The organism is Rhizobium sp. AQ_MP, from assembly GCF_014237835.1.
GTDB lineage: Bacteria > Pseudomonadota > Alphaproteobacteria > Rhizobiales > Rhizobiaceae > Allorhizobium.
Genome location: NZ_JACJVI010000022.1, coordinates 1 through 57,671, shown reverse-complemented (window position 1 = coordinate 57,671; position 57,671 = coordinate 1). Strand labels below are relative to the sequence as shown.

Genomic DNA, 57,671 nt, shown 5'->3' with positions numbered 1-57,671 from the left:
CATGCGCGAGTTGATAGGCGGCGGCGTGATCGGGCTGGGGCAGATAGATCGTCCCATCTTTGCCGACGGCGGCAGACGCCTGTCTTGCGTCGGGATAAAGACCCGCAGCCGTTGCGGCGAGAAGGGCTGCCCCGCGTGCTCCAAACTGGGTTCCGTCCGGAACGAGGATCGGCCGCTGCAAGCAGTCTGAAATCATCTGTGACCAGAAGCTGCTGCGTCCGCCTCCGCCGGTAAGCACAAGTGGACCCATCGGTATATCAAGGGCATCGGTCAGATCTTTTAGAGCAAAGGCGACGCCTTCGAAGACCGCCCTAAACAGATGCGCACGAGCATGACGCGAAGTCAGTCCGCAAAACTGGGCTCGCGCATCGGGGGCGACCACAGGCGCAATAATCCCGCTTTCGCTGAGATATGGCAAATAGGTAAGTCCCCCCGCGCCAATCGATGTTGACGCGGCAAGTCTCGTCACCAGATCGTAACGATCCTCATGCTCGGACAAATCCGGCGCAAGCGTGCTGATCGCCCAGTCAAGGTTCAGTGTCCCGGCGACATTGACCATCGCACGATACCAGAGGTTCGACGGCAATGAAAACAGAAGTCCGATATCGGGCGGATCAAAGACCGGTGCCGAATGGCAAACGCCGACCATCGCCGTCGTGCCGAGGACAGCCACCGCCGCGCCGTCATTCAGGCCGCCGGCTCCAATGACTGTCGCTGCAACATCACCTGCTCCCACAGCAACTGGCAAGCCCGCCGGCAAACCAAGACGTTTTGCGATGCTGGTCTCTAGCCCGCCAACGAATTCTTCCGATTCACGAACCTCTGGAAGGAGGTGGCGGTACGCATCGAGGCCGAAAAGCGCAATCATTGCATCGGAACGATCGCGGCTGCGTGCATCGCCTGGTATGACCGATGCCTCGCTTCTGTCTGTTGCGATTTGTCCCGTCAACTTGAGGCGCAGATAATCCTTATAGCTTAGGACATGGGCAGCGGTTGTGATGAGCTGCGGTTCGTGACGCACAAGCCAGGCAAGCAGAGGTAGCGTGCAGCCCTGCTGCATGACCGAGCCGGAAGACTTGAAGATGCGAGACAAAACCTGCGGTTCGCGTTCAACGAGCTCTTCGATGATCGATTGACTACGGCTGTCCTCCCAAATGATGCCAGGCCGCAATGCGTGTCCGTCCCGGTCGACGATCCAGGCGCCAACCATGGCCGCAGACAGGCCAATCCCGCCAAATTGCTCTGGGTTGAGCCCGCTTTCGGTGACGGCCTGGCTTATGACCTCCACTGCAGCATCCAAGCTGTGATCGGGGTCGAGTTCACTCCAGCCTGGGTGGGGGCGCAAAAGCGGCGTTCGCTTTTGTGCCTCACTAAGCTGCCGCCCACTATGATCAAAAACTGCCGCCTTTATAACCGATGATCCGGCATCAAGGCCAATGAAGTAGGCGGTCGTTGAACAATGCCCCTGGGAGGTAGTCTGTTCCATCGATGTTGCCGAGGACGGGCTCATGCCGGTGCCGGATCCTGGTGCTTGGGGATCGGAATCAGCGCCTCCTCGAGTGACAGTCAAAATGGAGCCCCGTTCTTGAGTTCAGCCACGAAGTCGTAGGCGTCGCCTCGATAGAGTGAATGGGTGTATTCAACGGCTCTGCCGTCGGCCAGCCTTGATGTTCTGATGATTTGCAAGGCGGGAGAGCCAGCTTCGATCTCAAGCCAGACGGCGCTGGCAGCATCCGCAGGCACGGAACTCAATCTTTGAAGGGCATGAACCGGTCGAAAGCCGCGCAGTTCAAGCGAGCGATAAAGGGAATCGTCCACGAGCTGGAACTCGTCAATGTATGTCGCAGGGACTGCAGCGCGCTCTATTGCCAGGGGCTTGCCGTCAGCGGAGCGAAGGCGGTGAAGGCGAAGTATTCGCGTGTCCAATCCAATGCCGAGACCGAAGGCTTCCTCTGGAGATGGGTAGGCCATGACTTTCTGAAGCACTCTGGATCCGGGCACTCTGCCGCGAGACCGCATGTCTTCGGAGAATGAACTTAACCGCCACAAAGGTTGCGTGATCCGGCCTGGACGCTCAGCAACGAAGGTGCCGCTTCCCTGCCGTTGTTCGACAAACCCGCTCGAAATCAACTCTTTGTAGGCATTTCGTACTGTCACCCGACCAACGTTCAAGGCCTCGGCCAGATCGCGCTCGGTCGGAAGCACCTGGTTGACCGGGAGCTCGCTGGCCGTAATCATTTTTGCTATAGATTGGGCAATCCTGCGGTAGATCGGGCCAGTCTGCTCTGGACTGGTCACTGCCGCGCGAATGGAGATGGAAAGAGAGTTCGAATCCGTCATGCAAGATAAATAGAACCAAAATAGATCCAATTCAATGGGTGATAAGCCGGTTAGTGAAACTGACTTCCGTGGTGGGTGCTCTGCAGTTGTGGGGTTTATCTCTGGTGCTCCCCGGCAGACATGTGACGCTATTAGTAAGGTCCTTTAATGGACTCTGGCTGTAAAAGTGACCTGCCCCTCAAGCTTTATCAAATTTTGAGTTAGCTCCTGAGGATGCTGATCACTACCACCTCAACTATGCTCGCGCCCATCTTCTAGATGAAGTGACCAGTTAGCGGACTTGTTACAGTTGTCACTTACGCCCGAGCAGATTGTCGGTGAGATCACCGCGCAGTAACCGCGCCGCAATTCTTCAGGTCGACAGGTGCCGGATACACCGCGCGGCACCTGTCTTGAGTGTACATTGGGAATCTTGTCGTGCTAAGCCGATTTGTGAGCGTATGGCCTTGAAGGCGGCTATCGCGTCTTTATGTGGACCGTTAGCCAGACGTAGATTCCGCGGGCAGTAGGCCCGTGCTTAGACTTACCCACTAAGCCCTAATTTGATTCGTCGCCCATAGCTTTTATGCAAGTCTCCGTGCGATCAGGCCCCCGCAACCAACGAGACTTGAATCTGCTGCCACTCAAGTCGTTTCCTTTAAAGCTCCTCTGCGTAACCGGCGAGGAGTTTCTGTTTTTTGTCCTCTGTGTCGAGTTCACCGGACAGCTGGCGCGCATCAGATCGTTTTGGGCAGTTGAGAGGAGCACTAGCGTCCGACGACCTGTTTTGCTGCTCAGCCAAAACAGGTGCGTTTATGACATTCGAACCGCATTCACGCTGACGTTTCGCCTGATAACTGCAGATTACCCGCTACTGCGGAGCACGACCATTGGAGGAACGAGGACGTGCTGCGCTTCTTCTCGTCCCTCGATCCGGCTAAGCAGCAACTGGCTTGCGTGTAGCCCCTGAGCTTGCGGGTTTTGGTTCAAGCTGGACAGACCGACAAAGGGTAGGTGTCCGGTCTCGCAATCATCATAGCCCATAATGGCAAGTTCGTGTGGAACGTCGACCCCTGCCTGATGGCAAGCCGCCATAAGGGGTAAGGCGTCCAGATCCGACCAAACGAATATCGCGCGCGGTCTATCCTTCCGGGTAGTTAGATCTTGCAGCTCCTGCTCGCGGCTTCCCGGACGATGAGACAGTCTAAAAATGCGGGTCCGGCGCTCAAGGCCCAGACGCTTCATGGCACATTGGTACCCCGCTTCGCGAGCGACTGACACGACGGAGGTGGGGTCTTGGCTCCGATCGTAGCTCAGCATAGCGATATCCTCATGACCGCTGGCTGCCAGCGCCTCAACAGCCATTTCAGCACCACGAAAATCGTCCGAGTTGACGGTATCGTAAAGCCGGGCCAGTGGATCGTGATGCCCAAGAACGACAATCGGGATTTGTTTGGCATAGTCCACAATAACGGCCCCTGAGATCTGCGGTGCGATCAGGACCAGGCCGTCCATCTTGGTGTCGATCATGGACTCGATCATCGACGTTTCAAGCTGGGAGGCTGCGCGGCCGACGCCCACCATCGCCTTGTAGTTCGCCTCAGCGAGGCCCGCGTCGATACCCTCAAGCAGCGCCGGAATAAACGGGTTGGTCAGTTCTCGAACGAGGATGCCAACCGTAAAGGTGCGGCCACGCATGGCACGTGCTGCCGTGGAGGGACGGTACTTCAGCAATTCGATCGAATGCTCGACCTTGGTCCGCAGCGCCTCCGAAACTCCATAGGCGTTGCGCATGACCTTCGACACGGCAGCCACCGAGACGCCCGCATGCTCGGCGACATGGCGGATCGTCACGCGATCCGTCGGCAGGCCAAGCTTCTGTTTTTCCATGGGTAATCCCGTCTGCACATCATCCTCGCGTCTACTATATGCAAAAAGCGCTTGCGCGGCAAACAAAGTTGTAGAATGATATACATAGAACGATACACAAAAACGCCGGCAGCGACGAAATTGGACGTCAGCGGTCGGAGGGAGAGGCGCACCGATGGGTAGATCTTCGCTTTCGCTGGCCAATCGGAGCGTCTCTGGCCGACTGTTCTCTGCGGCAAAGATGATCGCTCCCGCAAAGGATGCCGGGCAGGGCGGCGCAGGGAGTTTCGTGTCGAAGGCCTGGCAGCTTGATCGCGTGCCAGGAGAGGTCATTTTGAGGATTTCGGCGCTCGGTCTCTACCGCGCCTTCATCAATGGCAAGCGCGTCGGTGAGGACCTGCTGACACCCGGCTGGACCTGCTATGACGACCGGATCGCCTATCAGGCCTATGAGGTGTCACAGCTTCTGCAGGTCGGTGAAAACAGAATCGAGATCTGGCTTGGCGATGGCTGGTATCGCAGCCAGTTGCTCTGGGCCTCCAATCCTATCTTCAATTGCTGGGGTGACCGCGTTGCGGCCATCGCCGAAATCGAGGCCGACGGCGCAGCGCTGCTGGTCACCGATGCGAGCTGGAAGAGCGGTCTATCCCCGGTGACGCGCAACGGTATCTATTTCGGCGAAGATTATGATGCTCGCATACAGCCTAGCGCGGAAGCCGGCATTGACCTGCTCGATTTCGACAAGGGCCTGCTTGTGCCACATGAAGCGGATGCGGTGAAGGAACTCGCACCGCTCGCGCCGATCGATCAGTGGCAGGATGCCGAAGGCCGACGGCTCTATGATTTCGGCCAGAATGCCGGCGCGTACATTCGGCTCCGCGTCAGTGGAAAGCCGGGCGCGTCGGTCCGCGTCGAGCACTCCGAGATCCTTGGACCGGACAAGGTCTTCGACAACCGCAACTACCGAAGTGCTCGTGCCGAGCTGCGCTACATCCTGTCCGGCGAGGGCGAGGAAACCTATGCGCCGCTCTTCACCTTCATGGGTTTTCGCTATGCCCGGGTAACGCTTGAGGGAGACGTCAGCCTCCTTTCCATCGAGATGGTACCGATCAGCTCGGTGCCCGTCGCCACTGGTGGCATTACGACGGGTGTTGCCGCAGTCAACCGGCTCGTCGAAAACACCATCTGGTCACAGCGTTCGAACTTCATCGAGATCCCGACGGACTGCCCGCAGCGCGATGAGCGCCTCGGCTGGACGGGCGATGCGCAGGTCTTTGCTGGCACCGCCTGCTGGCTTGCGGACAGCGAACGCTTCCTGATCAAATATCTGCGCGACGTGATGCATGACCAGCGGGACAATGGTGCGGTTCCGCACTTCTCGCCGGATCCGACGCGACTGCATCCGATCGATGCGCGCGGCGACTGGGCCGGCTCGACCGGTTGGGGCGATGCCATCGTCATCATCCCCTGGCAGCTCTACCTGCATTACGGCAATCGGGAGGTGCTGACGGAGTGCTTTCCGGCCATGATCAAATGGCTCGACTATCTCTGGGGTATTTCGGATGGTCCGATCATTCATCCGCCAGCGGTATGGGGAGACCATGGTTTCACCTTTGGCGACTGGTTGCAGCCCGTCGGTGACAACAGGAAGCCAAGGCCGACCGTCGCCGACGATTGTGCGGCCACACTGTACCATTTCATCTCGACGCAGTTGACCGCGCGCATCGCCCGCATTCTCGGCCGCGATCACGAAGCGCGCCGGCTCGATGAGCGTGTCAAGGAAATCCGCGCCGCTTTCCGAACCGAGTTCTTTTCGCCCTCCGGTCGGATCGCGCACAACGACCAGACATCCTGGGCGCTGGCCTTCCTCTATGATCTCGTCCCGGATGACTACAGAGAGGCAGGCAAGGCCTATTTCCGCCGCGTGGTCGAGGAAACCGATGGCGTCATCGGTACGGGCTTTATCGGCACGCCCGCGCTGCTGCCGGCACTCACGCGCCTCGGCATGCTCGATCTTGCCGAAAAGATATTCCTGAACCGAAAGGTGCCGGGCTGGCTGTATCAGGTCGAGCGTGGCGCAACGTCGATCTGGGAGCGTTGGGACGCGATCGCCGAGGATGGCTCGATCTACGATCCGGACATGAACAGCTACAACCACTATGCATATGGCGCCGTCTGCCAGTGGTTGTTCGAGGATGTGGCTGGCCTGAAGCTGACACCTGAGGGGGCCGGCTTCACGCATCTGACGCTTGATCCGGCGATCCTGCCTTCGCTCTCGCCTGTTAAAGCCTGGCACGACCTGAGCCAGGGTCGCCTCGAAGCGGAATGGACATTGGAGGGCGATCTGGTGACTTACAACATCGTTCTGCCAGAGGGAGTTGGAGCATCGATCACCGCAGCGAACGGGCGGATGAATCTCACTGTCAACGGTGCGGCCGTCACGTCTGGCGCGGAGAGCAGGCTGATGCCCGGCAAAAACACCATCACCTTCCGGATCTGATCCGCTGCCCCTGAGGGCCGGACACGGCATGAGTTTAAGTGGTCTATAGAGGAGGAAACGACCATGAGAATGAAAGCAGGAACCATACTTGCAGCGTCATTCGCCAGCCTTCTGGCAAGCGCTGCGCATGCAGACGTAACGCTGACGATCCTCGCTGACACAAACCAGGAAACTGTCACCTTCCTTGATGTGCTGACCAAGGCCTATAGCGAGAAACGTCCGGACGTCAGCTTTGACATCGAAAATCGTGCGGGTGGGGCGGAGGGAGACAACATCGTCAAGACACGTCTTGCGACCGGTGAGATGGCCGACATCTTCCAGTATAACTCCGGCTCGCTGTTCCAGGCGCTGAAGCCGGAGCAGACACTGGCAGATCTCTCCGATATGCCGAATGCCGGCAATATCTCCGACAGCTTCAAACCCGTGGTCAGTGCCGCCGATGGCACCGTGCGTGGTGTGCCTTTCGGTCCGGCCATGGGCGGCGGGATCTTCTACAACAGGAAGATCTACGCTGAACTTGGGTTGCAGGTACCGAAGACCTGGGCAGACTTCATCGCCAACAGCGAAAAGGTCAAGGCGGCCGGCAAGGTCGGTATCGCTCAGACCTATGGCGACACCTGGACATCCCAGCTCTTCGTGCTGGCCGACTACTACAACGTCAACGCGGCAGCCCCGAGTTTTGCCAAGGACTTCACCGAGAACAAGGCAAAATTCGCAACGACACCCGCGGCGGCCAAGGGTTTCGAGCGCCTCGAGCAGACCGGCAAAGCCGGATTGTTCAACGCCGATTTTGGAGCCGCCAAGTTCGATGACGGCATGCGTATGGTGGCGACGGGGGAGGCGGCCCATTATCCGATGCTGACCTTCGGTATCGGCAATGTCGCACAAAACTATCCGGACAATCTGGCTGATCTCGGTTTCTTCGCACAGCCGGGCGATGATGCCGCAAAGAATGGTCTGACGGTCTGGATGCCATCTGCGCTGTACAGCCCGTCCAGCGCCGAGAATGGCGAAGAAGCAAAGAAATTCCTCGATTGGGTTGCCTCCAAGGAAGCCTGCGAACTGATGGCGAAGGCCGTTCCCTCGGGGCCCTATCTGATCAAGGACTGCCAGCTTCCCGCAGATGTTTCGCAGGCGGTGAAGGACATGCTGCCCTACTTCGAAGCTGAGGGCGGCACGGCTCCCGCGCTCGAATTCCTGTCACCGGTCAAGGGCCCGGCTTTGGAACAGATCACCGTGGAAGTCGGATCTGGAATTCGGTCCGCTGCTGAAGCGGCAGCCCTTTATGATCAGGATGTCGAAAAGCAGGCCAAGCAACTCGGCCTGCCGAACTGGTAACCTCCCGCCAGTCGAACCCCGTCCGGTCTCCCAGGTCCGGGCGGGGTCTGCATCGGAGAAGAGACATGGTGACGCAGAAATCCCCCTATCCCTACTGGTTCGTGCTGCCGGCTGCCATCGTGTTTTCGGTGCTGTTCCTGGCGCCGACATTCGCGTCGTTCTGGTTCAGTCTGACGCGGTGGGACCTGTTCTCGGCCGAGTTCATCGGCTTGGAGAACTACCGGCAATTCCTGCGTGAGCCTTTCCTGATTCAGGGCACGGTGAACACGCTCATCTATGCGATCGCGACGTCGGCCACCAAATCCGTCCTTGGTTTGCTGCTCGCCGTGCTTTTGACATCGGGAATATGGGCTCAGGGATTTCTGAGAACCGTCGTCTTCTTTCCCGTCCTCGTGTCGACCATCGGCATCGGGATCACATTTGCGGTTCTGATGCATCCGACGAACGGGATGATTAATGTGGCGCTGAGTGCCGTGGGGCTTCCAGGTCCCGGCTGGTTGACCGATCCTTCGCTGGCGCTCTACTCGGTCATCCTTGTCGATCTCTGGAAAGGGGTCGGTCTTGCGACGCTGATCTATATTGCCGGTCTCGCAACGATCAGCCAGGACTACTACGAGGCGGCCCGGATCGACGGCGCTACCCGCACACAGATGTTCTTTCGGGTTACGGTGCCTCTGGTGCGCCCGGCAACCGTGACCGTGGTGACGCTGTCTCTGATCGGCGGCCTTCGCAGCTTCGATCTGATCTGGGCCATGACCCGGGGCGGCCCGGGCTTCTCGTCGGATGTGCTCGCAAGCGTCATCTACAAGCAGTATCAGGCTGGTTTCTATGGCCTATCCACCGCCGGCAATGTCATCCTCTTCCTGCTGATCGGGCTGATCATCCTGCCGCTGACTGCCTGGTTCAATCGTCGTGAGGTGGACCTGTGACCCGTCGCCAGCTCTATACCGGGATCGTCTCGCTGGCGCTTGCGTCGGTGATCTTCATCCTGCCCTTCATCTTCATTTTCCTGACCGCTGCGAAGACAAGGCAGGACGCCTCGCGGCTGGTCTTCTCCTTGCCCACGGAGTGGCAGCTCTGGGAAAACTTCCTGCAGGTTCTACAGACTCGCAACTACCTCCTGCTGCTCGCCTATTTCAATTCGACCGTCATCACGGTCTTTGCGGTGACACTGCTCGTGCTCTTCGGCGCCATGGTCGGCTATGTCCTGCAGCGCCGCCCTTCACGCTGGAACAAGGTAATCTACGGCTTCGTGCTGGCCGGTCTGATGATCCCGCCGGCAGTGGTGCCGACAATCTGGGTGCTGCAGACCATCGGTCTCTTCAAGACCATCACCGGCATGATCTTTATCCAGGTCGCCTATGGTCTCGCCTTCTCGGTGCTGCTGTTCCGCAGCTTCATCGCGACGATCCCTCGCGATCTCGATGAGGCGGCGCTGATCGACGGCGCAACGCCCTTGCAGATCTTTTTCCGTGTGATCCTGCCGCTCCTGAAGCCGGTGACGGTGACCGTCATCGTCGTGCAGTCGATCACCATCTTCAACGACTTCACAAACCCGCTCTACTATCTGCCGGGCCGCGAGAACGTGACGGTGCAGCTCACGCTCTATAACTTCCAGGGTCAGTTCCAGACGCAGTTCAATCTGCTCTTCATGAACATCCTGCTCGTCACCATACCACCGCTTATCGTCTACATCTTCTTCAACCGACAGATCGTGGCCGGCATGACCGCCGGTGCCGTCAAAGGATAGCCGCATGACCAGTGTCGTTCTCAAGGACATCCGCAAGAGCTTCGGCAGCCTGGAGGTCATCAAGGGCATCGATCTGACCGTCCAGAAGGGCGAGTTCTGCGTCTTCGTCGGTCCCTCCGGCTGCGGCAAGTCCACTCTTCTCCGGATGATTTCAGGGCTTGAAACGTCAAGCTCTGGCCAGATCCTCATCGATGGCGAGGACGTAACCCACGCCGAGCCGTCGAAGCGCGGGATTGCCATGGTCTTCCAGTCCTATGCGCTCTATCCGCACCTGACGGTGCGCGAGAACATCGGCTTCGGCCTGTCGCTCGCTGGCCGTCCGAAGAGCGAGATTGCCGAAAAGGTCGAGAAGACGGCGGAAAGCCTGCAACTCACCCATCTCCTCGATCGCAAGCCGAAGGCTCTGTCCGGCGGGCAGCGCCAGCGCGTCGCGATAGGGCGTGCGATCATCCGTAATCCCCAGGTCTTCCTGTTCGACGAGCCGCTCTCCAACCTCGATGCAGCGCTTCGCTCACAGATGCGCATGGAACTGACCGACCTGCATGCCAATCTCGGTGCCACCATGATCTACGTGACCCACGACCAGGTCGAGGCGATGACCATGGCCGACAAGATCGTCGTTCTGAATGGGGGACGGATCGAGCAGGTTGGCTCCCCGATGGACCTCTACAACAACCCAGTCAGCCCTTTCGTCGCTGGGTTCATCGGGTCACCGAAGATGAACCTCTACGATGGCGAGGTTGCCGCTGCCGAAGGGTGTGCCACCTACGGCATTCGCCCTGAGCACCTCATCCTGTCGAAAAGTGAGGGCAAATGGCAGGGGCGGGTCCGCCACATCGAACGATTGGGCGCGGATACCGTTGTTTACCTCGACCACCCCACGCTCAAGCAGATGGTGGCCCGCGTGCCCGGTGATTTCGAAATTGCATCGGGGGAAGTGATCCACGCCTCACCGATGAGCGGCAAGGAATACCGATTCTTGTAGTTCAGAAGACCCGGGTTGGTTGATATAGTTGCCAATGGAGCCGATGGTGTTGGCCCGAAAGCAAACCTTATTGAACTGCGGCTAGTAAGCCGATGACGGTTGTCTGAAGGGCGATCAGGTTAGCGCCTGCAGGAGGAGGAGACGGAGAAGGCTCGGGTTGGGGCATGCAGTTCCAGATCTCGCCTTGGACAAGATGGTCCTGGCCCGCAGCCGCCAGGGGATCCTTGCAAGACCGGTGACTGGCCGCGCTCCCATGGATCGTGGTATCAGGAAATGGCCGTTTCCGGGAGACCGCCAGGCAGAGGTGGTGGGCCAGTATCCATGGCCACGGGGCATTGCCCGTCCCGGCTCTCGCTCTTCGGTGTGATCTTATGGTCGCACCGCAACACCCGCTAACGCACCGATTGCAGCAACCTAAGGGCGCTTGAGGGAACCCAAGACTGGACAAAGACTCGGCCGCAGACCGGTAGCGTGAGAGTTTGCAACCAGTCCAAAGGACCAAGCATGAACTGGCCATGCTTACAAAAGCGGTCAATCATGGGAATAGGTCAGAGCAATCTGGTCTCGCCATGCTTCGGCGTACTCACTGAGGCCGGGAATTGTTCGCCCGACCCGATACAGGGAATGTTCAGGCCGCAGTCCCGCGAGGATCGCAGCACCAAGGGCGGTTCCGGTCTGCGATGCAGAGGCCAGGACGGTACGGTTGGTCAGGCTGCGGATACCGGCGAGGAAGATCTGATTTGTCGCGAAGGGTCCCTCGACGATGATCTCTCCCCTGGAGCCGATCATCTCCAGGCACGTCGCTGTCATCAGGGCCTGGTAGAGGCCGGCTGCTGCTCGACGCTCAGCGGCATCGGCCGGCTCGGCGGTCCAGTTGCCTTGTGCCATCGGGAAGGGGCCGGTGCCCTTCACCGTACCGGGCAGCAGCATGCTCTTCCTGGCAAGAACTGCGTCGAGTGCGCTCCATTCTGCCTCTGGGGCCACTGAGGAGACTTCCGCGGTCGTCATCTCCCATTCGCGTCCGCCCATGTAGCGGGCTGACGGCACGGGGGTGCCGAAGGCGTCGACGTTGGCCAGCGTGTCGCGGGCCGGATCGAGCCCTGAGGGTTGCCCGCCTGGCGCAAAGCAGATGACCCATGTGCCGGTGGAAACGACGGTGCAAGGCTCGGTCCGATCGACGAGATGTGGCAGCAGTGAAGCGTTCGAGTCATGAATGCCGCAATAGACGGGAACAGGTTTCGGCAGTCCGATCTGGCGGCCGATGTCTGTGCGGATCTCGCCGAGAACCTCAAAAGCCGAGTGGATCGGCGCCATCTTGTCCGTGAGGCCGAGCGTGTCGACGAGCGGCGAAAACCTGTCGTCGAAGGGGAGCCAGAGGTCTGTATGGCAACCGAGCGATGTCTTTTCGTTGGCGGCCACGCCCGTCAGGCGCAGGGCCCAGTATTGCGGATAGGTGACGATGGTCCTCACACGAGAGAAGTCTGCGTGAAAGCAGGTGCGCTGATAGTGAAGTTGGGCACCGACATTGAGCCCGCCGGTGAGCCTTGGCGAGAAGGTTTCAGAAAAGGCGGGCCGCAAATCGTCGTAGGCGGTGTTCACGGCAGCCGGATACTGATGCTCGTAGTCCAGCACCGGCAGTGCGAGCGCTCCCGTTGCATCCAGCAGGGCAGCGCTTGCTCCATGGGTGGTGATGGAGAGGGCATCGAAACCTGGTTCCTGCGCAAATTTCGACAATGACTGCAGGATGAAGGCCCAAAGCCGTTCCGTGTCGAAATGCGGGTAGGGAGGGCCTGACAGTACCGCGTTTGCCGTCTTGTGGACGGCTATCTCCTGGCCCGTCGCGGCGTCGACCAGCACCACCTTGGCATTGGTCTTGCCGATATCGATGACGGCGATGCGTTCGAAGGACTGGCTCATGGCATGTAGAAGACGGGTTTCAGATCGACGGCCCAGGGTGAATTGTCGGGGTTGGTGGCCATGATATCCGCCATATGGGCCCACCAGCGCTTCATCACCGGGTGAGAGGGCAAGTCGGCCATCTTGTGCGTCTTGGTGCGCGTGAGAACGCCGATCAAAAGGTTTGTCTCGGGATCGAGATGGATCGTGTAGTCGTTGATGCCGGCATCATGCAGGAGGTCGACGAGATCAGGCCAGATCTCGTCATGCCGCTTCCTGTATTCGGCTTCCATGCCGGGATTGAGCTTCATCTTGAAGACGTGGCGTTCGGTCTCGCTCATTGTGCGTTCCTCGCATGCTTGATCCGGCGGGCGACGATCGGCAGGGCAATGGTGATGATCAAGAGCAGGCCGATGAAGATCGACATAACGATCCCCGGCACGTTGAGCAGGCCAAGGCCGAAGGTGACGAGGCCCATGACGAAGGCGGCGATGACGACGCCGACGATTGTGCCCGAACCGCCGAGGATGGAGACGCCGCCGAGCACGACCATGGTGACGACTTCAAGCTCCCAGCCTTGAGCGATCGAGGGACGGGTCGAGCCGAGGCGCGAGGTCAGGCAGACGGCGGCGATACCGCTCATCAGGCCGGTCAGCAGGAAAAGGATGAATTTGACCCGCTCGACCGGGATACCGGAGAAACGTGCGGCATGCGGGTTGTTGCCGATGACATAGACATGGCGGCCGAAATTTGTCCGGTGCAGGAGGATGGCGAAAATGACGGCCATCACCAGGAAGAGGACGAACTCGAAGGAGAAGACCCAGAAGACATAGCCCTGTCCGAAATAGGCGAATTCCGACGGATATTTACCGAAGGCCTGGTCGCCGAGCATGACATAGGAGATGCCGCGGAAAAGGCTCATCGTGCCGATCGTCACGACGATCGAGGGCAGCTTTAGGCCGGCAACGAGCAATCCGTTGAAGGCGCCGCAGGCAAGGCCGGTGGTGATCCCGATCGCGACCAGACCGGGCGCACCGACGCCGAGCTGTGCGGCATAGCCCATGGCCGTCGAGGCGAGCGCAATGATCGCGGCAACCGAGAGGTCGATCTCTCCGGCAATGATCAGAAGCGCCATGGCAAAGGCGATCAGCGCCTTTTCGGTGAAGTTGAAGGTGGCGTCCGACAGGTTCCAGGCATTCAGGAAGTAGGGCGAGGCCAGCGAATTGGCGATGAAGATCAGCACCGCCACGCAGAAGAGCAGGACTTCCCAGCTGCCGAGCAGTCGGCGAAACGGTGTTTCGAGCCGGTCGGGAATGACGCGCTTGGTGTGTTCGGTTGCAGTGCTCATGCGGTCGCCTCCTTTCCGGCTGCGCGGTCACGCAGGATGATGCGGCCCTTTTTGGCTTCGGCGCGGGCGTTGAAGACAACGGCGAGCACGATGACGATGCCCGAGATCGCCATCTGCGCGAAGGGCGAGATGCCGATGACGGGGAGCGCATTCTTGATGACCCCGAGGAAGAGTGCGCCCAAGACCGTGCCGATCACGGTGCCGATGCCACCTGCAATCGAGATGCCGCCGATGACGCAGGCCGCGACGCTATCGAGTTCGAAGCCGGCGGCGATATCGACATAGGCGACCGCATAACGCGAGACCCAGAGGTAACCGGAGAGGCCGGCAAGCGCCCCGGAGAGCACGAAGGCCAGGAAGCGGGCGCGACCGACATCAATGCCGGCATAGATGGCCGCGACCGGATTGCCGCCGGCGGCATAGGTCGAGCGACCGAAGGCGGTGCGGGCGAGAATGAAGCCGACGAGCAGGATGACCGCGATCGCGACCCAGGAGAGGATCGGCAGCCCCAGCACCGGCAGGCGCGGTACGCCGAGGAAGTCCGGCTGCATCTGGTGGGCATTGACCCAGGCGCCGCCCGAGAGCACGAAGCTCATGCCGCGATAGATGGTCAGCGTGCCGAGCGTAACGACGATCGGTGGGATCTGCAGAGCCCAGACGAGGAAGCCGTTGATCGCGCCAAGGGCGGCCCCAATGCCGATCGCAATGAGCACGAGGAGTGCCAGCGGCAGGCCCGGATAGGCGCTGTCGAGCATGGCAACCGCCATGCCCGTGAAAGCCAGATTGGCGGCCACCGAGAGGTCGATCGACTTGGTCAGGATCACGACCATCTGGCCGAGTGCCAGGATGATCAGGATCGAGGTGTCGTTGAAGATCGTGACCAGATTGTCCGGGTTGGCGAAATTGGGCGCGCGGGTGGTGAAGCCGAGGATCATGCCGATGATGATCAGACTAAGCAGCATTTCCCGGTTTTTCAAAAGGTTCTGCATTGTCATTCCTCACGCATTGCCGGTGGCGGCGCGCACTAGCGTCTCTGCGGTCAGGCCTTCGCGCTCGAAGATGCCGGCCTGCAGGCCCTCGCGCATGACCATGACGCGATCCGACATGCCGAGGATTTCGGGCAGTTCGGACGAGATCATGATGATCGAAAGGCCTTCGCTTGCGAGTTCCGAGATGAAGGCGTGGACGGCGGCCTTGGAACCGATGTCGATGCCCTTGGTCGGTTCGTCGAGAATGATGACCTTGGGCGAGGTGGCGAGCCACTTGCCGATCACGACCTTCTGCTGGTTGCCGCCCGAGAGCGTGCCGACGGGCACCGAGAGGGCCGCCGCGCGCAGGTCGAGCCGTTCGGCAAAGCGGCGCGCAAGCTTCAATTCGTTTGTCGCCTTCAGGAAGCCTGCCACCGAGGTGCGGATCAGCGAGGGCAGCGACATGTTCTGGTAGATCGGCAGTTCCAGCGCCAGACCATGGCGACCACGTTCCTCGGGCACATAGACGATGCCGGCCGTGATCGCATCGGAGGTGTTGCGGATCGTGATATCGCGACCTTCGAGTTCAAGCCTGCCGGATTTCGGCCTGTTAATACCGAAGATCGACTGGCAGAGTTCCGAGCGGCCGGCACCGATCAGGCCGTAGACGCCGAGGATCTCGCCCTTGCGCAAGGTGAAGCTGATATCGCGGAATTCGGTTTCGTGGCTGTAGCCCACGACACTGAGGACCGGTGCACCGATCACGGCCTCGGTCTTCGGGAAGACATCGTGCACGTCGCGTCCGACCATCATGCGGACGATCTCGTCCTGGGGCGTGTCCTTGAGAACGCCGGAGCCGACCATGCGGCCATCCCGGAAGACGGCGTAGTTGTCCGCGATCTCGTAGAGTTCATCGAACTTGTGGCTGATGAAAAGGATGGCTTTGCCCTGGCGCTTCAGGCCCTCGACGATGCGGAAGAGATCGTCGATCTCCTTGCGCGACAAGGCGGCTGTCGGTTCGTCCATGATGACGATGCGGGCATCGACGGAGAGTGCGCGGGCGATCGCGACCAGATGGCGCTGGGCGATCGAGAAGTCCTTGAGCTTGGTAGTCGGGTCGATGTCGCTTTCCAGCGCCTTCATCAGTTCCCGGGACCGCTCATTGATGGTGCGCCAGTCGATCAGCCCGAAGCGGGTACGCGGCGCGTGGCCGAGAAAGATGTTTTCGCCAACGGTGAGTTCGTCGAACAGCACGGTTTCCTGGTGGATGGCGGTGACGCCTGCATCAATGGCTTCCTGGGCATTGGCAAATGTGGTCGGCTTGCCGTTGATCAGGATCTCACCTTCGTTTGGGCGATAGATGCCGGTCAGAATTTTGACGAGCGTCGACTTGCCGGCGCCGTTCTCGCCGATCAGCGCGGTCACCTTGCCCGGATAGAGGGCAATATTCACCTGATCCAGAGCTTTGACGCCCGGGAAGATCTGGGAAATGCCCCGCATTTCGAGAATAGGCTCGCCAGCCGGGATCGCGCCCGCCGCAAGCTTGGCAGATTGAACGGTCATCATCTTACTTACCGACTGAAGGAAAATCCCGGCGGCTTTGGCCGCCGGGTCTGGTTCGCCGAGATCAGAAGATCTTGGAGAATTCCTCGATGTTCGAGGCGTTGTAGACAAAGGGATCGGCCATCGCGGCTTCGCCGTTGTCGCCAACCTTGATCTTGCCCATGCGGCCGGCTTCGATTTCCGAACCTGGAGCGGCATCGGTTTCGCCCTTGACGATGCGATAGGCGATCTGGGTTGCCGAGTAGCCGAGGTCGATCGGGTTCCAGATGGCGAATTCCTTCGTTGCTCCGGACTTGATGGCGCCCGCCATTTCGGAGGGGAGGCCAAGGCCGGTTACGTAGACTTGGCCGATCTTGCCGGCATCCTTGACAGCCTGGGACGCTGCGAGAACGCCGACGGTCGTCGGGGCAACGATGACCTTGACGTTCGGCTGCGAAGTCAGGAGACCATTGGCTTCTCGGTAGCTCTTGTCGGCGAGGTCGTCACCATAAACGGTGGTCGCGAGATTGAGGCCGGGGAAGTCCTTCAGCTGTGCCTTCATTTCCTCGATCCAGATGTTCTGGTTGGTCGAGGTGGTGGTGGCGGACAGGATCGCGAAGTCACCCTTGCCACCTTCGAGATGGTTGGCGGCGAGCTGCAGGCACATCTTGCCGATCAGCGCGTTGGACGACGGGTTCAAGTGCATGATACGGCCTTCGGGCGCTACGCCCGAATCCCAGGAGATGACCTTGATGCCGCGGTCCATGGCCTTCTTGAGGGCCGGGACAACTGCATCCGGATCGTTTGCCGAGATTGCGATGGCATCGACGCCCTGAGCGATCAGCGAGTTGATGACTTCGATCTGGCCTTCGGCTGTGGTCGAGGTCGGGCCGGTGTAAATCACTTCCACGCCGCCGAGTTCCTTGGCTGCTTCCTGCGCGCCCTTGTTGGCAGCTTCAAAGAAGCCGATGCCGAGCGACTTGACCACGAGCGCGATCTTCATGTCGGCGGCCTGTGCGGCCGAGCCCATGGCTGCGAGTGCAATCGCTGCACCGGCCAGCAACATTTTTGTCAGTTTCATATTATCCTCCCAGGTTGATGAGCTGCTTACCTCTCCCTCCCGGCGCCTCCTCTAGGCGACCGAAGAGGTATCCTCCCTTGCCGACGAAGCCATCGGCTTCACGGAAATGAGCTTCACGCCGGCGTCGGTGACCATGGCGGCCGCCTCGTCGGAAATTCCGTCATCGGTGATGATCGTTGACACCTTGTCGAGCGCGCACAGGATCAGGCTTGAACGCTTGGCGAACTTGCTGGAGTCCACCATGACAATCAGCTCTTCGGCCTGGCGCACCAGCTTCTGTTCGCTCTGGATGACGAGTGCGTCAGACTCCATCACACCGAGTGCATTGATGCCCTGCGCGCCGATGAAAATGCGGCGGGCGTAGAAATTGCGGATCGCATCATTGTCGAAAGGCGACAGGATGAGGCTCTGGTCGCGATAGATCGCGCCGCCGGGAACCGAAACCGTGCATTTCGAGTGCTTCACCAGGTGCTCGGCAATGGCGAAAGAGTTTGTCATCACCTGCAGGCGCCGGGCCGACATGAAATGCACCATCTGGAAGGTGGTGGTGCCACCGTTGATGATGATCGAATCACCTTCTTCGCAGAGATCGACCGCTGCGCGCGCAATTGCGCGTTTCTTATCGATGTTGACCGATTCGGACACGCGGAAGGGGCGAGCGGCAAGATTTCCGAGCTGCGGAGGGTGGACTGCCTCGGCGCCACCACGGACGCGCCTCAGCTTTCCCTGCACGTGAAGAGAGGCGATATCCCGGCGGATCGTGGCTTCTGAAGCCTCGGTCAGCTCGGCAATATCCTGCACCGTGATCACAGGCTTTTCCTGGATCGCGCTCAGAATAATGCGATGGCGTTCGCGTTCGTGCATGGGTTCCTCCTGACGGTGATTTATTCGTAATGTTTTTACGCTGTCAATCAGAAACGATCAAAAATAATTATATTGCATCGCACAATGAAAAGAAATGATCGAAACTGATTGACAATCGCAGGATGGCTGCGCGATACCTGCGAACAAGAAGGAGATGAGCCGTCACCGACCGCTCATCAAAACCATTGCAGGGAGGATGTCATGACGGGCCACACCCGCCTTCTCGAAAACCGTTGGGATGATGCCCACGCGGCAAAGCTGGATGAGCCCGGCAAGCTTCTTTATCGTTCCAATCTCTTGGGCGCCGACAAGCGCATCACCAATTATGGTGGCGGCAACACCTCCGCCAAGGTGATGGAGATCGATCCGCTGACCGGTGAGAAGGTCAAGGTGCTCTGGGTCAAGGGCTCAGGCGGTGACGTCGGAACGATCAAGCTCGATGGCTTTGCGACACTCTATCAGGAGAAGCTCGAAGCCCTGAAGGGCATCTACAAGGGTGTGCATGACGAAGACCGCATGGTCGGCTTCCTGCCGCATTGCACCTTCAACCTCAATCCGCGCGCGGCCTCGATCGATACGCCGCTGCATGGTTTCGTGCCGTTCACGCATGTCGATCACATGCATCCGGACGCGATCATCGCGATTGCGGCCTCGAAGAATTCGAAGGAATTGACTGAAGAGATCTTCGGCTCGGAGATCGGCTGGCTGCCCTGGCGCCGTCCCGGTTTCCAGCTCGGCCTTGATCTTGAAGCCTTCGTGAGGGCCAATCCGACCGCCAAGGGCGTCGTGCTCGAAAGCCATGGCTTGTTCACCTGGGCAAACGACGCCAAGGATTGCTACCTGCTGACGCTCGAGATCATCAACAAGGCGATCGCGTGGTTTGCCAAGGAGACGGAAGGCAAGACGATCTTCGGCGGCGCGGTATCGCAGAGCCTGCCGGCAGAAGAGCGTCGTGCGATTGCCGCGCGCCTGATGCCCGAGATCCGCGGCCGCATCGGCAGGGCGGAGCGCAAGCTCGGCCATTTCGACGACCAGGATGCCGTGCTCGAATTCGTCAATTCGAAGAACCTGCAGCCGCTGGGCAGCCTTGGTACCTCTTGCCCCGACCATTTCCTGCGCACCAAGATCCGACCGCTGATCGTCGATTTCGATCCGGCAAAGCCGGATGTCGATGCGGTTCTTGCCGGTCTGGACAAGGCGCTCGAAGCCTATCGCGCCGACTACACCCGCTACTACGATACCTGCAAACACGATAATTCGCCTGCGATCCGCGATCCGAACCCGGTGATCTTTCTGGTTCCGGGCGTGGGTATGCTGTCCTTTGCCAAGGACAAAGCGACGGCCCGCATTGCCGGTGAATTCTACGTCAACGCTATCAACGTCATGCGCGGGGCCTCGACGGTTTCCGAGTATCAGGGTCTGGGGGAGCAGGAAGCTTTCGACATCGAATACTGGCTGCTCGAAGAGGCAAAGTTGCAGCGCATGCCGAAGCCGAAGAGCCTGGCCGGCCGCGTTGCCTTCGTCACCGGTGGCGCGGGTGGTATCGGTCGGGCAACCGCCGACAGGCTGATGGCGGAAGGCGCCTGCGTGGTGCTGGCCGATATTGATGCTGTGGCACTGGAGCAGACCGTCGCCGACTTCTCGAAGAGATATGGTGCGGACGTGGTCCGTTCCGTCCAGCTCGACGTGACGCGTGAGGATGCGGTTATCCGTGCGTTCGCCGAAACCTGTGTGGAATTTGGCGGCGTGGACATTCTCGTGTCGAATGCCGGGATCGCCTCGTCGGCGCCGGTCGAAGACACGACGCTTGCCATGTGGGACAAGAATATCAGCATCCTCGCCACCGGCTATTTCCTCGTTTCCCGCGAGGCCTTCCGCCTGTTCCGGCGTCAGAAGCTTGGCGGCAACGTTGTCTTCGTTGCGTCGAAGAACGGGCTTGCCTCATCGCCGAATGCGTCCGCCTATTGCACGGCGAAAGCTGCCGAGATCCATCTCGCCCGGTGCCTGGCGCTCGAAGGTGCGGAAGCTGGCATCCGCGTGAACACCGTCAATCCCGATGCCGTGCTGCGCGGTTCGAAGATATGGAACGGCGAGTGGCGCGAGCAGCGTGCGGCCTCCTCGAAGATCGAAGTCACTGATCTCGAGGAGCATTATCGCAACCGCTCGATGCTGAAGCTGAATGTCTTCCCGGAAGACATTGCCGAAGCCATCTACTTCCTGGCGTCGGACCTTTCCGCGAAATCGACCGGCAACATCATCAATGTCGATGCCGGCAACGCCCAGAGTTTCACCCGCTGACCTCCCAAGAGCCTCGTGGCGGTTTCGCCGCGAGGCTGTCAGCCGCTCTCTCGGGCGATTGGATGAAATGGGGTGTGGAGGAGAGGGGCGGTTGCGCCCCTCGCATGATGTCCCCTGAAATGCGACAGATGCGCTGAAGCACGGTTCTTCATGCGCGAAGGAGGATCAAATGACCGAGACCCGGATCGCCGCAGATATCATCGCGGCAGAAAACGAGCGTCGTCAGAGCGCCCATCAGAGCGACTATGAGGCGCTGGGCGCCAGGCTTTCCCGTCAGTCGATCGACATCGAGGCCATAACGGCGAAGGTGGCGGACTTCTTCGTTGCCGTTCCCTCCTGGGGCGTCGGCACAGGCGGCACGCGCTTTGCCCGCTTTCCCGGTCTCGGGGAGCCGCGGCATATCTTCGACAAGCTCGACGACTGCGGCGTGATCCAGCAGTTGACCCGCGCAACGCCAACCGTCTCGCTGCATATCCCTTGGGACAAGGCCGCCCCGAAGGAGTTGAAGGCCAAGGCCGGTATGCTCGGGCTCGGCTTCGACGCGATGAACTCGAACACCTTCTCGGATGGTGCCGATCAGGCGCATTCCTACAAGTTCGGTTCGCTCAGCCATGTGGACGCAGCGACCCGTCGCCAGGCGGTCGAGCACAATATCGAATGCATCGAACTCGGTTCCGCACTCGGCTCCAAGGCGCTGACGGTGTGGATCGGCGACGGTTCCAACTTCCCCGGGCAGAGCAATTTCACCCGCCAGTTCGAGCGGTATCTCGATGCGATGCGGGACATCTACAAGGCGCTGCCGGATGACTGGCGGCTGTTCTCAGAGCACAAGATGTACGAGCCGGCCTTCTATTCAACGGTCGTGCAGGACTGGGGCACCAACTATCTGATCGCCCAGACGCTCGGTGAGAAGGCCTATTGCCTCGTCGACCTCGGCCATCATGCGCCGAACACTAACATTGAAATGATCGTCGCGCGCCTCATCCAGTTCGGCAAGCTTGGCGGCTTCCACTTCAACGACTCGAAATATGGGGATGACGATCTGGATGCCGGTTCGGTCGAGCCCTACCGCCTCTTCCTCGTCTTCAACGAACTTGTCGATGCCGAGCATCGCGGCGTGAAGGGCTTCCACCCGGCGCATATGATCGACCAGAGCCACAATGTGACGGACCCGATCGAGAGCCTGATTGCAAGCGCCAACGAGATCCGCCGCGCCTATGCGCAGGCGCTTCTGGTCGATCGTGCTGCGCTCGAAGGTTACCAGTCCGACAATGACGCGCTGATGGCAACGGAGACGCTGAAGCGTGCCTATCGCACCGATGTCGAGCCGATCCTGGCCGAGGCGCGCCGTCGGGCCGGTGGTGCGATCGACCCTGTCGCGACCTATCGTGCGAGCGGCTACCGGGCCCGCGTTGCCGCCGAACGTCCGGCGGTCAAGGGTGGCTCGGGCGGGATCGTCTGAGGTTGTTGGGCCTTTAGGTCTCCCAGCGTAGGATCCATAATCGTACTTGTTCCGCAAAAGACTAGCTTCGGCCCTCTCGACGCGGTCTTTATGCAAGTCTCTGTGCAATCAGGTCCCGCAACCAGTTCGAGTATAAATCAATTACCGCCTCCGCATAACCGGGGGCGGTTTTGCGTTTGTACGCCACAAAACCGGGCAAGGCCGCGCAGGCCGCGACCATAACCTTTGCCCGGATCTAGAGTGCCGCCCGACCACGGCGAGCAGGGCTCTCGTCCTAGCCCAGCGACATGCGGGAATAGCGGCAACTGTCGCGGTAGACGGTGACAGGGCGGCCGTCGCAGGTCGCGGCGATCCGCAGCCGTTCGGGCAGGCGCGGATCGGCGCCAATGCGGAACAGGTTCTCGCCGATCGGGACGAGTTCCATATCGGGATCGGGTCCCTCCACCCCGCCCGGCGAAATCAGAAAGGGACGGCCCTCGCGTAGCACGATGCGGAATGTGGGGCACCACGGGGAATAGCTGCGATATCGGCCGACGAGGGCGGCGTGCTGCGGGTGCGGCGTTGTCGCCGGAAGGGCATGGGCCGCGCCGACCGGCCGGTAGAGCCGCCCACCGAAGCTCCATGTGCGGCTTAGACGGTCGAAGCTGAGGTGGAAGCGCTCCATGGCCGGATGGTCGGTCGTGAGGCGCGAGCCCCAGCCGCGATAGACGGCACCGCTGGCCCCATCGGCCGTGAGCATCAGGCGTCCTTCCGCCACGGCGATGTCGATCGACTGCGGGCCGTCGTCAGGGCCGGCAGCGGAGACGAAGCGGCCGACCATGGCCTCATTATAGGTGGCGCAATCGGTGCCGAAGACGAGATCGAGACGGCCGGCAAGCGGCTGGCCGTGCAACAGGGCCGCATGGACGTGGCGGGCCAGCGTCTCGCCGGCGGCATAGCAGCCATTGGCGTTAGTCAAGACGATGATACCGAGGCCGGCCGTACGATCGATGAGCATGAAGCTCGAGTGGCCGATCATGCCGCCGCCATGGCTCAAGCATTGGTTGCCGCCGGTCGTTTCGACATTGATGCCGTAGCCATAGCGGCTTTCACCGACTGGCAAACCTCCGAAATCCTCGACGCCACCTTCGCCCGCATGGGCGAGGTCGGTCGTGGCACGCTCGAGCACGGCTGGGGCGATGGCCTCAACCCCGTCTATCCGGCCGTCATTCAAAAGCGCCGTCATCAGCCGCGTCATGTCCCGGCTGGAGGCGGCGATGCTGCCGTCGCCGCCTTCGGCCTCCACCCAGGGTGCGGCGGCCAGAGTGAGGCCCGGGCGCCAGGGAATGTCGTCGCGAGCCGGCTGGCTGCCGGTGGCGACGCGGGTGCGGATGGCGGTGTCCAGCCGGGCGCTGCCATCCACCATGCCTAGGGGGGCGAGGAGCGTGGCCGCGGCGTGATCGGTGGCGTGGCGGCTGGCAAGGGCTGTGATGATGAGGCCAAGGATGTTGTAGCCGAGGTTGGAATAGTGGAAGAAGCTGCCGGGCGGGCTGGCCGTCAGGCTGTCGCGCAGGCTGAAGACCTGGGCCAACTCGTCCGGCGGATCATCCGCCCCCTTCACGAGGCCGGCCGTGTGGTGCAGAAGGTGGCGCAGTGTCGGTTCGCCATGGTCCGAGCCGATCGCCAGCCATGGAAGGATGGACGAGGCCCTGTCGTCCGGCGTCAGGCGGCCTTCTTCCATCAGGGCTGACAGCATCAGGCCAGTGAAGAACTTGCTGATCGACCCGATCAGAAAGGGCGTGCGCGCCGTGATCTCCCGACCGTCGAAATCGCGGCCGAAGGGCAGGTGCGCTGCCATCCCGTCTGCGGTGACCACGCCGACAATGCCGCCAGTGAGGGGCCACTGGCCCGGCAGCTTTGCATAGGTTGCGGCCAGCGTCTCGAGTAGCGGACCATGGGAAAAATCGGTGAGGGACATCAGGCCTCGTCGCACAGAAGCCGGATCAATGCCCGTAGCGGCGCGCCGGTCGCCCCTTCCGGCCACGGACCGGTGTCCCTCAGCAGATAGGCGTTGGAGCCATTGTCGATATGGACCCACGGGATTCCCGCGGTGAACTGATCGAGATAGCAGGCGGCCACCTGCCCGGTATCGGGTTCGCCGACCAGCGTGTTGCGGCGATCGGCGATGCGGGAGGCAAGCATCGTGTCACGCTCGAGGCGCAGCGGCAGATGCCAGCCGGGATCACCGGCAAGGGCGCCAGCGCGGGTCACGCGGTCTGCGAACTGAGCGTTGTTCGACCAGAGGCCCCACATTTCCCCGCCGACACCGCCGCCATCGCTGAGCGTACCGACATCGATGAGGGCGCGGACCTTCTGCCGGGCAAGAAAGGCCAGTGCATCGGCAAGCAGCAGGCGGCCCTCGCAATCGGTATCGACGACCTCCGTCGTGCTGGCATCGGGATGGCGGACCCGGTCGCCCGGCCGCAGCGCCCGGCCGGAGGGCATGTTCTCCACCATGGGCAGGACGGCAATCACCGCCGGCGCGCGCTTCAGCGCCACGGCGGCGAAGAGTGCGCCGGCCACGGCGGCAGCACCGGCCATGTCGCTCTTCATATAGCCGATTTCCTCAAGGTCGCGTTTGAGATTGAGGCCGCCCGTATCGAAGGTGACGCCCTTGCCGGCAAGGCCGAGCGGATGGTCGCTCTTGCCGGTGCGCAGCACCACGAGGCGCGGGCTGGCGTCCGAGCCACGGCCGACGCCGAGCGTTGCGCCGAAGCCCTCGGCTTCTAGGCGTTGCGCGTCCCAGATCTCCGCTGCGATGTCGAGCGCGGCGGCCTGCGCCGCAACCTCCGTGGCAAGATCGTCCGGGCGAAGCTCGCCGGCGGGGCGCTCGACAAGATCGCGCGCCCAGTTGGTCCAGTGGGCAAGGATCGCCGCGGTCTCGGCCGCTTTCGTATGGGCGGTCAGATCAACTTCCGGAGACAGAAAAAAACGCAGAGCCGGGCCGGACGCTTTCTGCGGTCGGAAGCAGCCGAGCGCGATGCCCTCGCATAGCGCTGTCATGGCTTCCGGCTTCAGGCGTGGCAGATGCCGCAGGTCCACGGTCAGCGCCGTCTCGTCAGCGGTCAGGCGACCCAGACGCAGCCCGCAGTCGCGATAAAGTGCGGAGGCACTGTCAGCATCGATCCCGACACTGAATAGCCGCTGGCGGGTGCCGCTCGGAGTAAGCACGAGAGCGGCATCGACTTTGCCGGCATCCGGCAAGAGACCGGTGGCGCGGATCGAAGCCGCCCCCGAGGGGGCGGCGAGCAGCGCATCGGCCACACCGATGCTGTCATCGGCCGTTTCGATGGTGAGGTGCACCGATGCTTACTCCTTGTGAACGTTCAGAAGCGTGTCGACCGAGAGGTTGTTGACCGAGCCGACCATTGGCGAGGGGACGAAACCCTTCCAGGCCGGATCATGGGCTTCCAGGGTCTGGGGATAGACGATGACGATATAGGGCCGGTCACGATAGGCAATGGCCTGCATTTCGTTGATCACCTTGGCACGCTCGGCTCGATCACTCAGTTGCGCCTGCTTGAGGTAGAGCGTGTCGTAGTCAGGGTTGCAATAACCGCTGTCACTGTTGTTGCGCCGCTGGCCGCAGGTCAGCACGCTCAGAATGAAATCCGGATCGAGCGGCGGCACCCACAGCCACATGGCGATGTCGAAATTTCTGTAGTTCTGGTCTTCGCCCATGATCGCGGCATTGGCCGCATCGGAGTCCATCTTGCGCTGGACAAGGCGAATGCCAAGTTTTTCGTAGCTTGCCTGGATGATCTTGAAGGTGCGGTCGCCTGCGCCGGCTACTTCGGTCGGAAAGATAACCTCGTAGTCCATCGGCACACCCTCTGCTACACGAATGCCATCGGCACCCTTGGAGTAGCCGAGTTCGTCGAGAATGGCATTGGCCTTGTCGAGGTCGTAGCCGACGGAGGCGATCGACTCGTCATGCCAACCGGTGGCGGGTGCGACGATCGTGGTGCCCGGTTCGGCAAAGCCGAGCCAAACCTGCTTGACGATGGCCTCGCGGTCGATGCCAAGTTCGAGGGCTTCGCGGACTTTCGGGTTCAAAAGCTCTCTATGATTGGTCTTTTCCGGATTGGTGTTGACGATCATCTCGTGGAAACCGGTGCTCGGTGCGGATTCGATCACCATGCCGGCGGCTTTCAGCGAATCCACCGCCGTTGGCGAAATCGTCTGGCCGACCATGTCCAACTGGCCGGAGGTCAACGCCGAGACCATCGTATCGCTGTTGGCAAACATCTGCAGGCCGAAGCCGCCGATCTTCGGCTTGGTCTCTCCCCACCAGTTGGGATTGGCCTTGAACAATGCGAGCTGGTTCTTCTTGTAGCCCGAGAGCATGAAAGGGCCGCCGGACACCCAGGGGGCCGCGTTCTCGAAGCTGTCGATCTCCGATCCGTCTTCGCCGGCGACCTCCGACCAGACATGCGCCGGCAGGATGGGTACGGCCTGCATCTTTACCGGCACGTCGCCGGCCGGGCCGTCATAGGTCAGCACCAGCGTCGTGTCGTCGGTGGCCTCGGCACTCTTCAGGTGGCTCAGCCAGCCTGCAAACTTGCCGGTCGTGCTTTCCCGGTATTTGACAATCATCGAATAAGTGAAAGCCGCATCCCTCGCCGTCAGCGGTTCACCGTCCGACCACCGGGCGTCCTTCCTGGTGTGAAAGGTCCAGACCGACCCATCCGCGGAGGCCGTCCAGTCCGTCGCGAAATAGGGGACGATCTTCAGCTTGGCATCATAAACCGTGAGGAATGGGTAGCCATATTGATAAGCGATACTGCTGTAATCGGAGCTGGCCACGAAGGGGTTGAGGGAATCGATCGGCTGGCTGATGCCGATGCGCAGCACCTCGGCTGCAAAGGCCCCAGCCGTCGGAAGGCTGACGGTCGTCGCAAAGGCGAAGACAGCAGCGCCCATCAGGGTTTTGAGCCTTCCAAACCGGCCGCGGGAGAATGAAGCTGACGATGTCATGGGATCCCTCTTTTTGTTGCCTTAATTTGTCATCTTATAGTCTCTAGGGCGCCGTGGCGATGCTGGCCGCTTTCTAAGGTGCCATGCCGGGACGCAGGCCTCGCGACGTGGCTTGACTTGCTTTCATTATGCTTATTATACTGACTAGAATGAGTCAATAGAACGAGGGAGAGGGCCTTTGCTCAGCCTTGCCTATGTGGCGCGGCGCCTCGTCGCGGCGGCGGTAACGATCCTTGTGGCTGTTACCCTGAATTTTCTACTGTTCCGGGTATTGCCGGGCAATGCCGTGACGCATATTTCGCGCATTCCGAATGCCTCGGCCGAGATGCGTAAGGCGCTTGAGATCAAGTTCGGGCTGGACAAGCCGATCTTCGACCAGTTTCTGATCTATCTGCGCGAAATGGCGCACGGCAATCTCGGCATTTCCTATGCCAACCGGCAGCCGGTTTTCGATAATCTGCTGGAAGCCTTCTCTAATACCATTCCCATGGTCGCGACCGGCGTCGTGCTGGCGCTGGCGCTCGGTCTTGTCGTCGGCACGATTGCCGCAACGCGCCGCAATGGGCCGATCGACCATCTCCTGACGGGCTCGGCGGTGTTGGCCTATGCCTTCCCGACCCAGTTTCTTGGGCTGATAATGGTGATCTTCTTTTCCGGTATGCTTCCGGCGGCGGGCATGGCTGACCCCTTCCTGATGGAAGACGGCTGGTGGCCCGTGCTTGAGGACCGGCTCCGGCACATGGTTCTTCCTGTCGCGACCCTCGTTTTGACACTCTTTGCGGAAAACGCCCTCATCACCCGCTCGTCCATGCTGGAGACGCTGGGCGAGGATTACATCCTGACGGCGCGGGCCAAGGGTGTGCCACGTCGGCGCATCATCCTCAAGCACGCGCTGCGCAATGCGCTTCTGCCGATCGTCACCATGTCGGCACTCTCGCTCGGCTCGATCGTGTCCGGCGCCATCCTGGTGGAGGTCATCTTCTCCTGGCCGGGCATCGGGCGCACGCTCTACGATGCGGTGCTCAACCGCGACTATCCGATGCTGCAGGGCGGCTTCCTCGCCATTACCGTCGTGGTCACCCTGCTCAATCTTGGCGCCGATCTTCTGCACTTCGTGCTCGATCCGCGCGTACGGGCCTGAGGGAGAAACCATCATGAGCGCCAAGCGTGTTTCCCGATCCTTCCTCTGGCTGATCGACAGGCCCGGCCTTCTGGTCGGGGCGATGATCCTGTCGGGCTTTGCCTTGCTGACGATCGGCGCACCATGGATCATTCCCTATTCGATCTTCGAACCGAGCTGCGGCGTGTTCGAAGCGCCGTCGGCAGCCCATTGGTTTGGTTGCGACGATGGCGGCATCGATGTGTTCAGTCTCACTATCTATGGCGGACGCATCTCCATCATGGTTGGCGTTTCAGCCAGCCTGATCGCGATCTGCGTCGGGGCACTCGTCGGCATCCTTGCCGGCTATTTCGGCGGCATCGTCGATGCCATCCTGATGGCCATCACCGACTACTTGCTCGTCATTCCGCAGATCGTGCTGATGATCGTCGTGGCATCGGTCTGGAGTCCGTCGATCGATCACGTCGTTCTCGTCATCGGTCTTTTGATGTGGACATCCGTGGCGCGGCTGATCCGCTCCCAGGTCAAGTCCATGCGTGAGCGCGTCTTCGTGCGGCGGGCGGAAGCCAATGGCGCAGGCCATCTGCACATCATCCTTCGCCACATTCTGCCGCAGATCGGCCCGTTGCTGGCCGCCAACTGGGTGCTGGCCATCACGGTGGCGATCTTCAACGAAACCGCACTCGCCTTCCTGGGTCTTTCGGATTCCAACGTGGTGACGTGGGGGACAATCATGGAGCATGCCTTTAACCGATCCGCAGTCAGTGCCGGTGCCTGGTGGGCCATCGTGCCGGCCGGGTCCGCAGTCGCTCTGCTCGTGATCGGCTGCTATCTCGTTGGCCGCTCCATCGAGGACAGTCTCAATCCGCGTCTAGCGGTTTCCTATCTGTCGACCCGCAGCTGGCGGCTGCGCGCATCCGGGGAGAATGGACAATGAACGCTGCACCTGCCTCCCTTTCCCCGTTGTCCGGACCCCCGACCGGGGGGCGCGAGCCACTGTTGCGGGTCGAAAGGCTGAATGTCTGGTACGGCGCCCGCGACGCGGGAAGCCGCGCCCGCATCCAGGTGCTGCATGATGTCTCCTTCGATCTGATGCCTGGCGAGCGGCTGGGGTTGATCGGCGAATCCGGCTCCGGCAAGACGACGATTGCATCCGCATGCATGGGGCTTCTGGCCTCCTCCGCCGAAGCTTCAGGTCGCATACTCCTGGAAGGACGGAATATTCTGGCAGACGGCGAGGCTTCGGTCGCGCCGCATCGCTGGAAGGACATTGCCATGGTGTTCCAAGGCGCGATGAACGCCTTTAACCCGGTTCGCAGCATAGGCTGGCAGATCGCCGAGGCGATGGAAGTGCAGGACATGCCGCGCGGCCGGTTCGGCCTCCAGCGTGTCGGGGAGCTCCTGGAATTGGTGGGCATTCCGGCCGCCCAGGCGACAAGTTATGCGCACGAATTTTCCGGTGGCATGCGCCAGCGCGCGATGATCGCCATGGCGCTTGCCTGCTCGCCCAAGGTGCTGCTGGCGGACGAGCCGACAACGGCGCTCGATGTGATGGTGCAGCGGCAGGTGCTGGATCTCCTGGTCGATCTCAGTCGCAAGCTGGACCTCGGGGTCATCCTTGTTACCCACGATCTCGGCGTCGTGGCGGAGGCCTGCACGCGCGCGGTGGTGATGCTGAACGGGCGCGCCGTCGAAACCGGGCCCACCGCCGACCTGTTTCACCGGCCGACCCATGCCTATACGGCTGAGCTCCTCAAGGCTTCGCCACGCTTTGAGACCCGGCTGAAGGATGGTGCCGCCGGGCTGCCGCCGGTGCAGGTCTCGCCGAGAATGCCGCTGCTTACCATCGACGGACTGACGGTCGATTATGCGCAGCGCCCCAGTTTCCGTGAGATGGTGACGGGACGTCGACCGGCGCCACGCGCCGTCGTCAAGAGGCTGGACCTGACGGTTGCGGCCGGCGAGCTCGTTGCGCTTGTCGGACGTTCGGGTTGCGGCAAGACGTCAACGCTGCAAAGCGTCATGCGGATGCAGCCGTCCAGCGCAGGCCGTATCCTCTTCGACGGCCAGGACATCACGGCCCTGAAGGGGCGGGCGTTGCGCCGCGTTCGCCGGGATATCCAGATGATCTATCAGGACCCTTACGAATCCCTCGATAGCCGTTTCCGGGTCGTCGATACCGTGATGGAGCCGCTCGAAATCCATGGGATTGGCAGCAGCAGGGCCGAGCGGATGTCGCTGGTCCGCCAGGCGCTGGAGCGAGTCGGGCTGACGCCCGTCGACGATTTCCTGAGGCGCTATCCGCACGAGCTGTCCGGGGGGCAACGCCAGCGCGTGGCAATCGCTGCCGGGGTCGTCCTTTCGCCCAAGCTCATTCTTGCGGATGAGCCGACATCCATGCTCGACGTCTCCATCCGCAGCGGCATTCTCGACCTTCTCGTCGGCCTTTGCCGGGAGGGCGGACTTTCCGTGCTGATGATCACCCATGATCTGTCGACCGCTGCGAGCTATGCTGACCGCATCGCCGTGATGCATGAAGGCCGTATAATCGAGGAGGGGCCTGCACTCGATATTGCCCTTGCCCCCAAGGCGCAACACACACGCGACCTTCTCGCGGCCGTACCGCGCATCACTCCAGAAACCACCAGCCAAGCCTGAAGAAAAAAACAGAGCGGAAAGCACTGTCTGTTGACCTCTGCTCAGACTCATTATACACAGTATAAATAATACGGATTTAGCCTGCTGGTACGTACAATGCAGGCGTCATTGTATGCAATGGAGAAAGACATGCCTGTCGACGCTTATTCCAGTTCTCGTTACGACAAGAGCCGGGAGCTCTTTGAGCGATCCTGCCAGGTCATCCCGGGTGGGGTGAACTCCACGGCCCGCGCCACTTGGTCGGGCTGGCTGCCGCACCCGCTCTTCGTCGATCGCGGCGAAGGCTCGCGCGTGTGGGATGCCGACGGCAACGAATACATCGATTACCTCATCGGGCTTGGCCCGATGCTGCTCGGGCATCGTCCTGAGAAGGTGACGGAAGCAGTGGTGCGCGCTATCCGTGAGATGGGTACCGTCTTTGCGATGCCCAGTGCGCCGGAAACCGAGCTGGCCCACAAGCTTATCGCAGCGGTACCCTCGTTGGAGCAGGTGCGCCTGTGCAACACCGGCACGGAAGCTGTTCTCTACAGCGTCCGCCTGGCCCGTGCCTTCACCGGCCGCAAGAAAATCATCCGCTTTGAAGGCATGTATCACGGCTTTTCTGACGTCGTGTACTGGAGCAAGCATCCCGACCCCGAGACGTCAGGCCCGGATTCGGCGCCCCGCCCCATTCCCCAGGGGCCGGGCATGCCGGACGGCATTTCCGATGGTCTGATCATCCTGCCCTGGAACGACATCGATGTGCTGCGCGCGGTCATCGAGCGGGAAGGTGACAATATCGCGGCCGTGCTGACCGAGCCGGTCATGTGCAATACGGGCTGCATCCTGCCGCATCCCGGCTATCTGGAAGCCATGCGCGAGCTGACCGCCAAGCATGGCATCCTGCTCATCTTCGACGAAGTCATCACCGGCTTCCGTCTCGCCCTCGGCGGAGCCCAGGCCCGCCTCGGCGTCACGCCTGACCTGTCCACCTTTGCCAAGGGCATCGGCGGCGGCTTCCCGGTCGCGGCCATGGGCGGGCGCAAGGACATCATGGCGCTGGTGGCCGACGGGCGTGTTTCGATCGCGGGCACCTATGCGGGCAATACGATCGCCGTCTCCTCCGCCAATGCAACGCTCGACATCCTCTCGCAGCCCGGCTTCTACAATTCCCTTGATGCCGTATCCGATCGCCTGCGCCACGGCCTGATCGAGGTCTTCAACAGTGCCGGTATCTCCACGCGGGTCGTCGGCATGGGGGCAGTCTATCAGGTCTGGTTTACCGAACATGACATCCATAACTACCGGGATGCCGCCCGCCATGCCAACCACGACCTCTTCCGCATCTGGTGGGAAGGCATGCTTGATCGCGGTATCCTGTTCCATCCCGGCGCTTTCGAGAACCTGTTCATCACCTTCGCCCATACCAATGAAGATGTGGACCGGACGCTGGATGCCGCACGCGAAGTGGCCAAGCTAATCCGCGCGGCCTGATCAGCGCGACGTGGCCACTGCGGCTTTGACTTCACCCCTGACCGGCAGCGGCACGCCGGGCGGGTGCTCAGTCGACAGGCCTCGCAGCGGCCGTGAAGTTTGCTATGACGCGTTCAGACGGGATGACGGAAGGTTTGGTGAGCATGACGCAGTGGCGTTTGGGAATCGATCTCGGTACTTCGGCCCTCAAGCTCGTGGTGCTGGATGGCGAGGGTTGCGTGCGCGGCGAAAGCGGCAGCGCCTATCCCACGGTCTCGAACACGCCCGGACAGGCCGAGCAGGATCCGCAGCACTGGCTGCGGGCTCTCCGTCAGGCGATCGCAGCACTGCCTGGGGACTGCGTTTCCCGGATCGGCGCCATTTCAGTTGCGGGGCAGATGCCGACCCTCGTTTGCCTAGACGCGCACGGCCACAGTATCGGGCCTGCCATCACCTGGCAGGACGGGCGCGCCGACGCCATGGCGGCGGAAAGGCTGAAGGACGGACTGCATGCGACTGTCTACGCCCGTACCGGCATGCCGGTGGATGGTCGCTATCTCGCCCCGCAGTTCCTGCATCATTTCCGTGACCGGCGTGGTGATGTGAAGCGCATTCTTTCGGCCAAGGACTACCTTGTGCATGCGCTGACCGGCCGTGCCGTGACGGACCCCTCGACTGCTGCCGGCTATGGTGTCTACGCATTGGAAACCGAGAGCTGGGACGCCGACCTCTGCGATATCTGGGATTTGCCGATGTCGCTGCTGCCGGTGCTCTTGCCAACCACGATGGTCGCCGGAACCGTCTTGCCGGCCTCGGCGTCGGACTTTTCGCTTCCGGTCGGCATTCCCGTTTATACCGGCGCGGCGGATTCGGCGGCCGGTGCCTACGCCATGACAGGGCTGAATGCCAACAGTGCCTCGATCGCTATGGGATCCAGCGCCATCATCTTCGGCGCGACGCCGGCAAGCCATCTCGATCCGAAGTCGCGTTATCTTCTAACTCCGCATGTTTCAGCCGGGTGGTATGGGCGGGAGATGGATCTGCTCTCCACCGGCATCGGTTTTGCCTGGCTCGGCCGAATGTTCGGCCTGACGACGGAAGCGCTGGAAGTCGAAGCCCTGACCAGTCCACCCGGTGCCCGTGGAGTGACCTGTGCGCCCTACATGACCGGTGGCGGCGAGCAGGGCGCCCTGTGGGACACATCGCTGACGGGCGTCTTCCATGGCCTCAGTGTTGCGAGTAGTCGGGCCGATCTGGCCCGCGCCTATCTTGAGGGTGTGATCTTCGAGGTGCGTCGTTGCCTCGACGTTCTGTCGGAAACTTGGCCGGTAAGGCAGGTGATGCTGTCGGGGCGGCTGTCGCGCAATCCCGCACTCGTGCAGATGTTTGCCGATGGCAGTGGCCGCTCTGTCCAGGTTTTCGGCTACGAGTCCTCTGCCGCTATCGGCGCTGCGGCACTTGCGGGCGAGCCATTGGCGGTGCGGCTGCCTGATGCCACCGTCTATCGCCCCGGCGCCGCTGCGGCTTTCCATGAGCGCGCCTATGCCGGCTTCCTGTCGCGTTATCCGGTCATTGCCCGCCGCGGGCCAGAGGCCATTTGAGCCCATCTTGCGAGACGAGACTGTCATGAAAGTTCTGGATTTTTCGACACGGGCGGCCATGGACGAGGCTGCGGCCGAGTATGTGGCATCAATCCTGGCTGAAAAGCCCACCGCCGTTCTTGCGCTGCCGACCGGGGAGACGCCGCTTGGCCTCTACCGCAGGCTGGCCACGCGGCAGGCCAAGGGTACTATCGATCTGCATGCGGCCCGTTTCTTCAATCTCGACGAGTTTGAGGGCAAGGGGCTTGCCGATCCCGACAGTTATGCCAGCTTCCTCATGGCCAACGCCTTCGGCCCTCTGGCCATCGGCCCCGAAAGGCTCCGACTCCTGCGCGGTGACGCACCGGATGCCGAGGCTGAATGCCAGGCTTATGACGCGGCAATCGCGGCGGCTGGAGGCCTCGATCTCGCCATTCTCGGCCTCGGCCGCAACGGCCACGTGGCCTTCAACGAACCCGGTGACGACTGGGGCCTTGAAACGCATCGGGTGCGGCTGACTGAGAGCACGCGTGCCGCACAGAGCAGCCTCTATAGGCGCGCCGAAGATGTCCCCACCCATGGACTGACCATGGGCGTTGCGACCGTCCTGAGAGCCCGCAAGCTCCTGCTGCTTGTCTGCGGCCGGGGCAAGGATGAGGCGCTGAAGGCGCTCCTGGCGGGCGAGGCAGACCCGGCCCGCTCTGTGACGGCGCTCGTCTCCCACCCCGATTTGACTGTTCTTCGCGACCTTTCGTCGGTCGCGAGCTGAAATCCTGCCGTCCGGCACCGTATGAGTGCTTTTCCAACGTGTCTCGGCGTCAATCCGTTTGATAATAGGGCCCGTGCATCATACAAATGGGCGATTGCACGGAAGAGAGGCACGCGGTCCCTTGACTGAAAAAAAGGCCGGAAAAACACGGGCCGATGGCGCAGAGCCGGGAAAGCTTCGCTATCAGCTGGTCTATGACGCCGTCGTGGATCTGATCCGCGACCGCGACCTTCAGCCGGGCGACAAGCTGCCGAGCATATCAGAACTTGGCGAGATTTCCGGGGTCAGCATGATCTCGGTGCGCCATGCGCTTGACAAGCTGGAACGCGAGGGACGCATCATCCGTCATCAGGGCGTCGGTACATTTGTGGCCGAGCGCCGCATCATGATGGAGCCTTCGCGCTCCGGTGAGCTTTTGCAAACGCTCTCGACCGCAACGCGGCCGGCGGATATGGCCACGCAGTTGATCCATCTGGCGGTGGGAATGCCCAGCGAGGGGGTTGCCCATGCCCTTTCAATTCCCCAGGGGCAGCCGGTCTGGGAGATCCTCAGGCTGCGCAGCCTGCGCGACAAGCCGGCAATCCTGGAACGTGCGATCCTCCCCCTCAACCTGGTGCCGACTCTTGATCAGGAGATGCTGGCGAGCGGCGCTTCGCTCTACCGCTTCCTTTCGGACACCCATGGTCTCAACGATACCCATATCGAGCAGTTTTTCGAAGTGGTCCCGCCGTCGCGGATGGAGCAGCAGAAGCTGAAGATCGGCAACGACGAGCTTGTCGTGCGCATTCGTGGCGTCAGCTTCACGTCGGACGATGTGCCCTTCGACTGTTGGCAGCAGACCTATCGTGCCAGCGATTTCATCTTCAGCATCTCGGGCGTCGCCGAACGTCGGCTGGTGAAGGCCGACAACATTTCCCCTTGGACCGTCACCCCCTTCCCGACGGTCGGAGGAAATTGACGTTGGCGCCGTGTCGGGATCGCCCTGCGATCCCGGCTTAAAGCTGCGATCCGGCTATGCTGGGCGCGGAGAGGTGCCGTTCACCGTGGCTGGTCAGGCTGAGGCGCATGACCAGTCACGCCATGAGGCCACCTTGATCATGGCCAGGCCGCCAAGCGCTGCGTCGGCAGAGCGATGGCGTAGCGGCGGGGATGTGCGCGCGGAAGGGCGCGGACCGCGCGGAAAGCGAGGCGATCGAGACAAGGGAGACCTCGTTTTAGGAGGACCTTTCAGGTTTCACTGTGCCAATAAGGTTGCCGATTGCGTTCAGCATTCCGGCAAGGTGCCGTCTTCGTTGTCATGGGTCCGGTCGGCTGTGGCGGCAGAGCGAGTTCTTGCATCGCGGTGAGGTCTGAAGACCAGCATCTTGAGGGGACGATAGAGGCGAAGGCCGGGCACGGGCGGCTGCACGTCGCCACGCTGATCAAGAAGATGGGCGTCGGGCGACCCATTTTCCGTGCACGCTGGCGGTCAGCAGACCCAATCAGACACGGGCGATGGACGTGATCGAAGTCGTGCAAGGATTTCTCTATCTCTGCGCAGTTGCGGACTGGTGCAGCTGGAATGTCCTATCATGGCGGTTGCCAACTGACTTCCTGATCGTCCGTGGTTGGGCGAAAGAGTTCTGCGCTGGTGGACAAGCGGGGCATCGATTGTTTCAGGCAGGATTTGTCAGTGAATGATTGCATTCCCATGAAAATAAAGCCATCTTTGTGTCGCAAAGATAACAACTAGGAGCTCTGTCGTGCTCGTCATCGTTGCCGACGATCTTACCGGCGCACTGGATACGGCCGCCCCTTTCGCGGCGCGAGGGCTCCACACGGAAGTTGTCCTGAAACTCGGTGCCGTCGCTCATGGGCTGGCTTTGTCGCCGGACGTTCTTTCCATCAATTTGGCGACCCGCGAGAAGTCTCCGGAGGAGGCGTTCCGGTTGATGCGGCACGTCATCGGGCTTCTTCCTCGTCGAGTTCGTTTATTCAAGAAGATCGATTCTCGGCTGAAGGGTCACATTTCCGCTGAGCTGGACGCCATTACCTATCAGCGTGCCCTGGTCTCCCCTGCCATACCTGCATTCAAACGGGTCGTTCTCAATGGATCGATCGAAGGCTTCGGCGTTGCGACTCCGATCCCGATTGTTGACGTGCTGGGGCAGCATGCAGTCCGCGCGCTCATTCCCGATGCGCTGGCAGACGGTGACCTGATCAGGGCACTGGAAGTAGCCGAGGCCAGCCATGTCGATCTTCTGGTCGGAGCAAGGGGACTTGCCGAGGCGCTCGCTTTCCGCATGACGGGGCGCGCCGATGCGGAGCTCGTTGCTCCGCCTGCGGGAGCGGGCCTTTTCGTCATCGGCTCGCATGATCGCATTACCACCGAGCAGGTAGAGCAATTGCGACGTCTTGATCTGGTCGCTTTCAATCCAGCTCCCAACGGTGTCATGGCGCCTTCTGCACCAGATCCGGCCCGCGTGGTCCTTGTGCAGGCGACGGGGGGTGAAACGCAGATTTCATCGGAAAAAGTCTCTGAGAATCTCGCGCGGAGCGTTCATCCTCGCTTGACGAGTCAGGCGCAAACCATGCTCCTGTGTGGAGGGGCGACGGCCGAAGCGGTTCTGGATAACATGGGCATCGAGTGCTTCCGTCTGGAGGGCGAATGCATGCCGGGCCTGGGGCTGGCTCATGCCAGAGGCCAGTGTATCATCGCCAAGTCCGGTGGATTCGGGCAGCCGGACACCTTGGTGAAGCTCGCTGAACAATTGCATGGGGGCAGGCGCTGACAATGGGACTGCAAAGCGGAACGGCGCGCAAGAGCCTTGCGGATCTGGTTTTCGAGCGCATGCATCGGGCGATCAAGTCCGGATCTTACCAACCGGATGAGCGGCTGCCGACCGAACACGATCTGGCCATCGAGTTCGAGGTGTCGCGTCCCATTATCCGTGAAGCCCTGCGCCGGCTGCGCGAGCAGGGTTTCATCTATTCGCGGCGCGGTGCCGGCAGCTTCGTGCGGTCTGTCGGCATGAAACAGCCTCTCGGCTTCGGGCAGTTGGAGAATGTCGCAGACCTTCTCAACTGCTACGAGTTTCGCCTGACGCTCGAGCCTGCTGCCGCAGAAGCGGCAGCCATGCGCCATACGCCGGCCACACTCTTAGCGATCCGTGAGGCTCTCGAACTCATGCGAGACGCGACCAATCGCCAGGCGCATCGGGAGGATGCGGATTTCCAGTTCCATCTCGCTATCGCACGTGCCGCCAATAACACTTACTTCTCGACGGCTATGGAAGCCCTGAAGGACCACATTGCCGTCGGCATGCGTTTCCACGGCGTCTCGGTCAAACGTGACACGGCCGGGCTGTCGCGGGTGTTTGCCGAGCACGAAGCGATTGCGGTGGCGATTGCGGCAGGTGAAGGCGCCCGGGCCAAACAACTCATGCATGCCCATCTGACCGGTTCGCGTGCGCGTCTGTTCCAGACGAGCGCTTCACTTGCGGCTCCGCCGGAAGCCTGAGCCCATGCCGCCAGGCATCCAAAATCCCGAAACAAGAAAGGGGCCGCCTGGCCCCTTTTCATTTCGTTGCGATGCGCGACTGCTCAATAGGCCGCTCGATAGATCGCCAGCACGTCCTCGGCTGCCATGTCGGCCGGATTGTTGTCCATTAGGCGCCGATTGGCATGCGCTTCCGCTGCATATTCTGCGAGAGCGTCTTCCTTCGCGCCATGACGGGAAAGCCGCATCTCTATATCGAGATCGGTGCAGAAGCGGCAAGCGTTTTCAAGCAGGGCTTCTGGCGAGCTGGTGCTGAAGCCGAGTGCCTCGGCGACTTCCGCCGTCTTGTCCTGGACCACCGGCTGGTTGAAGGCGAGCACATGAGGGAAGACGATAGCGTTGGCCAGACCATGGGGCAGACCAAGACGGGTGCCGAGGGGATAGGCGATCGCGTGGCCTGCCGCGGTGTTGACCGGGCCGAGGCAGATGCCGCCATAGTAGGATGCAAGCATCATGCCTTCGCGGGCTTGCGTGTCCGAGCCATCCTTGACCGCGCGGGCGAGATATTTGCCGACCAGGCGGAAACCCATGCGGGCAAAGCCGTCGATCATCGGATGGGCGCGCTTGTTGGTGAAGGCTTCGACGCAGTGGGCCATAGCATCGACGCCCGTGGCAGCCGTGACCGCCGGCGGTACAGTGAAGGTCAACTGCGGATCGAGGACGGCGATATCTGCGATCATGTGGGGACTCTCGACCGCGATTTTGGCACCCTTCACCGGATCGGTGATCAGTGAGCGGATGCCTGCTTCGGACCCGGTGCCTGCCGTGGTTGCGACCTGCACGAGCCGGGTTTTACGTCCGGCCACCTTGTTGGGGCCCGCGACATCGGTGAGTGTCTGTTCACTGTCCCAAAGGACTGCAACGAGTTTTGCGACGTCAAGCACGGAGCCACCGCCGAGACCTATGACCACCTCCGGCTTGACCCGACGTGCCACGGCAAGCGCCGCCTCGAGCGTCGCCGCGTCAGGCTCGCCCGGGATTGCGTCGAAGATTGCGATCTTGCCCGGCAGCTTCAGCCGGTCAACGAAACCTGCTGTGATCGGCGTGGCGATGACGAGTGCAGATGTTGCGTCGGATACAAGGCCACCGACCTCGCCGATTGTACCGGCGCCAACGATCAGCCGGCGCGGCTGGTGAAGGGTGATGGATGCAGTCATCGTTGTCATCCTTGATTGGTTTTTCCAGCGACCAGCCTGCGGGCATAGGCGATGGCGGAATTCATGTTGCCGTGATTGGCGATGCCCTTGCCGGCGATATCGAAGGCTGTGCCATGGTCGACCGAAGTCCGGTCGATCGGCAGTTCTACCGAGACGTTGACGGCCGTGTCGAACGCGACAAGCTTGATCGGGATGTGGCCCTGATCGTGGTACTGGGCCACGACGAGATCGAAGGCGCCGGAATAGGCGCGGTAGAACACGGTGTCGGCGGAGATCGGGCCCTGGACATCGATGCCCTCGGCCCGGGCAGCGGCGACGGCCGGCGCGATCTGGTCGTCGTCTTCCGTGCCGAAGAGGCCGTTTTCGCCGCAGTGCGGATTGACGCCTGCCACCGCGATGCGCGGTTTGTCATAACCGACGCGCTTCAGGTGGTCATGGCCCGCCTTGATCGTTGCCAGAACACGCTCCGTCGTGGCGCGCCGAATGGCCTCCTGCAGCGAGACATGGGTGGAGACATGAATCACCTTCAACCGCTCTGAAGCGAGCAGCATGTAGGCGGCCTTCGAGCCCGTCAGGCTTCGCAGCATGCCGGTGTGGCCATCGTAGTGGTGGCCGGCGAGGTTGAGCGCCTCCTTGTTGATCGGAGCCGTGACGATGCAGCCGATCTTGCCGGCCTCGGCGTCGCGCACGGCTTTCTCGATGAAGCGGAAGGCCGCATCACCGGCCACCGGGCTGAGCGTTCCCCAGGGCAGAGGTGCGCCTTCAACCTCGATATCGACGACATGAGGCGAAAGGTCCAGATCGAGCCCAAGTGCGGCGCGGGCGGCTTCGAGTGTTGCCAGGTTACCGTAGATCCGAGTGGCAGCGCGATCCTGTGCCGACATTTCGGCCAGAGCGCGGACTGATATTTCGGGGCCGACGCCGCAGGGATCGCCCATGGTGATGCCGATGATGCCGCTCATTTCATGCTCCGTTTTCGATACGATCCCAGCCGGGGGCGAGCCGGACATATTTGATCGCGCGTCGGTGGTAGGTATAGGCGATGTGCAGCGAGCCATCCCGATCTGCGAGCAGCCAGGGATAGGACATTTCCTTGTTTCGCCCGTCCGTCGAATCGTTGGAAAGGCATGTGCCCGGACCAGCTTCGATCTGTATTCGCTGCGGGAAGGTCAGGCCCCCATCGCTCGAAATGCAGACGGTGACCGGTGCTCGGGGCACTCCCCAGACAGGCGCACAGCCCCCGGCCGGGTCCGCCTCCGGTCTGTCGTCCTGTTCTCCGAGCTCATCATAAAGAGAGGTCCGACGATCCGGGGAGGCCGCGGCATTGACAGGATTGCAGATAATCGCAATTCGGCCGTCATCGAGCGTGATCGCTGCGATGGAGGAGTTGTTGTTCGGCAGGTCGGTCGGTGCAGGGATCGTCCAGGTCAGGCCGTGATCCATGCTCTCGGCGCGGTAGACGAAGTCTGCCTGGCGACGACGAAAAAAGGCAGCTGTCCTGGGCGCGCCCAGGGACACCGGAGACATGTGCACGCAGCCGATCGAATGCGGGAGCTCATCGAGTGACCAAGTCGCGCCAGCGTCCCTGCTGATCCCGATCGCTGCCGTGTCGTGGCTGCCATTCCATTTCTGCCCGGGGCGCGGGATGCACCGGAAGATGGGAAGAAGCCAGGCGCCGTCGGCGCGAATGACCACCGGCGCGCGCACGAAACTGCCGCGTGGCAGGTCGAGATAGCGCCCCTCCGCAGCCGTCAGTCGGGTCGGGTCAGCAGCATCCGTCGCAATCTCCGTCATCCTGATCCGGCACTCGTCCTGGTTTCCCGAAGGCTGTGAAGTGTGGATCAGAAGCAGACGGCCGTCGGGTGCCTGGAACAGGACGGGGTTCTGCTCGGAATGGTCAGGATCTAAGCTCAGCCGCTGCGGCGGTCCCCAGGTCGATGCGCCTTCGGTCAAGACAGAGGCGTAGATGGAAATGTCGGACTTGCCTTCGAGTGATCCGCCGAACCACGCGCAGATCAGACTTCCGTTCGCCAGACTGTGCAAGAAGGATGCGTGGTTCTGAACCATCGGTGATGGAAGAAAGGCCTCCATCCGGCCTGCCTCGGTCGTGGTGAGTGCGCCGGTCATGCGCCGGGCGATGTCATCAGGTGTCATGGAGCACTCCTCTCAGCCTCCGAAATCCGCTTTTTCAACAAAGTTGTCAAGTTTGTTTATGTCGTAAACATGGATCACTCGCTTGAGTAGTACCTGTAAATAATTGAAATAAATTGATTTATCATGGTGATGAAGCTTGGTAGAATTTTACATTGCAAAATCATTTGACAAAGAAAGGTGGAAGTTAGATGGTTGGGCATGCCGACGAGGAGGTCGGCCCGGGAGGGTATCATGCAGCGTGAAGAGAGGCGCCAACGGGTTTCCGCAGCAGTGCTCTTTGCGATCGGGGCTGCTGTGCTGGCGGCGTCCGACGCCGTGATCGTGCGTGCGCTGGATGGTGCCGTGCATCCCTTTGTTATTGCCTTTTTTCGGGCTCTTTTCGGAATTGTTCTCGTGCTGCCTTTCGTGGCTCTGAGGCCGCGCGTTCTTAAGTCGAGTTACGCGCTTGGCCAGCATGCCGTGCGGGCTGTATTCAAACTCTTGGCCATGGTGGCCTTTTTTGCGGCCTTCAGCATCGGGCCGCTGGCGGATGTGACGGCCATCGCCTTCATGTCGCCGATCTTCGTCGTCCTCGGGGCGGCCCTAGTGCTCGGTGAAAGGCCAGGGCTTGCCATGTTCTCGGCAGTGTTGGTCGGGTTTTTGGGTGCAGTGATTGTTGTCGGCCCATCTGCGTCGGGTTTCACGGTGGCCATCGGTCTCGCGCTCGCCGGAGCGCTACTGCAGGCCGGTATTCAGCTTGTCCTGAAGTCAATGTCGCGCGGTGACGCCACGTCGACCCTCGTCGTGTGGAATCTGCTGCTGACCGTGCCGATTTCGCTCGTGATGGCGGTGCCCTTTTTCATCATGCCGGGAAACCGGGAGCTGGCGTTGCTGGCTCTTCAGGGTGTGGTCGGCACAAGTTGCATGGGCCTCATGACGCATGCCATGTCACTTGCCCCCGCCAGTGTCGTCGCACCCGTGGATTTTCTGCGGCTGCCCCTCGTGGCGCTTGGCGGTTTTGCCCTGTTCAACGAAACCATCGCCCTGACCACCGTGGTCGGTGCCGTTCTGATCTGCCTTGCCGCGCTCATGGCTGCGCGCTCGCGGGGCGTCAAAGCTTCAAACTGAATTCATCTGGGAGGAGAATGGAAATGAGAAAGACTGCATTGTTGTGTGCCCTGGTCATGGGCACGTCCCTATCGCCAGCCTTTGCCGGTTCCGGCCCGATCAAGGTTGTGCTTGCAGAAGAAGCCGATCTGCTCGAGCCCTGCATGGCGACGCGCTCCAACATCGGCCGCATCATCATGGAGAATGTCAGCGAGACGCTGACCGAACTCGACATCCGTGGCGGCACCGGTGTGCAGCCGCGTCTCGCTGAGAAGTGGGAGCAGAATGCCGACGGTAGCTGGCGCTTCCATCTCCGCCAGGGCGTTAAGTTCTCCGACGGCACGGGTTTTGATGCCAAGGACGTCAAGCACAGCTTCGACCGCATCATGAGCGACAAGAACACCTGCGAGTCGCGTCGCTACTTCGGCGGCATGACGGTGACCCCGACCGTCGTGGATGACTACACGATCGACTTCAAGGCTGATCCGGTTCAGCCGATCCTGCCTTTGCTGCTTACCCTGGTGACCATTGTTCCCGAGGAAACACCGCTCGAGTTTGTCCGCGAACCTGTTGGCACCGGCCCCTACAAGCTTACCAACTGGACCCCCGGCCAGCAGATCGTTTTGTCGAGCCGTGACGACTACTGGGGTGCAAAGCCCGAAGTGACCGAAGCGACCTACCTGTTCCGTGCCGACCCGGCTGTTCGCGCCGCGATGGTACAGGCCGGCGAAGCCGATCTTTCGCCTTCGATCTCGCAGGTCGAGGCGACGAATCCCGCGACCGATTTCTCCTATCTCGACAGTGAAACCGTCTATCTGCGCATCGATCACAACATCGAGCCGCTGAATGACATCCGCATCCGTCGTGCGCTCAATCTGGCCATCGATCGCGAGGCTTTCCTGGGCACTCTGCTGCCTGACAGCGCCATTTTGGCAACGGCCATCGTGCCGCCGCCGACACTCGGCTGGAACAAGGACGTGAAGGTTCCGGCCTATGATCCCGAGGCAGCAAAGAAGCTGATCGAAGAAGCCAAAGCGGATGGCGCGAAGGTCGATACCCCGATCACGATCATTGCCCGTTCTGCCAACTTCCCCAATGTCACGGAGATCATGGAAGCCATCCAGCAGCAGTTGCAGGAAGTCGGTCTCCAGGTCGAACTGAAGTTCGTCGAAGTAGCGGAGCACGAGCAGTATTACTCGAAGCCCTTCGCAGAAGGTCGTGGTCCGCAGCTTGTCGCCGCCATGCACGACAATTCGAAGGGTGACCCGTCCTTCTCGATGTTCTTCAAGTATGCCACCGACGGTACCCAGTCAGGTTTTTCGGACCCGAAGGTCGATGACCTGATCAAGCGTGCGTCCGCTGCCGTTGGTGACGAGCGTGCGAAGCTCTGGTCGGAACTGATCGCTTATCTGCATGACGAAGTGGTCGCCGATGTGCTTCTCTTCCACATGGTTGGTTTCTCGCGCGTTTCCGAGCGTCTGGACTTCAAGCCGACAATGGCGACGAATTCCATGCTCCAGCTGTCCGAGATCAAGATCAAGTAATTGTGGGGCGGCTCCGGCCGCCCGTTTCAAGGCAAGCCATGCGGCGGGATGATCCCACCGCATCGTTTCTCCGAGGATGCCATGCTGAGCTTCATCCGAAAACGTGCCGTGGCCAGTCTGATCTCCCTGATCGGGCTCGTGGTCATGGTCTTCTTCCTGTCCCGCCTGACCGGCGATCCGGCGGCCCTCTTCCTGCCAGTGGAAGCCTCTGAGGAGATGAAGAACCAGTTCCGGGAGTTGCATGGACTGAACGATCCGCTGATGGTGCAGTTCGGCCGCTATGTTGGGGATGTCGTGACGGGCGATCTCGGCGAATCCCTGCGCAAGGCACGGCCGGCGCTCGACGTCGTGCTCGAAGCCTTCGTCTGGACGCTTTGGCTTGCCGTCATCACCATGACCCTTGTCACGGTCGCCGCGATTGTCGTGGGCTCGCTGGCCGCCTTCCGGGCCGGAGGTTTCTTCGACCGCTTCTCGTCGATTGTCTCACTTGTCGGCGCCTCAGTTCCCGATTTCTGGCTGGCCATCGTCGCGATCGTCATTTTCGCTGTCAATCTTGCCTGGCTGCCGACATCGGGCACGGGCACCATCTGGCATTGGGTTCTGCCGATCGCCGTGCTCTTTGTCCGTCCCTTTGGCATTATCGTTCAGGTCGTGCGCGGTTCGATGATCTCGGCCCTTTCTTCGGCCTATGTCAAAACCGCACGCGCAAAGGGCGTGAAGTCGACCCCGATCATCTTCGTCCATGCGTTGCGCAACGCCATGCTCCCCGTGATCACGGTCATTGGGGATCAGGCCGCAAGCCTTCTCAACGGCGCCGTCATCATCGAAACCATCTTCGGCTTCCCGGGGGTTGGCAAGCTGATGATCGATTCCATTCTGCAACGCGACTTCAACGTGGTGCTGGCCGCGATCCTCGTGACGGCGCTCGCCATCTTCCTCATGAACCTGCTGATCGATCTCGCCTACGCGGTTCTCGATCCCCGCATCCGCTGAGGAGGCGGTCATGTTCATCGAAGCAACAGCCGTGATCGAGGAGCCGCATGTGGCAAAGCGCATGTTTCGCATGCTGCTCGCCGACAAATTCGCCCTTTGCGCAGCAATATTCCTCTTCGTTATACTGATCATGGCAATCATCGGCCCGAGCTGGCTCGGAGACCTGGCCACCAAGCAGAACCTGCGCGGGCGAAACGCTGCCCCCTTCGATTTCGAGAAGGCCTGGGTCTGGTGGATGGGCGCCGATGCGCTCGGCCGTCCATTGCTCGCCCGCATCATCGTCGCCACCCAGAACACCGTCATGGTCGCGGCCGGTGCCGTCCTGATATCGGCCATCACCGGAACGGTTCTCGGCCTCATCGCCGGCTTTTCCTCGCCGCGGGTCAGCCAGATCATCATGCGGCTTGCCGACGTGATCATGTCCTTCCCGTCGCTGCTGATCGCCGTCATCGTCCTCTATATTCTGGGCTCCTCCATCCTGAACCTGATGATGGTTCTCGCGACCACGCGCATCCCCGTCTATCTGCGCACCACGCGTGCGGAGGTACTGGAGATCCGCGAACGCATGTTCGTCCAGGCGGCGCGCGTCATGGGAGCGTCGAGCAAACGCATCCTCTTCCGGCATATCCTGCCGGTGGTGTTCCCGACCCTTACCACGCTTGCGACCCTCGATTTTGCCTATGTGATGCTGGCGGAAAGTGCCCTGTCCTTCCTTGGCATCGGCATACAGCCGCCAGAGATCACCTGGGGCCTGATGATCAGCCAGGGCCGGCAGTACCTCACCAATGCCTGGTGGCTCTCCTTCTGGCCGGGGCTCGCGATCATCCTGACGACGATGTCGCTGAACCTTCTCTCGAACTGGATGCGGATTGCGCTCGATCCGGTACAGCGCTGGCGTCTGGAAATGAAAGGGTCCAAGCATGGCTGACCATCTTCTCGAAGTCCGCAACCTCTCTGTCGAATTCCATACGGCGGTCGGCGTGGTCAGGGCGGTGCGCGACATGTCCTATCATCTCGATCGCGGCGAGACGCTGGCGATCCTCGGCGAGAGTGGATCGGGCAAATCGGTCTCGTCGTCGGCGATCATGAACCTGATCGACATGCCGCCGGGGCGCATCAGCTCTGGAGAAATCCTGCTGGACGGCGTCGATCTCCTGACGATGCCACTGGCGGCACGGCGTGAGATCAACGGTCGCAAGATTGCGATGATCTTCCAGGATCCGCTCAGCCACCTCAATCCGGTTTATACCGTCGGCTGGCAGATCCGCGAAGCTCTGACCACGCACGGCACGGACAGCACGAAAGCCCAAGCTGAGGCCATTCGCCTTCTCGGACGCGTCGGCATTCCAGACCCCGAACACGCCTTGGACAAATACCCGCATGAGTTTTCCGGCGGCCAGCGTCAGCGCGTGATGATCGCGATGGCACTGGCGCTTCGCCCGGATCTTCTGATCGCGGACGAGCCGACGACCGCGCTCGATGTCACCGTACAGGCCGAAGTGCTGGCGCTTCTCAAGGAGTTGCAGCGCGAGACCGGGATGGCCGTTCTCATCATCACGCATGATCTCGGCGTCGTCGCCGAGATCGCGGACCGAGTCGTGGTGATGGAAAAGGGCGTTCTGGTCGAGGCCGGCACGGTGCGCGAGGTCTACAAGAACCCACAGCATCCCTATACCCGTAAGCTGATCGCTGCAGCACCAGGCAAAGGCGAGATGCATCAGCCGCTGAAGGGGGCGGAGCCGGTCCTCTCTGTGCGGGACGTCCACAAGAATTACGGTGCCTTCGCGGCCCTCAAGGGTATTTCATTCGATCTGCTGGCGGGCGAGACGCTTGCCGTGGTCGGCGAAAGTGGGTCGGGAAAGTCCACACTTGCCCGCATTCTGCTGCGGCTCGATGAGCCGGACTCGGGCTCAGCGCTTTGGAAGGGCAGAGACCTTTTCCAGCTGTCTCCGGCCGAACTCTACAAGCTGCGCCGCGACCTGCAGATGGTCTTCCAGGATCCAACCCAGTCGCTCAATCCACGTATGACCGTCTACCAGCTGATCTCGGAAGCCTGGGTGATCCATCCCGACATTCTGCCGAAGGCAAAGTGGCGGGCGCGGGTCGCCGAGCTTTTGACCCAGGTCGGGCTTGGCCCGGAGCATATGGGGCGATACCCGCACCAATTCTCTGGTGGTCAGCGCCAGCGCATCGCCATTGCCCGAGCGCTCGCGCTCGAGCCGCAGCTGATCGTCTGCGACGAAGCAGTCTCCGCCCTCGACGTCTCGGTGCAGGCGCAGGTCATCGCACTCCTCGACAGGCTGCGCAAGGAAATGGGCATCGCCTTCATCTTCATCGCCCACGACCTGCCTGTCGTGCGGGACTTCGCAGATCACGTCATGGTCATGCAGAAGGGCGAGGTGGTGGAACTCGGGACCGTGCGCGAGATCTTCGAGACGCCGCAGAAACCATACACCCAGGCACTGCTCGCCGCCGGGCTTGACCCCGATCCCGACGTGCAGGCGCAGAACCGCGCCGCACGCCTGAGCCGCGCCTCCTGAACCTGTTTGAATGACCGGAGAATACCGATGTTGAAAAAGGCCTTTGTCGCGCTTGTCACTTGCTTCAACGAGGACGAGACGATCAATTACGAAGCCACGCGCGCCCAGGTCCGCCGTCAGGTCGCCGCCGGTAACAACATCATGTGCGCCGGCACCAATGGCGATTTTACCGCACTCACCTTCGAGGAAAAGGTCAAGCTTGCGGAGGCCGTCGTCGACGAAGTCGGCGGCAAGGTCGATGTCATCGTCAATGCCGGCATGCCAGCGACCTTCGAGACCATCAAACTGGCCAGGGAATTCGATCGCATCGGCGTGACCGCGATCGCGGTCATCACGCCCTTCTTCATCGCGTGCACGCAGGATGGCCTGATCCGGCATTTCTCGACAGTTGCCGATGCTGTGAAAACGCCGATCTATCTCTACGACATCCCAGCCCGCACCCAGAACCACATAGAGCCGGAAACGGCCCGAAAGCTCGCCTTGCACGGCAACATAGCCGGTATCAAGGATAGCGGTGGTGCCAAAGAGACGCTCGAAGCCTATCTCGCTGTTTCCCGGAATGTTCCCGGCTTCGATGTCTATTCCGGCCCCGACCATCTGGTGCTCTGGGCGCTGCAGAATGGCGCGGCCGGCTGCATTTCGGGCCTTGGCAATGCGCTACCGGCGGTGCTGGCCGGGATCCTGAAGGGTTACAACAGTGGGGACATCCCCGAGGCTGAGCGCCAGCAGGCGATCTTCACGGCCTTCCGGACAGATCTCTATGCCCTTGGCTTTGCACCTGCCATGGTGAAGCGCGCGCTCTATCTGCAAGATGCGACAGTGGGTGCCAGCCGACAGCCGGCGCTGCTGCCGGACCCGGAGCAGGATGCGAAAATCGCGCAGATCCTTCAGCGCTATGGCACGGCCGCCAGGGGCTGATCGGCCACTTCCCAGATTTGGAGCTTCGCACCGATCCCCGCTCGTCCCCGCGTGGTCGTTGCGGCAGACTTCTCGCTTCGCATCAAGTTGCGCACCAGCATCGGTGGGGCAATGGTAGAACGTGCCTGGGAAGCTGTCCGGAGAGGTTGAATGATAGCAGCCTGAGCCGGATACGGATTAGAAGTTCTGAAGTCCGGTATTGGCCGATGATGGAGTAGCTGAATAGCCTCGATTGCGCTTTGCTTGGCTCCATGCTTCACCACTGGACACCATGTTCCGGAACTCCGCTGGCCTGCGAAACGCTGCTCAAGCGCTTCCGAAACGGACTTGCTGGAGGTCTCCGTCCAATCAGGCCTCGGCAACCAAAACGACGTTTGTCCATCGGAACATCGAGTCCGATGGCGAAAGTCGTCGTGCGCACTCGGAGGCTTGGCTCACGACACGGGCCCAGTTTGCTAAAACGACCAACCATGCCTTGATGCTCGTTCGGAAGTGCTGGAATTGCTCGGGCCGCCAATCGTTGCGATAACTGCGGCTCCGGACATCCTCAAGTGGCGACACCAAGTGGAATAGTATCAAAGGTGGGGGGAGGACGCAGAGGGCTGCCCGGGTGCAGCTGCGAGCGGGGAAGGTGTCAATCGGACAGTCATCGTTGCAGGCCACGAGGCGTCACCGGGGCAACCCCGCGAGCGGGTGTCCGCTAGAGACTGGCCTCCCTTACGAGAACTTTGGTCACACGGCGCCACAACCGGGTCGCCAGGCTCTCGCTGCGTCCTTCAAGCGATACCACTCCGCGCACGGCCTGGTTCGGTATTTCAATGTCGTCGGTGAGGCTGAGTTCGATGGCAAATATATTGCGATCCGGGGTGAGGCTGTCGCTCGTGGTGTGAATCGATCCACCAAACACCGAGGCCAGTTCAGGCAATTCCAGCTTTCTGGTTGCGTCCGGCGCTATTCGCACAACAGCGACGCTGGCGGTGTCGCGCAGCGGATCGTCCGGGACAAACTTCCCGACACTGCCGACGGAGATCTCTCGGATATCCTGCTCGTTCAGATATCCTCTGGCGACCAGTTCGTTGCCGGAGGTGATGACTGCCAGCCGTCGCTTCTGAGAAATCCAGCTGCCCACTCTGAGGTCTCTCGACATCTCAACCACCTGACCGTCATCTCGGCTGACCAGCCGGAGTTTTTGCATTTCTGCTGTCAGTTCTTCGATGCGTCGCTGCACGGATAGGACCTGGGCTTGCAGAACCATCAGGTTTGAACGGCCATCCCTACTCGACACGGCAGTTCCAAGCCGGGCTTTCAGGCTTTTCAGTTCAATCTCGGCAATGGCGATCTCGGTTGCCAGTTCCGGTCTTTCGAAGGCGATCAGTTCATCGCCTTTCTTCACCTTGCTCAAAGGTTCAAAACTTATATCGGAAATCCTGGCTTCTCCGGGAGGATACAGGATCTGGACATTGCCGGACATGAGAACGGCGGGCGCATAGACGGTCGAACCGAATGGCAGGAGGAGAACTGCAAGTGCCACCGGCGCCACCATGGAAAAGCGCAGCAGCGGCCTTCTCGATCCTCCCCCGCCGATTAGAGCTCGCCAGACCTGCAGCTCACGCAGGACAGGCAAGACGATAAGAAGCCAGATCGTCAAAACGAACAGAATGATCCCGACGATCTTGGCCACAAAACCATAGAGCAGGTAGGCAATGCCCAGCAGGAGAGAGAGCCTGTAGACCCAGGAGGCGAGCCCGAACAGTATGAGCGCTGAAGTCGCGGATCTGGAATAGACATGGGGCGCAGCAAGGCCTTCCGTCACGAAGGTCGTCCGGAGTTTCCAGAGCGCAAGCTGGGTTGCCCTGGATTGAAGATTGGGCAATTCGAGCGCATCCGACAGGATGTAATAGCCGTCGAATTTGGCAAGCGGATTGAGGTTGAACGCCAGGCTGCTGACCCAGCCGAAGGTGGCGATGTAAAACAGGGTGTCTCTGACCGGACCGTCATCGAGAAATGCCCAGACAAAGGTTGCCAGCCCGGCGAGATAGATCTCGACAATCATTCCCGCAGCGCTGATGAGAATACGTTGTCGTTTCGACTTCAGGCGCCAGGCTTCGCTGACGTCTGTGTAAAGCAGGGGAATGAAAACCATGAAGGCGATCCCCAATGTCGGGACGCGACAGCCGTAGCGATGAGCAACAACTGCGTGGCCCAGCTCGTGGCAGGCCTTCAGCACCACCAGAGCAATGCCCATTTGAACGATGCTGAGGAGCCTGAAGCTCTCCCCCGTCGCAGAGATCGTCGTGACCATGTCAAGGGCGGAGAGATAGAGGCCGAGGGCCGCGACGATCGCGATTGCCAGAGTGAACGCCCGCGTAAAGGCGACATCGCTCACGGGTCTCATGAACCGCAGCATCGCCTCCGGATTGAACAGGGGAACGCGGAAAGAGATCAGGCTGCCATAGAGGCGGACAAACCGAGACTGTGCGGGATCAGCCCGCTGGCGCAACTCATTCCACGCCGTTTCCGGCGGAAGTTCGCAAAGATCAGCTTTCTGGAGAAACTGGACGAAGTGCTGAAGGCGATGGGGCGTCAGGTCAAAACCGAAGCGCGCCCTGAAATCCCCAATCAGGCTTTCGTAGGTTCGGCCGGGCTTCCAAAGAGAGATGATCCGCTCACAATCGTTGCTGATACGGAAGAAGCGATGCTGAACGGGATCATGGACCAGCCAATCGCTCGAGACATCTTCTTCGCCAGACGGGGCAATGAACACCAGGTCCTGTCTGATGGCCGGCAAGGTCTGTCTGGCGTCAGCATTCATAGCCCGAACCATTGTCGCACAGAGGCAATGGGTCGGCGAAACAGGTAGAGAGCGAGCGGCACCTGCTGGCCGTAGATCTTGGCGGTCCCTGTCGTGCCGAGCCGCAAGGTTCCGGTTTCACCGGCCTTGGTTGTCGCAATCAGCTTGTAGGACAGACGTCCCAGTCTATCCTGTTCCGCAAGATAGCTGATCTGGCTGATCCGACCTTCCGTGGCATGGAGAGGGGCGGCGTCTGGAAAAAGTTTGACCGGCATGCCGGATGTCAAGGAAATGGAGTCGCTGACATCCAGCAGAATTTCGAACTCGATATGATCGGGATCTGCGATCTCCAGTACACGCTCTCCGATCGAAAACGGGCGCCCGATCAGGGATTTCTCGTCCGTGAAGACGGCTACCCCGTCTGCTTCGGCATTGATTGTCGTCCGCGCGGATCGCTCCATCGCCAGGTTCAGCTCTGCACGCTTGATCGCAACGTCAGCAAGCGAGGGGCCAAGCTCCCGTCCACTCTCCTGCTTCTCGAAGGACATCTGATTGGCCCGCCGAAGCAAAGCTTCACTCATCTCCACCTGCCGTCTTGCGATGGAGACCTGGTTCTTCTCGGCGACGTCGACAAACTTCACCAGGGGCTGCCCCGTCACGACTGCCTCGCCCGGCTCTACGAAAACCCGCTCCACGACGCCTTCCAGGGGCGCCGCTACGATCAGATGCGACTGGCTGACAACCTGAAACGGAGCACTCGCCATCATGGTCGTCGGCATGCACAGGCCGAGCGTCAACAATACGGCCAGGATCGCTCCGGCCTGTTTGGGACGGCTGAAGGGCGTTTTGATCGGGGACCATTTCGAGGCGGAGGCCGTCTGCACCTTCAGTCGCTGCGCACGCCTCGAAAAAATGCCGGCGCAGCGCGTAACGAGTTCCAATTCGTCCCGCTTCCAAGGCTTGCTTCGGGCATAGAGAACGCCAAATGCGGCATCATCCCCGATGAAGACGGGGGTCCAGAGGAGATGAGGAAACGGATACGCATCCAGCGGGCCGGACAGGTCAGTCTTTTGGGTGGGTCCCAGGCTCAGCATTCGAGCATGATCGAGTTCGCCGGCGTCCTCCAGGACGCCGAACATTTCCTCAAGATCTTTGACGAGTGGGGATTGTCTGTTGACGCGGGGAAGCCCGGATATGGCGTCTAGGTGCGCAAAGGGCCTGAAGCTGAACAGGAAGATCTGTTGTGCGCCGGTGATCCTTCGCGTTTCGTTCACAATGACGAGGGCCAGATCGTTTTCCGTTCCGGCACTGGCCACCGTGCTCACAAAGCTGGAGAACACCGTGCTCGAATAGGGTTCCTCCCGCGCATCCTCTCCGTCGTGCGATCGATAGGCCGGAAATTGGTTGAGACCGAGAGGAGAGGTCTTGGCATGAACTCGACCTTCTTTGGGGGGCTGGAGGCGGGTGCTCATCGCAGCTCCCAATCCGCATCGAAGGTTGCTTCGCCACTCATTCCAGGAAGAACACCGTCCGCAGCTTCGGCAAACCTGGCGTAGACACGCAGGGTCTGGCTGGTGGGGTCCACGACTGGAGCGGTTCTCGAAATTACGGCGATCCTGGATTCGCCTGTCTCATCTATCCGGAAGTTGAAGCGCCTGCCGGGCACCATGTCTCTGATCCAGTTCGATGTGACGATCAGTTCGATCTCGGAGCTGCGTATATCGACAATGGTGATGATCGGAGAATTGTCAGACGGTCTCTCATTCTCACGGATATGGAGTTCTTCCACGACGCCGTCGAAGGGTGCCATCAGCACACAGTCTTCCAGTGTGGCGGTTATCGCTTCGACTTCCGCCTGTGCCTGTTCGAGTTGGGCTTCCGCTATTTCGACTTCTTGCGTGCTCCCCGCCTTCAGGCCCTGAAGATACCTGGCGGTTTTGACCTTGACCGATCGTTCCTTGCTCACGGCCTGGGCAGCCGCGAGTCTCGCCTGTTCCGAGCGACAGTCGAATGTGACGAGACGATCGCCGGTCCGAAAGTGCTCACCTTCCCTGAAGTCAATGGCGGATACCTTCGCGCCGATATTCGTCGACAGGGTCGCATGGTTGATCGATCGGATGACGCCGCGGACCGGTAACTGCTCGATTGCCTCGCCTGACGCCGTGGCCGCAGCCCAAGGCAGCGTCACAAAGCATGCAGTGGCCGCGCAGAAGGTCATCATGGACGCTATGATGCGAGGGTGAGTTGACTGTCGACATGGCCTTTTGAAACGGCGCGGCATGCTGGTCTCCCTAGTGTCTCGCTGGCCGTTGAACCTTGCGGGACGCAGTCACGCGTGAATGAAGGTCGGCGTTCCACCCGGACTGAAGGGCGGAGGACAGGGTTTTGATGTCGGCACGGCGATCAAGGCTGACGGGGAGTTCCAGCCCGAGGCTTGATATCAGGCTGCCATAGGCCTTTTGCCTTTCGGCAAAAGAGATATCGTATTTTGCCTCCGCAATAAGTTCGTTCATCTCTTCCAGGATGAGTTCCTGCTCGCTCACGCGCTGCGCTTTGGCCTCCATGCGCATTTGCCTGGTGATGCGTTTTTGGACGGAGAGATGCTTCTGTGCCAGACTGAGCTTCTCGGTGAAGTAGTCCTGCTGCAACAGGCTGAGATAGACCTGTGTGACCACGGCCATCGATAACGCCAAGGCTTGGCGTTCAAGGATTTCTTGGTGCGCTTTGTTGGCCCGTGATCTTGCGGGGTATTCAAATGCTTTGATCAGGCTCCAGCTGACCGCCGCACCGGCCGACATCCAGCTGCCGTCCGCCAGAAACGAATTGCTGCTCTGACTGCGGGTGGCATAGCCGCGAAGGCTCGGAAGTATGCTCAGAACCTGGGCCTTCGCTTCCTGCACGTTGATGCGTTGCTCGTACCAGTTCTGACGCAGTTCCGGCCGCTGCGCCACCGCCACTTCGAGAAGTTCGTCCAGAGGCAAATCCAGCGGCTTCGAGGTGTGGGTCGGGCGGGTCGCATCGAGTGTGAAGGCGGTTCCCGGCTTCAAGTTCATCAGCCTGGCCAGCTCAGCTTTGGCGCCGAGCAGATTTTGTTCCAGGTCGTTGATTGCCTGCTTCACCCTAATCAATTCGCGTTCGGCGTGCAGAACTGTCAGGCGGTTCAGCTGGTCTTCGTTTGACAGGCGCTGGCTGTTTGCGATTGCGGCGTCAGTCCGTTTGCCGAGCTGCTGCAGTCGGTCGATGAGGCGCTGATATGTACTGGCGCGCCAGAATTCGGCCCGCACATCTTCCAGGAGCTCGTGCACCGCTTTCCGCCAGATCTCACGCGATATAAGTACGTCGTCAGCGGCTTGTTGCGCCCTGACGTAGGAGAGGCCGAAGTCGAGGATATCCCAGCTGATGGAGATGTCGCTGGAGCGCTGCCGGCGATCTTGCGATGTGGCAAAACTCCGGTCTCTCGTGTTGCTCAAGAGGTCGAGGCTGGTCGATGCATTGTCGTTGCTGCGCCGAACGTAGCCCGCCTCGATCACGGCGTTCGGCAGCATGCCATAGTGCTCAAGGTCGAGTTTGGTGTTCGCAAGCATCACCTGATCCCTCTTCACGCGGAGATCCAGGTTGTATTTCAGCGCGCGCGCCATCGCCTCTTCCAGGCTGATCGGTCCGGAGATCGGCTCCTGCTCCGCTGTCATGCGAAGAATATTGGCCTGGGCGTTCCGCTGGAACGCAAGATCAGAGCCAGGTGTAGGACGGAGGCTGCATCCAACCAGCCCGACCACCATAAGCGCCGAAACACCGACCTTGAAGAACATTCCTGATCACTTCACCTTTTGACTCGCCTTAAGGGGGGAAACGGTAGGCTGATTCATCATCCTCCCATGCAATTTCTATCCCCTGAAATTTCATGGTAAATTTAGCTATTTATGTTTAACTAATAGTTAAATCTTGCGCTTCTGCATGAAATCTTTTTCAGGGTTTGGGCTGGAAGGTCAATTTTATCAGTCATTTCTTAATGATGTTTTCTTAGATTAGTCGCTCGTTGAGGAGCGATCTTCCTTGAGCAGAGTCGGGAGTGTGTTTCATCATGCCTGGATCCGGTGCGGACCAGCGATGTTTTGGCGCGCTATACGGGAGAGCCGCGAGCAGAGCGCTCCCGCGCGCCGAAATCGAGTTCTGCGAGTTGGAGCCGCGCATCGTGTTCGATGCTGCCGCAGGCGCCATCATCGCGGACTTCGCGTCGGAAGGTGACGACGGACCAATCGACGGGGACGACCCGTTGATGGTTGATCCAGACACTATCGAAAGCGAGCACAGTCCGGCGACCTTGATACCGAATGTTGATCTCGACCACGCAAGGTCGAGGACCGAGATCGTTTTCGTGGATGCTCGGGTGCAGGACCTGGATACGCTCCTTTCCGCTCTTGATCCCTCTGTCGAGATCATCTTGCTGGACGCTGATCGGGACGGCGTTGAGCAGATCGCCGACGTCATGGCTGAGAAAGCCGGCGTCGACGCCGTTCATATTCTGGCGCACGGTTCCGCCGGCCAGCTCCAGTTGGGGAGTGGCATTCTGAATGCCGAGACGATGGATGGCGTCTACGCCGCACGACTCGTGAATATCGGTATGTCCCTGTCACAGGACGCGGATATTCTGGTCTATGGATGTGATTTCGGCGCCGGAGACGTCGGCGCGACGGTCCTCACCAGGCTGGCCTACCTGACCGGGGCGGACGTCGCGGGAAGTGATGACGCGACGGGTCACGCAGATATGGGCGGCGACTGGGATCTCGAACGCCACGTCGGCTCTGTGGACGCGCCTTCTGCGCTGACGCAGCATTCCGTCTCAGACTGGGCCCACATCCTGGCAACGGCGAGTTTCCAGGAGGGCACGTCCGGTTATGTCGGAACGCAGGATACGGAAATCATCGCAGCCTCCCCGACGACGAACATGGGAAGCGCTACCACGCTCTTCGTCGATGACGGCACGCCTAATGACAAGAACATCCTTATTCGGTTCGACGGGATTTTCGGATCTGGCACGAACCTGATCCCCTATGGAGCAACGATCAATTACGCGGAACTGAGGGTCTTCGTCAGCGCGGACGACCCTGCGGACACTGTCGAAATCTACCGCATGCTGACGAACTGGAGCGAAGCCTCGACCTTCAATTCGCTTGTCGGCGGTGTTTCAAGAGACAATGTGGAGGCGAGGAGCCTGGCAACCGACAGCCTGGATGCCGGCCTGAACGGGACCCAGGTGTTCGTCATCACTTCAGACGTTCAGGCATGGTCGAGTGGGGCGGTGAACTATGGGTGGCTGATTGCGACGGGCTCGTCGAGCGCCGACAACTGGGGCATCAGCAGTTCCGAAAACGCCACGGTCGGTGCCAGACCGCTGCTGTACGTCAGCTATACGCCGCCTCAGCCGCCGAGTATTACGCCCTCCGGGGCAACAGCGTCCTACATAGAGGACAGCGCGCCGCAACCGATCGATAGCGGGCTTCTTCTGTCAGACGTCGACAGCGCGAGTTTGTCTGGGGCAACGGTCAGGATCAACAATTTCGTCGCAGGTCAAGACGTTCTGGGCTTCTCGGCGCAGAATGGCATCTCTGGGACGTGGAACAGCACGACCGGTACCCTGACACTCTCCGGCAGCGCCAGTGTCGCTCACTACCAGGCCGCACTTCGCTCCGTTACGTATGAGAACACCAGCGATAGCCCCAACACGACAAACCGGGTGGTGGAATTCGTGGCCAATGACGGCTATCTTTCCAGTACGGCCAAAACCGTCTCTATCGCCATAACCGGCGTCAACGACGCTCCCTCAGGCTCTCCGGTGATTGTCGGAACGGCAGCCGAGAACCAGACGCTGACGGCGGATACGTCGGGCATCACGGATGCCGACGGTCTCGGCGCCTTCAGCTACCAATGGTATCGCAACACGGGCTCGGGCCCCGTAGCGATCGGCGGAGCGACGGGCTCGACCTATACGCTCGGTGACAGCGATGTCGGCGCGGTGATGAGCGTGGCGGTCTCCTATGTCGATGCCCGTGGTACGTCGGAGGGTCCGCTGACCTCGTCGTCGACCGCGACGGTGACGAATGTCAACGACGCTCCCTCAGGCTCTCCGGTGATTGT

The 57,671-nt window shown here is 60.8% G+C and carries 43 protein-coding genes and 1 pseudogene (1 of these 44 running past the window's edge); 24 read left to right on the top strand and 20 right to left on the bottom strand.

What is annotated here, in order from left to right; translation table 11 throughout:
• The 3 genes from H6M51_RS22145 to H6M51_RS22135 all read right to left on the bottom strand — a co-directional run.
• A protein-coding gene (locus H6M51_RS22145; protein ID WP_185811982.1) for an FGGY-family carbohydrate kinase crosses the window boundary here: on the bottom strand, positions 1–1,486 show its 5' portion. It extends 50 nt beyond the left edge of the window; the window shows 1,486 of its 1,536 coding nt (coding positions 1–1,486); its start codon is at positions 1,484–1,486; its stop codon lies off the left edge, out of view.
• Positions 1,487–1,566: 80 nt separating this feature from the next.
• Complete coding sequence (locus H6M51_RS22140) at positions 1,567–2,340, bottom strand: GntR family transcriptional regulator (protein WP_185811981.1); 774 nt, start codon at positions 2,338–2,340, stop codon at positions 1,567–1,569.
• A gap of 843 nt (positions 2,341–3,183) precedes the next feature.
• Positions 3,184–4,209, bottom strand: coding sequence for a LacI family DNA-binding transcriptional regulator (locus H6M51_RS22135; RefSeq protein ID WP_185811980.1), 1,026 nt, complete (start codon positions 4,207–4,209; stop codon positions 3,184–3,186).
• Between the two features lie 154 nt (positions 4,210–4,363).
• Here H6M51_RS22135 and H6M51_RS22130 point away from each other — a divergent pair, with 154 nt between their 5' ends.
• From H6M51_RS22130 to H6M51_RS22110, 5 genes are all read left to right on the top strand, one after another.
• Positions 4,364–6,688, top strand: coding sequence for an alpha-L-rhamnosidase (locus H6M51_RS22130; RefSeq protein WP_246780638.1), 2,325 nt, complete (start codon positions 4,364–4,366; stop codon positions 6,686–6,688).
• Positions 6,689–6,751: 63 nt separating this feature from the next.
• Positions 6,752–8,026, top strand: coding sequence for an ABC transporter substrate-binding protein (locus H6M51_RS22125; RefSeq protein WP_185811979.1), 1,275 nt, complete (start codon positions 6,752–6,754; stop codon positions 8,024–8,026).
• 65 nt (positions 8,027–8,091) lie between these two features.
• On the top strand, positions 8,092–8,955 hold the full coding sequence (locus H6M51_RS22120) for a carbohydrate ABC transporter permease (protein WP_185811978.1): 864 nt from the start codon (positions 8,092–8,094) through the stop codon (positions 8,953–8,955).
• Positions 8,952–9,776, top strand: a complete 825-nt coding sequence (locus tag H6M51_RS22115) for a carbohydrate ABC transporter permease (RefSeq protein WP_185811977.1) — start codon at positions 8,952–8,954, stop codon at positions 9,774–9,776. Before H6M51_RS22120 ends, H6M51_RS22115 begins: the two co-directional genes overlap by 4 nt.
• 4 nt (positions 9,777–9,780) lie before the next feature.
• The gene (locus H6M51_RS22110; RefSeq protein WP_185811976.1) at positions 9,781–10,761 is read left to right on the top strand and encodes an ABC transporter ATP-binding protein; all 981 of its coding nucleotides are present in this window, start codon (positions 9,781–9,783) and stop codon (positions 10,759–10,761) included.
• 531 nt (positions 10,762–11,292) lie between these two features.
• Here H6M51_RS22110 and H6M51_RS22105 read toward each other — a convergent pair.
• The 7 genes from H6M51_RS22105 to H6M51_RS22075 all read right to left on the bottom strand — a co-directional run bounded on the left by H6M51_RS22105 (position 11,293) and on the right by H6M51_RS22075 (position 18,460).
• Positions 11,293–12,678: an FGGY-family carbohydrate kinase gene (locus tag H6M51_RS22105; protein ID WP_185811975.1), complete on the bottom strand. Its 1,386-nt coding sequence runs from the start codon at positions 12,676–12,678 to the stop codon at positions 11,293–11,295.
• Positions 12,675–12,998, bottom strand: a complete 324-nt coding sequence (rhaM, locus tag H6M51_RS22100) for an L-rhamnose mutarotase (RefSeq protein ID WP_185811974.1) — start codon at positions 12,996–12,998, stop codon at positions 12,675–12,677. Before rhaM ends, H6M51_RS22105 begins: the two co-directional genes overlap by 4 nt.
• Positions 12,995–14,005 (bottom strand): ABC transporter permease, encoded by a 1,011-nt coding sequence (locus H6M51_RS22095; RefSeq protein ID WP_185811973.1) that lies wholly within the window; start codon positions 14,003–14,005, stop codon positions 12,995–12,997. The genes rhaM and H6M51_RS22095 overlap by 4 nt, the downstream gene beginning before the upstream one ends.
• Positions 14,002–14,994, bottom strand: coding sequence for an ABC transporter permease (locus H6M51_RS22090; RefSeq protein ID WP_185811972.1), 993 nt, complete (start codon positions 14,992–14,994; stop codon positions 14,002–14,004). Before H6M51_RS22090 ends, H6M51_RS22095 begins: the two co-directional genes overlap by 4 nt.
• A 9-nt stretch (positions 14,995–15,003) precedes the next feature.
• Entirely contained in the window at positions 15,004–16,539 is a 1,536-nt protein-coding gene (locus tag H6M51_RS22085; RefSeq protein ID WP_185811971.1) for a sugar ABC transporter ATP-binding protein, read from the bottom strand.
• A 61-nt stretch (positions 16,540–16,600) separates the two neighbouring features.
• Complete coding sequence (gene rhaS, locus H6M51_RS22080) at positions 16,601–17,596, bottom strand: rhamnose ABC transporter substrate-binding protein (protein ID WP_185811970.1); 996 nt, start codon at positions 17,594–17,596, stop codon at positions 16,601–16,603.
• 51 nt (positions 17,597–17,647) lie between these two features.
• A complete protein-coding gene (locus H6M51_RS22075) occupies positions 17,648–18,460 on the bottom strand; it encodes a DeoR/GlpR family DNA-binding transcription regulator (protein ID WP_185811969.1) in 813 nt (270 codons plus the stop codon).
• A gap of 201 nt (positions 18,461–18,661) precedes the next feature.
• Between H6M51_RS22075 and H6M51_RS22070 the strand changes: the two genes are divergently transcribed.
• Entirely contained in the window at positions 18,662–20,758 is a 2,097-nt protein-coding gene (locus H6M51_RS22070; protein ID WP_185811968.1) for a bifunctional rhamnulose-1-phosphate aldolase/short-chain dehydrogenase, read from the top strand.
• A gap of 169 nt (positions 20,759–20,927) precedes the next feature.
• A complete protein-coding gene (gene rhaI / locus H6M51_RS22065) occupies positions 20,928–22,220 on the top strand; it encodes an L-rhamnose catabolism isomerase (RefSeq protein WP_185811967.1) in 1,293 nt (430 codons plus the stop codon).
• Between the two features lie 274 nt (positions 22,221–22,494).
• On the opposite strand, the gene H6M51_RS22060 is transcribed toward rhaI, so the two are convergent.
• The 3 genes from H6M51_RS22060 to H6M51_RS22050 are packed head-to-tail and all read right to left on the bottom strand — an operon-like array spanning position 22,495 to position 27,236.
• Positions 22,495–24,177, bottom strand: coding sequence for a serine hydrolase (locus H6M51_RS22060; protein WP_185811966.1), 1,683 nt, complete (start codon positions 24,175–24,177; stop codon positions 22,495–22,497).
• Complete coding sequence (locus tag H6M51_RS22055; protein WP_185811965.1) at positions 24,177–25,562, bottom strand: M17 family metallopeptidase; 1,386 nt, start codon at positions 25,560–25,562, stop codon at positions 24,177–24,179. The genes H6M51_RS22060 and H6M51_RS22055 overlap by 1 nt, the downstream gene beginning before the upstream one ends.
• Before the next feature lie 6 nt (positions 25,563–25,568).
• Positions 25,569–27,236 carry an ABC transporter substrate-binding protein gene (locus H6M51_RS22050; RefSeq protein ID WP_185811964.1) on the bottom strand — a complete coding sequence of 556 codons (1,668 nt, stop codon included), beginning with the start codon at positions 27,234–27,236 and terminating at the stop codon, positions 25,569–25,571.
• Positions 27,237–27,414: 178 nt separating this feature from the next.
• Between H6M51_RS22050 and H6M51_RS22045 the strand changes: the two genes are divergently transcribed.
• The 10 genes and pseudogenes from H6M51_RS22045 (at position 27,415) to H6M51_RS22000 (ending at position 38,314) form a co-directional block, all read left to right on the top strand.
• Complete coding sequence (locus H6M51_RS22045; protein WP_185811963.1) at positions 27,415–28,377, top strand: ABC transporter permease; 963 nt, start codon at positions 27,415–27,417, stop codon at positions 28,375–28,377.
• A gap of 13 nt (positions 28,378–28,390) precedes the next feature.
• A complete protein-coding gene (locus H6M51_RS22040) occupies positions 28,391–29,293 on the top strand; it encodes an ABC transporter permease (RefSeq protein ID WP_185811962.1) in 903 nt (300 codons plus the stop codon).
• Positions 29,290–31,014, top strand: coding sequence for an ABC transporter ATP-binding protein (locus tag H6M51_RS22035; RefSeq protein WP_185811961.1), 1,725 nt, complete (start codon positions 29,290–29,292; stop codon positions 31,012–31,014). The genes H6M51_RS22040 and H6M51_RS22035 overlap by 4 nt, the downstream gene beginning before the upstream one ends.
• 129 nt (positions 31,015–31,143) lie before the next feature.
• Complete coding sequence (locus H6M51_RS22030) at positions 31,144–32,487, top strand: aspartate aminotransferase family protein (RefSeq protein ID WP_185811960.1); 1,344 nt, start codon at positions 31,144–31,146, stop codon at positions 32,485–32,487.
• Positions 32,488–32,630: 143 nt separating this feature from the next.
• Positions 32,631–34,067: an FGGY-family carbohydrate kinase gene (locus H6M51_RS22025; RefSeq protein WP_185811959.1), complete on the top strand. Its 1,437-nt coding sequence runs from the start codon at positions 32,631–32,633 to the stop codon at positions 34,065–34,067.
• 25 nt (positions 34,068–34,092) lie between these two features.
• On the top strand, positions 34,093–34,815 hold the full coding sequence (locus tag H6M51_RS22020; RefSeq protein ID WP_185811958.1) for a glucosamine-6-phosphate deaminase: 723 nt from the start codon (positions 34,093–34,095) through the stop codon (positions 34,813–34,815).
• A gap of 121 nt (positions 34,816–34,936) precedes the next feature.
• Positions 34,937–35,773 (top strand): GntR family transcriptional regulator, encoded by an 837-nt coding sequence (locus tag H6M51_RS22015; RefSeq protein ID WP_185811957.1) that lies wholly within the window; start codon positions 34,937–34,939, stop codon positions 35,771–35,773.
• A gap of 500 nt (positions 35,774–36,273) precedes the next feature.
• Positions 36,274–36,396 (top strand): annotated as a pseudogene (locus H6M51_RS24775) (IS3 family transposase); the annotation flags it as partial.
• 161 nt (positions 36,397–36,557) lie between these two features.
• Entirely contained in the window at positions 36,558–37,586 is a 1,029-nt protein-coding gene (locus H6M51_RS22005) for a four-carbon acid sugar kinase family protein (RefSeq protein WP_185811955.1), read from the top strand.
• 2 nt (positions 37,587–37,588) lie between these two features.
• Entirely contained in the window at positions 37,589–38,314 is a 726-nt protein-coding gene (locus H6M51_RS22000; protein ID WP_185811954.1) for a FadR/GntR family transcriptional regulator, read from the top strand.
• Between the two features lie 83 nt (positions 38,315–38,397).
• On the opposite strand, the gene H6M51_RS21995 is transcribed toward H6M51_RS22000, so the two are convergent.
• From H6M51_RS21995 to H6M51_RS21985, 3 genes are read right to left on the bottom strand one after another with little or no spacing between them, the layout of a single operon-like run.
• The gene (locus H6M51_RS21995; RefSeq protein ID WP_185811953.1) at positions 38,398–39,519 is read right to left on the bottom strand and encodes an iron-containing alcohol dehydrogenase; all 1,122 of its coding nucleotides are present in this window, start codon (positions 39,517–39,519) and stop codon (positions 38,398–38,400) included.
• Complete coding sequence (gene pdxA / locus H6M51_RS21990; RefSeq protein WP_185811952.1) at positions 39,516–40,472, bottom strand: 4-hydroxythreonine-4-phosphate dehydrogenase PdxA; 957 nt, start codon at positions 40,470–40,472, stop codon at positions 39,516–39,518. Before pdxA ends, H6M51_RS21995 begins: the two co-directional genes overlap by 4 nt.
• A 1-nt stretch (position 40,473) precedes the next feature.
• On the bottom strand, positions 40,474–41,664 hold the full coding sequence (locus H6M51_RS21985) for an exo-alpha-sialidase (RefSeq protein ID WP_185811951.1): 1,191 nt from the start codon (positions 41,662–41,664) through the stop codon (positions 40,474–40,476).
• Positions 41,665–41,862: 198 nt separating this feature from the next.
• On the opposite strand from H6M51_RS21985, the gene H6M51_RS21980 reads away from it, so the two are divergent.
• The 6 genes from H6M51_RS21980 (at position 41,863) to H6M51_RS21955 (ending at position 48,745) form a co-directional block, all read left to right on the top strand.
• The gene (locus H6M51_RS21980; protein WP_348644565.1) at positions 41,863–42,771 is read left to right on the top strand and encodes a DMT family transporter; all 909 of its coding nucleotides are present in this window, start codon (positions 41,863–41,865) and stop codon (positions 42,769–42,771) included.
• 23 nt (positions 42,772–42,794) lie between these two features.
• On the top strand, positions 42,795–44,294 hold the full coding sequence (locus tag H6M51_RS21975) for an ABC transporter substrate-binding protein (protein ID WP_185811949.1): 1,500 nt from the start codon (positions 42,795–42,797) through the stop codon (positions 44,292–44,294).
• 81 nt (positions 44,295–44,375) lie between these two features.
• Entirely contained in the window at positions 44,376–45,287 is a 912-nt protein-coding gene (locus tag H6M51_RS21970) for an ABC transporter permease (RefSeq protein WP_185811948.1), read from the top strand.
• Between the two features lie 10 nt (positions 45,288–45,297).
• A complete protein-coding gene (locus H6M51_RS21965) occupies positions 45,298–46,215 on the top strand; it encodes an ABC transporter permease (protein WP_185811947.1) in 918 nt (305 codons plus the stop codon).
• Positions 46,208–47,827, top strand: a complete 1,620-nt coding sequence (locus H6M51_RS21960; protein ID WP_185811946.1) for an ABC transporter ATP-binding protein — start codon at positions 46,208–46,210, stop codon at positions 47,825–47,827. Before H6M51_RS21965 ends, H6M51_RS21960 begins: the two co-directional genes overlap by 8 nt.
• A gap of 27 nt (positions 47,828–47,854) precedes the next feature.
• Positions 47,855–48,745, top strand: coding sequence for a dihydrodipicolinate synthase family protein (locus tag H6M51_RS21955; protein WP_185811945.1), 891 nt, complete (start codon positions 47,855–47,857; stop codon positions 48,743–48,745).
• 700 nt (positions 48,746–49,445) lie between these two features.
• On the opposite strand, the gene H6M51_RS21950 is transcribed toward H6M51_RS21955, so the two are convergent.
• The 4 genes from H6M51_RS21950 to H6M51_RS21935 form a co-directional block, all read right to left on the bottom strand.
• On the bottom strand, positions 49,446–51,557 hold the full coding sequence (locus H6M51_RS21950; RefSeq protein ID WP_185811944.1) for a site-2 protease family protein: 2,112 nt from the start codon (positions 51,555–51,557) through the stop codon (positions 49,446–49,448).
• Positions 51,554–53,008, bottom strand: a complete 1,455-nt coding sequence (locus H6M51_RS21945) for an efflux RND transporter periplasmic adaptor subunit (RefSeq protein ID WP_185811943.1) — start codon at positions 53,006–53,008, stop codon at positions 51,554–51,556. Before H6M51_RS21945 ends, H6M51_RS21950 begins: the two co-directional genes overlap by 4 nt.
• Entirely contained in the window at positions 53,005–53,757 is a 753-nt protein-coding gene (locus H6M51_RS21940; RefSeq protein WP_185811942.1) for an efflux RND transporter periplasmic adaptor subunit, read from the bottom strand. Before H6M51_RS21940 ends, H6M51_RS21945 begins: the two co-directional genes overlap by 4 nt.
• A 70-nt stretch (positions 53,758–53,827) precedes the next feature.
• Complete coding sequence (locus tag H6M51_RS21935; protein ID WP_185811941.1) at positions 53,828–55,345, bottom strand: TolC family protein; 1,518 nt, start codon at positions 55,343–55,345, stop codon at positions 53,828–53,830.
• A 272-nt stretch (positions 55,346–55,617) separates the two neighbouring features.
• Between H6M51_RS21935 and H6M51_RS21930 the strand changes: the two genes are divergently transcribed.
• On the top strand, positions 55,618–57,671 hold a 2,054-nt coding region (locus tag H6M51_RS21930), incomplete at its 3' end, for a DUF4347 domain-containing protein (RefSeq protein WP_348644564.1).

Coding starts and splice junctions, on each gene's coding strand:
- H6M51_RS22140 (WP_185811981.1), bottom strand. CDS start 2,340: ATGACGGATTCGAACTCTCTTTCCATCTCCATTCGCGCGGCAGTGACC.
- H6M51_RS22135 (WP_185811980.1), bottom strand. CDS start 4,209: ATGGAAAAACAGAAGCTTGGCCTGCCGACGGATCGCGTGACGATCCGC.
- H6M51_RS22130 (WP_246780638.1), top strand. CDS start 4,364: ATGGGTAGATCTTCGCTTTCGCTGGCCAATCGGAGCGTCTCTGGCCGA.
- H6M51_RS22125 (WP_185811979.1), top strand. CDS start 6,752: ATGAGAATGAAAGCAGGAACCATACTTGCAGCGTCATTCGCCAGCCTT.
- H6M51_RS22120 (WP_185811978.1), top strand. CDS start 8,092: ATGGTGACGCAGAAATCCCCCTATCCCTACTGGTTCGTGCTGCCGGCT.
- H6M51_RS22110 (WP_185811976.1), top strand. CDS start 9,781: ATGACCAGTGTCGTTCTCAAGGACATCCGCAAGAGCTTCGGCAGCCTG.
- H6M51_RS22105 (WP_185811975.1), bottom strand. CDS start 12,678: ATGAGCCAGTCCTTCGAACGCATCGCCGTCATCGATATCGGCAAGACC.
- rhaM (WP_185811974.1), bottom strand. CDS start 12,998: ATGAGCGAGACCGAACGCCACGTCTTCAAGATGAAGCTCAATCCCGGC.
- H6M51_RS22095 (WP_185811973.1), bottom strand. CDS start 14,005: ATGAGCACTGCAACCGAACACACCAAGCGCGTCATTCCCGACCGGCTC.
- H6M51_RS22090 (WP_185811972.1), bottom strand. CDS start 14,994: ATGCAGAACCTTTTGAAAAACCGGGAAATGCTGCTTAGTCTGATCATC.
- H6M51_RS22085 (WP_185811971.1), bottom strand. CDS start 16,539: ATGATGACCGTTCAATCTGCCAAGCTTGCGGCGGGCGCGATCCCGGCT.
- rhaS (WP_185811970.1), bottom strand. CDS start 17,596: ATGAAACTGACAAAAATGTTGCTGGCCGGTGCAGCGATTGCACTCGCA.
- H6M51_RS22075 (WP_185811969.1), bottom strand. CDS start 18,460: ATGCACGAACGCGAACGCCATCGCATTATTCTGAGCGCGATCCAGGAA.
- H6M51_RS22070 (WP_185811968.1), top strand. CDS start 18,662: ATGACGGGCCACACCCGCCTTCTCGAAAACCGTTGGGATGATGCCCAC.
- rhaI (WP_185811967.1), top strand. CDS start 20,928: ATGACCGAGACCCGGATCGCCGCAGATATCATCGCGGCAGAAAACGAG.
- H6M51_RS22060 (WP_185811966.1), bottom strand. CDS start 24,177: ATGTCCCTCACCGATTTTTCCCATGGTCCGCTACTCGAGACGCTGGCC.
- H6M51_RS22050 (WP_185811964.1), bottom strand. CDS start 27,236: ATGACATCGTCAGCTTCATTCTCCCGCGGCCGGTTTGGAAGGCTCAAA.
- H6M51_RS22040 (WP_185811962.1), top strand. CDS start 28,391: ATGAGCGCCAAGCGTGTTTCCCGATCCTTCCTCTGGCTGATCGACAGG.
- H6M51_RS22035 (WP_185811961.1), top strand. CDS start 29,290: ATGAACGCTGCACCTGCCTCCCTTTCCCCGTTGTCCGGACCCCCGACC.
- H6M51_RS22030 (WP_185811960.1), top strand. CDS start 31,144: ATGCCTGTCGACGCTTATTCCAGTTCTCGTTACGACAAGAGCCGGGAG.
- H6M51_RS22025 (WP_185811959.1), top strand. CDS start 32,631: ATGACGCAGTGGCGTTTGGGAATCGATCTCGGTACTTCGGCCCTCAAG.
- H6M51_RS22020 (WP_185811958.1), top strand. CDS start 34,093: ATGAAAGTTCTGGATTTTTCGACACGGGCGGCCATGGACGAGGCTGCG.
- H6M51_RS22000 (WP_185811954.1), top strand. CDS start 37,589: ATGGGACTGCAAAGCGGAACGGCGCGCAAGAGCCTTGCGGATCTGGTT.
- H6M51_RS21995 (WP_185811953.1), bottom strand. CDS start 39,519: ATGACAACGATGACTGCATCCATCACCCTTCACCAGCCGCGCCGGCTG.
- pdxA (WP_185811952.1), bottom strand. CDS start 40,472: ATGAGCGGCATCATCGGCATCACCATGGGCGATCCCTGCGGCGTCGGC.
- H6M51_RS21985 (WP_185811951.1), bottom strand. CDS start 41,664: ATGACACCTGATGACATCGCCCGGCGCATGACCGGCGCACTCACCACG.
- H6M51_RS21980 (WP_348644565.1), top strand. CDS start 41,863: ATGCCGACGAGGAGGTCGGCCCGGGAGGGTATCATGCAGCGTGAAGAG.
- H6M51_RS21975 (WP_185811949.1), top strand. CDS start 42,795: ATGAGAAAGACTGCATTGTTGTGTGCCCTGGTCATGGGCACGTCCCTA.
- H6M51_RS21970 (WP_185811948.1), top strand. CDS start 44,376: ATGCTGAGCTTCATCCGAAAACGTGCCGTGGCCAGTCTGATCTCCCTG.
- H6M51_RS21965 (WP_185811947.1), top strand. CDS start 45,298: ATGTTCATCGAAGCAACAGCCGTGATCGAGGAGCCGCATGTGGCAAAG.
- H6M51_RS21960 (WP_185811946.1), top strand. CDS start 46,208: ATGGCTGACCATCTTCTCGAAGTCCGCAACCTCTCTGTCGAATTCCAT.
- H6M51_RS21955 (WP_185811945.1), top strand. CDS start 47,855: ATGTTGAAAAAGGCCTTTGTCGCGCTTGTCACTTGCTTCAACGAGGAC.
- H6M51_RS21950 (WP_185811944.1), bottom strand. CDS start 51,557: ATGAATGCTGACGCCAGACAGACCTTGCCGGCCATCAGACAGGACCTG.
- H6M51_RS21945 (WP_185811943.1), bottom strand. CDS start 53,008: ATGAGCACCCGCCTCCAGCCCCCCAAAGAAGGTCGAGTTCATGCCAAG.
- H6M51_RS21940 (WP_185811942.1), bottom strand. CDS start 53,757: ATGATGACCTTCTGCGCGGCCACTGCATGCTTTGTGACGCTGCCTTGG.
- H6M51_RS21935 (WP_185811941.1), bottom strand. CDS start 55,345: ATGTTCTTCAAGGTCGGTGTTTCGGCGCTTATGGTGGTCGGGCTGGTT.